The sequence below is a fragment of the Helicobacter labetoulli genome, assembly GCF_003670275.1.
Classification (GTDB): domain Bacteria; phylum Campylobacterota; class Campylobacteria; order Campylobacterales; family Helicobacteraceae; genus Helicobacter_C; species Helicobacter_C labetoulli.
In genome coordinates this window covers 1-48,059 of record NZ_QXJF01000017.1, presented here as the reverse complement: position 1 = coordinate 48,059, position 48,059 = coordinate 1, and the positions used below count along the sequence as shown (strand labels likewise).

Annotated in this window: 70 protein-coding genes; 51 read left to right on the top strand and 19 right to left on the bottom strand. The window is 35.5% G+C overall.

Going from position 1 to position 48,059, the window contains the following annotated elements; translation table 11 throughout:
* Nucleotides 1–148: 148 nt before the first annotated feature.
* Together EBF12_RS09295 and EBF12_RS12015 are read left to right on the top strand one after the other, a co-directional pair.
* Nucleotides 149–451 (top strand): hypothetical protein, encoded by a 303-nt coding sequence (locus EBF12_RS09295; RefSeq protein ID WP_121727400.1) that lies wholly within the window; start codon nucleotides 149–151, stop codon nucleotides 449–451.
* Between the two features lie 107 nt (nucleotides 452–558).
* Nucleotides 559–1,311: a hypothetical protein gene (locus tag EBF12_RS12015; RefSeq protein ID WP_244196495.1), complete on the top strand. Its 753-nt coding sequence runs from the start codon at nucleotides 559–561 to the stop codon at nucleotides 1,309–1,311.
* 3 nt (nucleotides 1,312–1,314) lie between these two features.
* Here the strand turns inward: EBF12_RS12015 and EBF12_RS09285 are convergent, their stop codons facing one another.
* Nucleotides 1,315–2,472, bottom strand: a complete 1,158-nt coding sequence (locus EBF12_RS09285; protein WP_121727399.1) for a ParB/RepB/Spo0J family partition protein — start codon at nucleotides 2,470–2,472, stop codon at nucleotides 1,315–1,317.
* Nucleotides 2,473–3,188: 716 nt separating this feature from the next.
* Here EBF12_RS09285 and EBF12_RS09280 point away from each other — a divergent pair.
* From EBF12_RS09280 to EBF12_RS09155, 25 genes are all read left to right on the top strand, one after another.
* Nucleotides 3,189–3,434 carry a hypothetical protein gene (locus EBF12_RS09280; protein ID WP_121727398.1) on the top strand — a complete coding sequence of 82 codons (246 nt, stop codon included), beginning with the start codon at nucleotides 3,189–3,191 and terminating at the stop codon, nucleotides 3,432–3,434.
* A gap of 213 nt (nucleotides 3,435–3,647) precedes the next feature.
* Nucleotides 3,648–3,977, top strand: a complete 330-nt coding sequence (locus EBF12_RS09275; protein ID WP_121727397.1) for a hypothetical protein — start codon at nucleotides 3,648–3,650, stop codon at nucleotides 3,975–3,977.
* A gap of 20 nt (nucleotides 3,978–3,997) precedes the next feature.
* A complete protein-coding gene (locus tag EBF12_RS09270) occupies nucleotides 3,998–4,528 on the top strand; it encodes a YopX family protein (protein WP_157979097.1) in 531 nt (176 codons plus the stop codon).
* 168 nt (nucleotides 4,529–4,696) lie between these two features.
* The gene (locus EBF12_RS09265) at nucleotides 4,697–5,065 is read left to right on the top strand and encodes a hypothetical protein (protein WP_121727395.1); all 369 of its coding nucleotides are present in this window, start codon (nucleotides 4,697–4,699) and stop codon (nucleotides 5,063–5,065) included.
* A gap of 111 nt (nucleotides 5,066–5,176) precedes the next feature.
* Nucleotides 5,177–5,461, top strand: coding sequence for a hypothetical protein (locus EBF12_RS09260; RefSeq protein WP_121727394.1), 285 nt, complete (start codon nucleotides 5,177–5,179; stop codon nucleotides 5,459–5,461).
* A 172-nt stretch (nucleotides 5,462–5,633) separates the two neighbouring features.
* Entirely contained in the window at nucleotides 5,634–6,200 is a 567-nt protein-coding gene (locus EBF12_RS09255; RefSeq protein WP_157979096.1) for a hypothetical protein, read from the top strand.
* A gap of 297 nt (nucleotides 6,201–6,497) precedes the next feature.
* Nucleotides 6,498–6,791: a hypothetical protein gene (locus EBF12_RS09245; protein ID WP_157979095.1), complete on the top strand. Its 294-nt coding sequence runs from the start codon at nucleotides 6,498–6,500 to the stop codon at nucleotides 6,789–6,791.
* Nucleotides 6,792–6,909: 118 nt separating this feature from the next.
* Nucleotides 6,910–7,278 (top strand): hypothetical protein, encoded by a 369-nt coding sequence (locus EBF12_RS09240; RefSeq protein ID WP_034587984.1) that lies wholly within the window; start codon nucleotides 6,910–6,912, stop codon nucleotides 7,276–7,278.
* Between the two features lie 10 nt (nucleotides 7,279–7,288).
* Nucleotides 7,289–7,513: a hypothetical protein gene (locus EBF12_RS09235; protein WP_034587985.1), complete on the top strand. Its 225-nt coding sequence runs from the start codon at nucleotides 7,289–7,291 to the stop codon at nucleotides 7,511–7,513.
* A 79-nt stretch (nucleotides 7,514–7,592) separates the two neighbouring features.
* Nucleotides 7,593–7,916, top strand: a complete 324-nt coding sequence (locus tag EBF12_RS09230) for a hypothetical protein (RefSeq protein ID WP_121727390.1) — start codon at nucleotides 7,593–7,595, stop codon at nucleotides 7,914–7,916.
* 30 nt (nucleotides 7,917–7,946) lie between these two features.
* Nucleotides 7,947–8,363 (top strand): hypothetical protein, encoded by a 417-nt coding sequence (locus EBF12_RS09225; RefSeq protein WP_121727389.1) that lies wholly within the window; start codon nucleotides 7,947–7,949, stop codon nucleotides 8,361–8,363.
* A 120-nt stretch (nucleotides 8,364–8,483) separates the two neighbouring features.
* On the top strand, nucleotides 8,484–8,825 hold the full coding sequence (locus EBF12_RS09220; protein ID WP_034587991.1) for an STAS-like domain-containing protein: 342 nt from the start codon (nucleotides 8,484–8,486) through the stop codon (nucleotides 8,823–8,825).
* 105 nt (nucleotides 8,826–8,930) lie between these two features.
* Nucleotides 8,931–9,185 carry a hypothetical protein gene (locus EBF12_RS09215; RefSeq protein ID WP_034587993.1) on the top strand — a complete coding sequence of 85 codons (255 nt, stop codon included), beginning with the start codon at nucleotides 8,931–8,933 and terminating at the stop codon, nucleotides 9,183–9,185.
* A gap of 14 nt (nucleotides 9,186–9,199) precedes the next feature.
* Nucleotides 9,200–9,799, top strand: coding sequence for a sugar-phosphate nucleotidyltransferase (locus EBF12_RS09210; protein WP_121727387.1), 600 nt, complete (start codon nucleotides 9,200–9,202; stop codon nucleotides 9,797–9,799).
* A gap of 110 nt (nucleotides 9,800–9,909) precedes the next feature.
* Nucleotides 9,910–10,611 carry a hypothetical protein gene (locus tag EBF12_RS09205; protein WP_121727386.1) on the top strand — a complete coding sequence of 234 codons (702 nt, stop codon included), beginning with the start codon at nucleotides 9,910–9,912 and terminating at the stop codon, nucleotides 10,609–10,611.
* Between the two features lie 109 nt (nucleotides 10,612–10,720).
* Nucleotides 10,721–10,927, top strand: a complete 207-nt coding sequence (locus tag EBF12_RS09200) for a hypothetical protein (protein WP_121727385.1) — start codon at nucleotides 10,721–10,723, stop codon at nucleotides 10,925–10,927.
* The gene (locus tag EBF12_RS09195) at nucleotides 10,924–11,352 is read left to right on the top strand and encodes a hypothetical protein (protein ID WP_121727384.1); all 429 of its coding nucleotides are present in this window, start codon (nucleotides 10,924–10,926) and stop codon (nucleotides 11,350–11,352) included. Before EBF12_RS09200 ends, EBF12_RS09195 begins: the two co-directional genes overlap by 4 nt.
* A gap of 347 nt (nucleotides 11,353–11,699) precedes the next feature.
* Entirely contained in the window at nucleotides 11,700–12,029 is a 330-nt protein-coding gene (locus EBF12_RS09190; protein WP_121727383.1) for a hypothetical protein, read from the top strand.
* Nucleotides 12,030–12,180: 151 nt separating this feature from the next.
* Nucleotides 12,181–12,966 carry a hypothetical protein gene (locus tag EBF12_RS09185; protein WP_121727382.1) on the top strand — a complete coding sequence of 262 codons (786 nt, stop codon included), beginning with the start codon at nucleotides 12,181–12,183 and terminating at the stop codon, nucleotides 12,964–12,966.
* Nucleotides 12,963–13,385, top strand: a complete 423-nt coding sequence (locus tag EBF12_RS09180) for a Panacea domain-containing protein (protein ID WP_121727381.1) — start codon at nucleotides 12,963–12,965, stop codon at nucleotides 13,383–13,385. The genes EBF12_RS09185 and EBF12_RS09180 overlap by 4 nt, the downstream gene beginning before the upstream one ends.
* A gap of 82 nt (nucleotides 13,386–13,467) precedes the next feature.
* Nucleotides 13,468–13,794 (top strand): hypothetical protein, encoded by a 327-nt coding sequence (locus EBF12_RS09175; protein WP_121727380.1) that lies wholly within the window; start codon nucleotides 13,468–13,470, stop codon nucleotides 13,792–13,794.
* A 58-nt stretch (nucleotides 13,795–13,852) separates the two neighbouring features.
* Nucleotides 13,853–14,101 (top strand): hypothetical protein, encoded by a 249-nt coding sequence (locus EBF12_RS09170; protein WP_157979094.1) that lies wholly within the window; start codon nucleotides 13,853–13,855, stop codon nucleotides 14,099–14,101.
* An 11-nt stretch (nucleotides 14,102–14,112) separates the two neighbouring features.
* Nucleotides 14,113–14,520: a hypothetical protein gene (locus tag EBF12_RS09165; protein WP_121727378.1), complete on the top strand. Its 408-nt coding sequence runs from the start codon at nucleotides 14,113–14,115 to the stop codon at nucleotides 14,518–14,520.
* Between the two features lie 2 nt (nucleotides 14,521–14,522).
* Nucleotides 14,523–15,149, top strand: a complete 627-nt coding sequence (locus tag EBF12_RS09160; RefSeq protein WP_121727377.1) for a hypothetical protein — start codon at nucleotides 14,523–14,525, stop codon at nucleotides 15,147–15,149.
* Nucleotides 15,150–15,267: 118 nt separating this feature from the next.
* Nucleotides 15,268–15,603, top strand: a complete 336-nt coding sequence (locus EBF12_RS09155) for a hypothetical protein (protein ID WP_121727376.1) — start codon at nucleotides 15,268–15,270, stop codon at nucleotides 15,601–15,603.
* Nucleotides 15,604–15,637: 34 nt separating this feature from the next.
* On the opposite strand, the gene EBF12_RS09150 is transcribed toward EBF12_RS09155, so the two are convergent.
* From EBF12_RS09150 to EBF12_RS09125, 6 genes are all read right to left on the bottom strand, one after another.
* The gene (locus EBF12_RS09150; RefSeq protein WP_121727375.1) at nucleotides 15,638–16,372 is read right to left on the bottom strand and encodes a hypothetical protein; all 735 of its coding nucleotides are present in this window, start codon (nucleotides 16,370–16,372) and stop codon (nucleotides 15,638–15,640) included.
* A 2-nt stretch (nucleotides 16,373–16,374) separates the two neighbouring features.
* Entirely contained in the window at nucleotides 16,375–17,151 is a 777-nt protein-coding gene (locus EBF12_RS09145; protein WP_121727374.1) for a hypothetical protein, read from the bottom strand.
* Nucleotides 17,152–17,190: 39 nt separating this feature from the next.
* Nucleotides 17,191–17,718 carry a hypothetical protein gene (locus EBF12_RS09140; RefSeq protein WP_121727373.1) on the bottom strand — a complete coding sequence of 176 codons (528 nt, stop codon included), beginning with the start codon at nucleotides 17,716–17,718 and terminating at the stop codon, nucleotides 17,191–17,193.
* A gap of 154 nt (nucleotides 17,719–17,872) precedes the next feature.
* Complete coding sequence (locus EBF12_RS09135; RefSeq protein WP_034586447.1) at nucleotides 17,873–18,082, bottom strand: hypothetical protein; 210 nt, start codon at nucleotides 18,080–18,082, stop codon at nucleotides 17,873–17,875.
* 11 nt (nucleotides 18,083–18,093) lie between these two features.
* Complete coding sequence (locus EBF12_RS09130) at nucleotides 18,094–19,044, bottom strand: ParM/StbA family protein (protein WP_121727372.1); 951 nt, start codon at nucleotides 19,042–19,044, stop codon at nucleotides 18,094–18,096.
* 91 nt (nucleotides 19,045–19,135) lie between these two features.
* Nucleotides 19,136–19,537 (bottom strand): hypothetical protein, encoded by a 402-nt coding sequence (locus tag EBF12_RS09125; protein WP_121727371.1) that lies wholly within the window; start codon nucleotides 19,535–19,537, stop codon nucleotides 19,136–19,138.
* A 1,130-nt stretch (nucleotides 19,538–20,667) separates the two neighbouring features.
* Here EBF12_RS09125 and EBF12_RS11155 point away from each other — a divergent pair.
* The 14 genes from EBF12_RS11155 (at nucleotide 20,668) to EBF12_RS09050 (ending at nucleotide 31,212) form a co-directional block, all read left to right on the top strand.
* The gene (locus tag EBF12_RS11155) at nucleotides 20,668–21,177 is read left to right on the top strand and encodes a hypothetical protein (protein ID WP_157979093.1); all 510 of its coding nucleotides are present in this window, start codon (nucleotides 20,668–20,670) and stop codon (nucleotides 21,175–21,177) included.
* Nucleotides 21,178–21,180: 3 nt separating this feature from the next.
* Complete coding sequence (locus EBF12_RS09115) at nucleotides 21,181–21,549, top strand: hypothetical protein (protein WP_121727369.1); 369 nt, start codon at nucleotides 21,181–21,183, stop codon at nucleotides 21,547–21,549.
* Nucleotides 21,539–22,201, top strand: a complete 663-nt coding sequence (locus tag EBF12_RS12010) for a hypothetical protein (protein WP_244196494.1) — start codon at nucleotides 21,539–21,541, stop codon at nucleotides 22,199–22,201. The genes EBF12_RS09115 and EBF12_RS12010 overlap by 11 nt, the downstream gene beginning before the upstream one ends.
* Nucleotides 22,202–22,615: 414 nt before the next feature.
* Complete coding sequence (locus tag EBF12_RS09105) at nucleotides 22,616–24,085, top strand: hypothetical protein (protein ID WP_157979092.1); 1,470 nt, start codon at nucleotides 22,616–22,618, stop codon at nucleotides 24,083–24,085.
* Between the two features lie 308 nt (nucleotides 24,086–24,393).
* Complete coding sequence (locus EBF12_RS09100) at nucleotides 24,394–24,642, top strand: helix-turn-helix transcriptional regulator (RefSeq protein ID WP_157979091.1); 249 nt, start codon at nucleotides 24,394–24,396, stop codon at nucleotides 24,640–24,642.
* Entirely contained in the window at nucleotides 24,639–25,454 is an 816-nt protein-coding gene (locus EBF12_RS09095) for an HD domain-containing protein (RefSeq protein WP_034586427.1), read from the top strand. Before EBF12_RS09100 ends, EBF12_RS09095 begins: the two co-directional genes overlap by 4 nt.
* Complete coding sequence (locus tag EBF12_RS09090) at nucleotides 25,455–26,018, top strand: metal-dependent hydrolase (protein ID WP_121727366.1); 564 nt, start codon at nucleotides 25,455–25,457, stop codon at nucleotides 26,016–26,018.
* Complete coding sequence (locus tag EBF12_RS09085; protein WP_034586424.1) at nucleotides 26,011–26,226, top strand: hypothetical protein; 216 nt, start codon at nucleotides 26,011–26,013, stop codon at nucleotides 26,224–26,226. The genes EBF12_RS09090 and EBF12_RS09085 overlap by 8 nt, the downstream gene beginning before the upstream one ends.
* Entirely contained in the window at nucleotides 26,210–27,103 is an 894-nt protein-coding gene (locus tag EBF12_RS09080) for a hypothetical protein (protein ID WP_121727365.1), read from the top strand. The genes EBF12_RS09085 and EBF12_RS09080 overlap by 17 nt, the downstream gene beginning before the upstream one ends.
* Nucleotides 27,104–27,253: 150 nt before the next feature.
* Entirely contained in the window at nucleotides 27,254–27,589 is a 336-nt protein-coding gene (locus tag EBF12_RS09075) for a hypothetical protein (protein ID WP_121727364.1), read from the top strand.
* 1 nt (nucleotide 27,590) lies between these two features.
* Nucleotides 27,591–27,926: a hypothetical protein gene (locus tag EBF12_RS09070; RefSeq protein WP_034586416.1), complete on the top strand. Its 336-nt coding sequence runs from the start codon at nucleotides 27,591–27,593 to the stop codon at nucleotides 27,924–27,926.
* Nucleotides 27,910–28,926 carry a TraE/TraK family type IV conjugative transfer system protein gene (locus EBF12_RS09065; RefSeq protein ID WP_157979090.1) on the top strand — a complete coding sequence of 339 codons (1,017 nt, stop codon included), beginning with the start codon at nucleotides 27,910–27,912 and terminating at the stop codon, nucleotides 28,924–28,926. The genes EBF12_RS09070 and EBF12_RS09065 overlap by 17 nt, the downstream gene beginning before the upstream one ends.
* Nucleotides 28,927–28,958: 32 nt before the next feature.
* On the top strand, nucleotides 28,959–30,005 hold the full coding sequence (locus tag EBF12_RS09060) for a TraK domain-containing protein (RefSeq protein WP_034586410.1): 1,047 nt from the start codon (nucleotides 28,959–28,961) through the stop codon (nucleotides 30,003–30,005).
* 427 nt (nucleotides 30,006–30,432) lie between these two features.
* The gene (locus tag EBF12_RS09050) at nucleotides 30,433–31,212 is read left to right on the top strand and encodes a hypothetical protein (protein ID WP_121727361.1); all 780 of its coding nucleotides are present in this window, start codon (nucleotides 30,433–30,435) and stop codon (nucleotides 31,210–31,212) included.
* A 142-nt stretch (nucleotides 31,213–31,354) separates the two neighbouring features.
* Here EBF12_RS09050 and EBF12_RS09045 read toward each other — a convergent pair whose 3' ends face one another.
* From EBF12_RS09045 to EBF12_RS09015, 6 genes are all read right to left on the bottom strand, one after another.
* Nucleotides 31,355–31,918 carry a hypothetical protein gene (locus EBF12_RS09045; protein WP_121727360.1) on the bottom strand — a complete coding sequence of 188 codons (564 nt, stop codon included), beginning with the start codon at nucleotides 31,916–31,918 and terminating at the stop codon, nucleotides 31,355–31,357.
* Nucleotides 31,919–32,138: 220 nt separating this feature from the next.
* Nucleotides 32,139–32,384 carry a hypothetical protein gene (locus EBF12_RS09040; protein ID WP_121727359.1) on the bottom strand — a complete coding sequence of 82 codons (246 nt, stop codon included), beginning with the start codon at nucleotides 32,382–32,384 and terminating at the stop codon, nucleotides 32,139–32,141.
* Between the two features lie 206 nt (nucleotides 32,385–32,590).
* On the bottom strand, nucleotides 32,591–32,929 hold the full coding sequence (locus tag EBF12_RS09035) for a hypothetical protein (RefSeq protein WP_157979089.1): 339 nt from the start codon (nucleotides 32,927–32,929) through the stop codon (nucleotides 32,591–32,593).
* Nucleotides 32,930–33,540: 611 nt separating this feature from the next.
* A complete protein-coding gene (locus tag EBF12_RS09025; RefSeq protein WP_121727356.1) occupies nucleotides 33,541–34,077 on the bottom strand; it encodes a hypothetical protein in 537 nt (178 codons plus the stop codon).
* Nucleotides 34,046–34,282 carry a hypothetical protein gene (locus EBF12_RS09020; protein ID WP_121727355.1) on the bottom strand — a complete coding sequence of 79 codons (237 nt, stop codon included), beginning with the start codon at nucleotides 34,280–34,282 and terminating at the stop codon, nucleotides 34,046–34,048. Before EBF12_RS09020 ends, EBF12_RS09025 begins: the two co-directional genes overlap by 32 nt.
* A gap of 9 nt (nucleotides 34,283–34,291) precedes the next feature.
* Nucleotides 34,292–34,777, bottom strand: coding sequence for a hypothetical protein (locus EBF12_RS09015; RefSeq protein WP_121727354.1), 486 nt, complete (start codon nucleotides 34,775–34,777; stop codon nucleotides 34,292–34,294).
* Nucleotides 34,778–35,165: 388 nt separating this feature from the next.
* Here EBF12_RS09015 and EBF12_RS09005 point away from each other — a divergent pair, with 388 nt between their 5' ends.
* From EBF12_RS09005 to EBF12_RS08975, 8 genes are all read left to right on the top strand, one after another.
* Nucleotides 35,166–35,498 (top strand): hypothetical protein, encoded by a 333-nt coding sequence (locus tag EBF12_RS09005; protein ID WP_121727352.1) that lies wholly within the window; start codon nucleotides 35,166–35,168, stop codon nucleotides 35,496–35,498.
* 83 nt (nucleotides 35,499–35,581) lie between these two features.
* Nucleotides 35,582–35,815, top strand: a complete 234-nt coding sequence (locus tag EBF12_RS09000; protein ID WP_121727351.1) for a hypothetical protein — start codon at nucleotides 35,582–35,584, stop codon at nucleotides 35,813–35,815.
* Complete coding sequence (locus EBF12_RS08995; protein WP_121727350.1) at nucleotides 35,799–36,299, top strand: hypothetical protein; 501 nt, start codon at nucleotides 35,799–35,801, stop codon at nucleotides 36,297–36,299. The genes EBF12_RS09000 and EBF12_RS08995 overlap by 17 nt, the downstream gene beginning before the upstream one ends.
* A gap of 127 nt (nucleotides 36,300–36,426) precedes the next feature.
* The gene (locus EBF12_RS12005; protein ID WP_244196493.1) at nucleotides 36,427–37,083 is read left to right on the top strand and encodes an SPFH domain-containing protein; all 657 of its coding nucleotides are present in this window, start codon (nucleotides 36,427–36,429) and stop codon (nucleotides 37,081–37,083) included.
* Complete coding sequence (locus EBF12_RS12000) at nucleotides 37,076–37,825, top strand: flotillin family protein (protein ID WP_244196492.1); 750 nt, start codon at nucleotides 37,076–37,078, stop codon at nucleotides 37,823–37,825. The genes EBF12_RS12005 and EBF12_RS12000 overlap by 8 nt, the downstream gene beginning before the upstream one ends.
* A gap of 330 nt (nucleotides 37,826–38,155) precedes the next feature.
* Complete coding sequence (locus EBF12_RS08985) at nucleotides 38,156–38,623, top strand: Panacea domain-containing protein (protein ID WP_121727349.1); 468 nt, start codon at nucleotides 38,156–38,158, stop codon at nucleotides 38,621–38,623.
* On the top strand, nucleotides 38,610–39,056 hold the full coding sequence (locus tag EBF12_RS08980; RefSeq protein ID WP_121727348.1) for a hypothetical protein: 447 nt from the start codon (nucleotides 38,610–38,612) through the stop codon (nucleotides 39,054–39,056). The genes EBF12_RS08985 and EBF12_RS08980 overlap by 14 nt, the downstream gene beginning before the upstream one ends.
* A 44-nt stretch (nucleotides 39,057–39,100) precedes the next feature.
* Entirely contained in the window at nucleotides 39,101–39,364 is a 264-nt protein-coding gene (locus EBF12_RS08975; protein WP_034589019.1) for a hypothetical protein, read from the top strand.
* Between the two features lie 75 nt (nucleotides 39,365–39,439).
* Here the strand turns inward: EBF12_RS08975 and EBF12_RS08970 are convergent, their stop codons facing one another.
* Genes EBF12_RS08970 through EBF12_RS08960 form a run of 3 tightly spaced genes read right to left on the bottom strand, consistent with a single transcriptional unit; the run spans nucleotide 39,440 to nucleotide 40,744 of the window.
* Entirely contained in the window at nucleotides 39,440–39,844 is a 405-nt protein-coding gene (locus tag EBF12_RS08970) for a protein-export chaperone SecB (protein WP_034589020.1), read from the bottom strand.
* The gene (locus tag EBF12_RS08965; protein ID WP_121727347.1) at nucleotides 39,828–40,289 is read right to left on the bottom strand and encodes a hypothetical protein; all 462 of its coding nucleotides are present in this window, start codon (nucleotides 40,287–40,289) and stop codon (nucleotides 39,828–39,830) included. The genes EBF12_RS08970 and EBF12_RS08965 overlap by 17 nt, the downstream gene beginning before the upstream one ends.
* On the bottom strand, nucleotides 40,286–40,744 hold the full coding sequence (locus EBF12_RS08960) for a hypothetical protein (protein WP_121727346.1): 459 nt from the start codon (nucleotides 40,742–40,744) through the stop codon (nucleotides 40,286–40,288). Before EBF12_RS08960 ends, EBF12_RS08965 begins: the two co-directional genes overlap by 4 nt.
* A gap of 163 nt (nucleotides 40,745–40,907) precedes the next feature.
* On the opposite strand from EBF12_RS08960, the gene EBF12_RS08955 reads away from it, so the two are divergent.
* Both EBF12_RS08955 and EBF12_RS11995 read left to right on the top strand, forming a co-directional pair.
* A complete protein-coding gene (locus EBF12_RS08955) occupies nucleotides 40,908–44,054 on the top strand; it encodes an Eco57I restriction-modification methylase domain-containing protein (protein WP_121727345.1) in 3,147 nt (1,048 codons plus the stop codon).
* Between the two features lie 107 nt (nucleotides 44,055–44,161).
* The gene (locus EBF12_RS11995; protein WP_244196491.1) at nucleotides 44,162–44,611 is read left to right on the top strand and encodes a hypothetical protein; all 450 of its coding nucleotides are present in this window, start codon (nucleotides 44,162–44,164) and stop codon (nucleotides 44,609–44,611) included.
* A gap of 222 nt (nucleotides 44,612–44,833) precedes the next feature.
* Here the strand turns inward: EBF12_RS11995 and EBF12_RS08945 are convergent, their stop codons facing one another.
* The 3 genes from EBF12_RS08945 to EBF12_RS08935 all read right to left on the bottom strand — a co-directional run bounded on the left by EBF12_RS08945 (nucleotide 44,834) and on the right by EBF12_RS08935 (nucleotide 47,908).
* Entirely contained in the window at nucleotides 44,834–46,906 is a 2,073-nt protein-coding gene (locus tag EBF12_RS08945) for a DUF3825 domain-containing protein (protein ID WP_121727344.1), read from the bottom strand.
* Nucleotides 46,863–47,369, bottom strand: a complete 507-nt coding sequence (locus tag EBF12_RS08940) for a hypothetical protein (protein WP_121727343.1) — start codon at nucleotides 47,367–47,369, stop codon at nucleotides 46,863–46,865. Before EBF12_RS08940 ends, EBF12_RS08945 begins: the two co-directional genes overlap by 44 nt.
* Before the next feature lie 134 nt (nucleotides 47,370–47,503).
* Nucleotides 47,504–47,908 (bottom strand): hypothetical protein, encoded by a 405-nt coding sequence (locus EBF12_RS08935; RefSeq protein WP_244196490.1) that lies wholly within the window; start codon nucleotides 47,906–47,908, stop codon nucleotides 47,504–47,506.
* Nucleotides 47,909–48,059: the final 151 nt, after the last annotated feature.

The following is a 48,059-nucleotide window of genomic DNA, read 5'->3' as shown; positions in this document are numbered from 1 at the left end:
GGCGCTTCGTGCAAGTTATGGATTAAGTGGCGGTATGAAACTTGATGCCCCAGCTATTTCAGGCAACACAATCACTATCCAAAAAGTGATGATTGATGCAAATAGCTTTTTTAGTCTCGGTGTTGTATTTGTATATTAAGGAGCGAATATGAAAAAGAAAACATTATCCCTTCTTTTGATAGCCACCTTTGGAGTGGCATTTGGAGCACCACAGCCACAAGCCTGTGAAGATGGTGTAGTAGCAAAAAGTGTAGAGAGAAATACAGAGTATTCTCCAAAAGCTGAGGAGCTAGAAGAAGCTATCAACAATAAAAGCACTCAGGACATTATTGATAAAGTTAAAAATATGTCCGAAGAGCAGTATCAAAAGTTCCTAAATGGACTTGATTCTGTGCTTGATAAGGTTAACAACACCACAAAAGAACAAAAAACACAAGAAGAAGAGGATTAATCCTCTATTCCTCCATTCACGCCAAGTCCTAAAAAGGCTTGTGCGCTCCACTTGAAAACACAATCACATTTTAGGTATATTGTCAAAAACAAAAAGCAGGAGAATCTATGCTAAAAAAAAGCCTATTATTCATAGGATTATTATTTGTAAGCCCCATATTCGCAGATGATTTGGAATATGATTATGTTTCAGAAAAAGTAAAGCCTGACTATATTCAGCCATTCAAGAAATTTGAGTTTAGATTTGGCGTGGGCTATGATATAGGCTTTAGCACCTACAACAACAAAAAAATCAATTATCACAATTCGGAGGTTTCAGGGCTTGACTTAACCTTTGGTTTCCTAATTCGCCCAACACGACATTTTAGCCTTGAGCTTGGAGCTGGTGTAGGAACTCAAAGTGTAAAATTCTCGCATAATGGCAAAAAGACAGAGCCAGATCCAGCAGACTTAGCTTATGTAGAAAGCCTATTAACGCCAGAGTTTTTTGAAAAAGTTAAAGATGCGATGATGACAGGGGATTTAAGTAATGTGTGGCATTTATTTGATTGGAGCAAATTAAACTATGATTATCAAGGCAAACCTCAGTTTCCAGAAGGATTTACAGCCATCAAATTCCCTTTTATAGCTAAATTCAACTATCATATTAACAATAATTGGGTTACTTATATCGGTGGAGCGTATAATAAGGGCGGATTGATTGATGATGCTAGAGTGTTTGTGGGCTTTAATTACAAATATTTTGATATGAGAGTGGGATATATTGCTTATACAAGCGAAAGGTTTAAAGATGATAGATATGCTAGAATCACACAGCAAGGTGGAGCTCCTGTAAGTTTGACTATAGGAGCAGTATTTTAGGAGTTATTCCTGTTTGTTTTCATCAGAAAATAGCGTAGCTTCTTGCGTATTCTCCTGCTGTGTTTCTTGTTTTGGCTCGTCAATTTTTTTAGCTATTTCAGGTTTAATATAAAATCCTTTTTCGGCTAGAAATTCTTTTAAAAAAATATCAAATCTATTAGCAAATTCTTCTTTATTTTTTTCTATAGTTTCAGCCACAGCTTTGTTTCCAAATTGGATATTTTTACAAAAGTAAGAAACTTTTTTCTTTTTAGCTCTTGTGCTTGTGATCTGGGCGTGTTCTATAACCTCTTTTTCGCTCATTTCCCCATTTACAAAGGCATTAAACAATTTGAGCTGAAGGGGTTTTGTCTTTTTTGATAGGGCAACAAGTAGCCTTACGCTGGGTTTTGGTTTTTTTTGTGTGTCTATATGCTCCTGTATGTCTGGGTGTAGTTTTACAAGCCCAGAAGTCTGAGATATATGCGCAATAGAAACGCCAATCTTTTCTTGTATGTCTTTAAGACAATAATGCTCTAATAGGGCATTAAACACGCGAGCCATTTCCATAGGCGACAAACTCTCCCTTATAAGGTTTTCACTTACATTTTTAATTAAAAAATCCTTATCTATGTTTGCAACCCCATTTAAAGAGATGGGTATTGCCTTAATTTTAGTTTCTCCTAAAAGAATATGAGCCAACACTCTCCTGTGCCCATAAAGCACTTGCGCTTCGTGTCCTATACTATATATAGCGATAGGCTGTAACAAGCCATTTGCCTTAATGCTCGTTGCAAGCTCTTTGATTGAAAGATCTCGCTCAATAATTTCCCTTGCCTCTTTAGAGAAAAACCCATTTTCATATCCAGCTCTCATTTGTTGCTGGTTAGGAATTAAATTTTTTATCTCCACCTCTATAATTTCGCCATTGTGCTTTAAGTGTGAGAGATCTGGCGTGTCTTTATCATATACTCTTTCCCCCTCATTTCTTTTAGGAATAGGAATTTGTAATGTTGAGCTTCTTAAATCAACGCCTTTTCTCTCATCTTTCCCTAAAAGATTTTCTAATCCACTCACATCTTTACTCTTTTGTTGTTTCTTGTTGTTGTGACTGCTTGATTTTGCTCCGCCTAAAAGCTTCTCTAACTCGCTTGTGCCCTTGTTTTTGTTGTCGCCATTCATCTAATACGCCCTTTCTTTTTTATAAAAAACAAAATAAAGCGTATTCTAAAGAAAAAAACTTAATCACAAACTTAAACAATGCTTTCAAATATGAAATATAGCGACAGGAAAACAACCTTTCCACATATTGCTGGGAAAGTAATCCCCAGACCCCACAACTTGCGGGGAGACCCCGCACCCCCCCTAAAAATATGCTTTTATTTTTTTGAACCCACTAAAATAACCACCCTCCCTAGCCGCCGCTCACCTCTATTCCATTTCCACCTCACTTGGTCGCACTTGTGGTGCTTTTCCATAGCGTGAGTCTTCTTTTTTTCTTTGGTGTTTTTGGCAAGCTAAAGCTTGTGTGTGGCGTGTGCCAAGGATACACCAAAAACCAAAAAAAAGGGTGAAAGCGGAATTTAGCTAAGAATTACAGCTGTTTGCTTATTCTTTGACAGCTAAAAACCATTAGAGAAAAAATCTTTGATTTTGTATAATCATAGTAGAGATTGCACTAGAGAGTTGCACCTCTCTAATTTGCGACCTACTTTAAGCAAAGGAGGTCGGTATGGTTAAGATTTGCCAAAAAAATCTTAGTTGCCATTATATTGCTATGTTTTATAGTAGTCAAGTGTTGCTAAGATTTATTCAAGCCTAGCTCATTTTGCTAAGGTGAGCTAGGTAATCTTAACCACTCTCTACTTAGCATTTAAAAAAAATACAAGGAGTTAAAAATGTCTGACAAAAAGATTTCTAAGAAAAAGGCTATTAGTGCGAGCAAAAAAGAATATCTAGAAGCTGAAGGCACACTTGAGTTTTTCTTGGGCTGGGTAGCAATGCCTGCTCTTGCACTTATTGGCATGTTCTTCGCTGTGCCTTTAATTTACGCCTTTTTTCAAATTTTCATCATCCAAAGAATGGAACATTCTGACTTGAGCTACTTTGAATACCTGCTTGCTGTTATACAAGGCTTGTTTTGAAAATATCACTCAAATAAGGCTAAGATTCTGCTATCAAAGAAAGACAAAAAAACCTTGCTATTCTTTCTTTGATAGCCTTTCTTGTTGGAAACAAGAAATGATTCGTGATTTAGAGCGAATTGCTGGATATAGGCATAATGCTGATGATTTGAAAATGCCTATGAAAATCTATACAATACGCCTAAATTAATCTAACAACACAAAGGAGTGAGAATGGCAATGACAGCAAAAGTTTTAAATAAAACTATGTGTTTAGTTGAAGTTACGGATGGGGAAAATAGAAAGTATATATACATATTCAAAGATTCTAAAATGATAGCTAGTTCTTATTATAGTTGGATTGGCTTAACTAATATAAAGCTTTGGCTTGATTATCAAAATGATATAGAAGCATATGAAATCATAAAAGATGAGTTATCTAAATATACTACATTTAAACAAGAAAATGGCAAGTTGTATTTTGATAGAAAAGATTGTGCTGGGTTTAGAGAAGTAGAAATTACCAAGTATTTATACCAAGAGGACGACTATCCTTGTCGATAAAAGAAATGGAGAAAGATAAAATGAAGCTAGAAAACATCAAATTTAGAATATGGAACAATAAAAATAAAGCTTACACGCCAAATATTCTATTGCACCGCATAGAAAATGGTGTGCAATATGGCAACGATTATCAAGGCGTTTTAACTGATTATATTCAAAATGGCACAGGAAAAGAGCTTTTGCAATTAGCCAAGATTCATAATCTAGATATAGCCCTTGAGCCATACACAGGTATTAAAGATAAGAATAATAAGAAAATATATCACGGCGATATTGTAGAGATTTTTGATGATAACTTTAAAACAAGTTTTACAGCAGTCGTATTATTCTTAGAGAAATATAATGATTTTAGATTCGTAAGGCTTTTAGCTCCTTGTGGTTTTTCTTATAAAGAGCATCTAGCGGACAAGAGAATATATATCATAGATAATATTCACTCGGAATCCGATGAAAAAATGGCAGCCTTTAGGCTCTGTCGTGAAAATTTCACATATAACCTAAAAAACAATGAAAAACTAAAAAAAGCTATTGAAGCAAACAAGAATATTTGATAAAAGCAAAGGAAATACTTCTTGTGGCATTTTGTGAGCATACTAACCTTCACTTGTAGGATTGACTGAAAGCTTTACACTATCAATTATCCTAAAATCTCATTTGAAACTGCCTATAAAAACCTATACAATATGCCTAAACTAATCCAACAGCACAAAGGAATGAAAATGGCAGGAATAGATTTGAATGAGTATAACCCAGCTATACAGGAATACAAGGGTTACAGATACTTTTTGATTGAACATAAGTATTGGACTTGCGGTTATATTATGATAGACTTGGATTTATTTACAAAGTTAGAGCTAAGATATTGTAAAAATGTCACTTCAAATGAATATGGCTATATATCTTGGGTATCTGACCCTAAATTAGACAAGCCTGTAGAGACTCAAAAGGAAAATGAAATATTCTTTGGGATAGGCGATAAGCGTTTTGAGGAATTTGGATATGGAGTGATTCCTGATAGACAAGAAACAGAATCAATTATTAAAGAATGGATTGATTGGATTGTGAAAGAATGCAAAGAGGCAGAATAATTGACATAAGGCTATCAAAAAAATAGCTCACCTCAACAACAAAAATCCCACTTGAAGTAAGTCTTTGATTTCCCTATAATACGCTCATACAAAAAACAAAAGGAGAAAACAATGGAAACGCTAAAACAAATAGTCTTAGGTGTTGTTGTCGCACTTATTGGAGTTGCGGTGATATGGAATCTTACAGGATTATACTTGATCCATACAAAGAATATGACAGACATTAGTGGTGGTGGCTTCACTTTTATCGTGCCACAGGGCAAAACAAGAATCTATTGCAATGGAAGCCCCATTGCAACATTAGACACAGATAGCATAAATGGTATGAGTATTGGCGAGACAGAATATAAAGTATTCTTTGCAGATAAAAGCGCACAGACTTATGTTTGTGAATAGTGATTAATTAGCAAACATAGCGTGTTAATTGCGTAGCTAGAAAGAAATATGAAAAAAGGAGTATAGAATGGAATCTGGAAAGGTTTGTAAAATTGGTGCTTTTGTCAATACATTGTTTTATGTAGCAAGTTTGGCTTATGTTGGAATGCTTGCATATTCTTATGAATGTGATGTGAATGTAGATTTTGTGGTTTTTACAATAGAACATTATCTTGTTTGTTTTGTTTTTGCTATGGTATTGCCCACAATATTTGGGTTACTTACTGCTTTTTTAATAAGAAAGCACTTGACTGGTGATGAAGTATGGAATTTTTTTACATTTAATATGCTTGCAGGTCTATTAAGTGGTCTGATTGTGTTTTGTTTTTGGATTGACCCAAAAAAAAATATAGATATAACAAACGAGCAAAGGGGCATCATTGCAGATTTGGTTAAGCAAGAAAAAGTCAGTAAGCAGAGCGTTAGAGTTAAAGCAGGAGGATTCTATAATGATTGGGTTAGGAAACAAGGAGGTGGCAGAGAAATAGAAGAAGTTATGGGTATAAATCGTGTGCCTTTGGAATTTTATTTTTGTTTTGAGAAAGGCTTTAACAACCCCATTTGTGCCAAATTGTTTGAGAATTTTCTTATCAAGGAAAAAGAGGAAGTTAGGCGCGAAAAAGAAAGAGAAGCTCTTGCAAGAAAAAACAAACAAGAATCTATTGAGAATTACAATAGGATTCTTGAAAAAGTGAAGTGAGACAGGACAAGTGTATGTATATGTCTGATATAGGCATCTCCTCTTCAGAACAGAATGCTATTTTGGCATCTTTGCGGATAAGGAGATTGGACTTCAATTATTGCAAGGGCAAAGGCAGAAGAGGAAACAAAGTAGTGCTTGATGGAACATTAAAACAATCACTTCTTAAGATTCTAAAAACACGAACTAGTGTATTAGCGTTTAGCAAGTTAAAAACAGGCTGTGATAAGCTGTGTGATTACTTTGAAATAGATCAAAACAAGATACCAAAAAGCTACAATTTTAAGGGCAACTTCAGTGCTAGAGTGCATAAAGCTCAAAAAAAACATACCAGCGGATTCTGTATTCTTGTTTAGGCTTGTTGATGATTTGCAGATCAGAAGCAATTTGTATAGAGCTGTGAAAAAGGCACAAATAGAGTTGCCTTTTATACAAAGAGGCTTACGCAAATGGTATTACATAAGTCCTGAGTATTGGCGGCAGAATAAAGCGACTATTTGCTCTAAAATAGAAAATGTAAGCACAAGCACTGAAAACAAAGAACACTTGTTGTATTTTTACGGAAAATGCAAAGAGGCATTTGAAAAGTGAAAAAGCATATTTAGATTTTGTTTTGCCATCAAAAGAGAAGTTCATTCTAAAATCTCATTTGAAAACACCCCTGTAACTCCATATAATGCGGGCATACAAAAGCATAAGGAGTAACGAAATGGGAACACGATGCGTGATAGGAACAAAGGTAGAAAACAATCAAGTCAATTACATATACTGCCACTTTGATGGTTATCCAGAAGGTGTAGGAGCTAAACTTAATACAGAGCATTGGAAAACACAAAGACACATTAACTGGATGATGGATGCAGGGGACTTGATTGCATTGTATCCTACCTTTCAAGAATCTAAATTCTATTTAAAAGATAAGGACTCAAGAAAGAACATAAACGACCCTGAAAACTACAAAGCAAGGTTAATCACGCAGGAGCAATGGGATAATGATGCCTTTGCGTTTTGTAATATTGAGTGGGCTTATTTGTTTGACCCTAAAACAAAAGAATGGACTTGCAAGCAAGTGCAGTAAGGAGTGTCAAATGAAAAAAGAAAAAGTCTATGCGATTAGAAACATTACTGAAGAAGGCAATGTATTTTTTCTATCACAAAGCAGAAACCACAAAGGCTTAAAGCATATTAAGGAAGCCTTTAGGCGACTTAACAATGGTGTAGAACAAGTAGAGCTAGGCACAATGGAAGTGAGAAATGGCTCTAGGATTGAGGATTCTTTCACAAGCATCAAAAAGCTTGAAAAAGAAGTGTGAGTGAAGCGTGAGTTTCTCATTTGAAACTCGCCCTGAAAGCCCCTATAATACACGCATACAACAACACGAAGGAGTGTAAATGAGTTACTTTACAGATGTGAAAGTTAAGGTTAAGAACATTGCTAAAAGAGCAATAACACAAATAGACAATGATGGTGGATTTGCTTGGGAATATATCCATAATGTTGGCGGATTAGATATTTACATTGAGGTGCAAGAAAGAGATAATGATAAATATTATGATGTCGTGCTGCGTGAAGTGAAATATTCTACTTTAGAAATAACTGAAAAAGATGAGATAAGGGCAGGTATAGGAAAGCAGTTCAAGCGATTTGAGTATAGGGATTTAGATTCTATGGCAGAGAAAGTAGCTAGCCTTATTTGTGCTAACGAGTTTCTATAATCAGCCAACAAACAAAAAAAGGAGTGCAAAATGAAAATCAATTTGGGAGAAAACCTACAAGCATTTGCAACAGCCAATGAGGCATTCAGCAAAAAAATTAACCAAGAGGTTAATACTGAGATTCATGTAATATATCAAGTATATGCTGATAATGCTCACTTTAACAGAACCATCAGTTTTGGCGGCGTATTTGAAGTGCAAACTTTGTTTGAGACAAGCTCAAATAACTGTATTGTTGGCAACTTTTGGTTATGCCAACTATGCTATGGCATTTCAAATGATGGTGGCTTATTCCTAGATCGCGATATGCTTCTTGCTAAATATGATTTTGTCATAGAGCACGAAGAAGGCAAAGAAAAAGAGGCTTTTGCAAATGCTTGGCAAGTGGTAAAAGAATTTGTTGATGCTTTGAGGGTTGAACATAGGGACTTGGATCCGCTTCTATAATTAATCAAAAAAAAGGAGTGCAAAATGAAGGTTGAATTAGGCGAAAAACTCAAAAAAATAGCCGAGGCAAATATGCTTGGCAAGTGGTAGAAGCCTTTGTGGAGGCTTTGAGTGAGTAAAATGCAACAAACTTGCACCTATGCCCTAAAAGTGCAAGATGTGTGCGGTTGCTTTGAATTTTTAGGTAGCAGAGATAGTGGAGAGAAGCTACATAGCAGAATTGTAGAGTTATTAGGCTCACAAGAAAATAAGGATATGAAACTTGAATTAGATTTTAATGGTGTATGTGGGGTAGCCCACGCCTTTGCAGATGAAGTTTTTGGGCTGTTGTTTGCAAGATTTGGCGTAGAATACATTAAGACACGCATTGTTTTAAGTAATGCCAATGATACCATTAAAAGTATGATTAATTTTGCTATCAAAGAAAGAATAAAAAAAGCAAGAGACACAAACGGAATATAACAATATAACCGCTTTGTGTGTTTCTCTTTTTGACAGCACACACTATTTGAAACACAAGCCGCATTCCCTTATAATACGGGCATAAATTAACGCAAAGGGGCTAAAATGAGCGATGAAATAAGCTTGGGAGATATTGATACCTATGATTTGGTTTTTGAGCTAAAAAACAGGATATACAGCAATCCTTCTATTATTGAGGACTTGCAAGATTCTTTAGGTGTTGAAAATCCAAGTAAAACATTAGACACGCTCAAAAGGCTTCATACTTGGAACAACCAAGAGACAGCTAAATCCACCTTTGAAGCAATGGAGTTTTCAAAGAGTCTGAAAGAGTGGATTCTGCGAACATACGCACAATAAAAAAAGGAGAATATATGCCAAACAAACACGAACCCTTTTTTACCTTTAAAGGTAAAAAGAATGATGAGTGTTTTACTCCACGCTACGCTATAGAACCTTTATTAAAATATATTAAACCAAACAGCACTATATGGTGTCCCTTTGATAAGTCCTATTCTAATTGTGTCAAAGTTTTTACAGAAGCAGGACATAAGGTATTAGCAAGCCATATAGATGATGGGCAAAACTTCTTTTCATATGAGCCAAGTGTAGATTATGATTATATAATCAGTAATCCCCCTTTTTCTCGTAAAAGAGAAGTCTTACAAAGGCTAAAAGCTCTTAATAAGCCTTATGCTATTTTATTGCCTATCAGCCTTTTGAATGATAATTACAACGAAGTATTAGACAACCAAACAGAATTTATGATTTTTGATAAGCGTATAGAGTTTTTATATCATCAGCAAGAAAACGCAAAAAAAGGACTTATAAACTTCAAGAGCGTGTATTTTTGTAAGGGTTTTTTAGGCGGAGCCAATGTATTTGAAAAGATACATAAAAGAGAGGAAAGCTTTAGCCTAGAAGCAGAATGCGATTTGCAGAAGCTATTAGAAAGAGAAGGGAGATTGTTTTAGCTCATAGGCTATTAAAGAAGAAAAAGTTTTTCTGTGTGGTTTTTCCATTTGAAAATACCCCTTAAAACCCCTATAATACGCTCATACAAAGATTAAAAGGAGTGAAACAGATGCCAAATCTTAAACAGGTAATCAAAGATAAAATTTATATCAACGAAAAAGGCTTAAAAACTCTTGCCAAAGAGTTTCCTGCACTTCTCTTTTTGCAAGAAGATTTTGCCTATGGCAACAAAGAGCTTTATCTTGAGTTTTTGCACGAAGATCTTCAAAGCCTTCTGGATGGTGAGGAGATAGAAGGCATGTTTAGCTTGTATGATAGAATTATTGATGTGTTTGAAACCTTTAGTGACAAAATTTCTGAATTTGTGAATGAATACTGCGACAACACAGAATATAGCGAACTTAGTATTGTAGGTATGAGTTTAGTTAAGGTGTTAGAGAATCCTATAAAAGCAAAGAAAAAACTTCTTGTAGCATTTTGCGAGCATACTATAGAGAAAGCTTTAGACTTCACATTTGAAACCGAGCACCTTGTTGTTGAAGAAAGCCAAAACACGCTTATTAAGTATGGACTACAAGAAATAGAGACAAAAGTTTCTTGGAAGCATTTTTTATTTCAAGGAGCAGCTAATGCTATCTCACGACACATTCTTATCCGATTGAGTGGAGATGATGAGTATGAGTATCTAAAAAAGAATACAAGGAGTGATTTTCTACGCCTCGGAAATGCTATTGTGACTTTTAGTTATATAGACAACAAACCTTCACTTGTAGGATTGACTGAAAGCTTTGTGAAAAAGTATTTGACATAAGGCTATCAAAGAAGAAAAATTTCAGCCTATTTCAACAACAATATCTCATTTGAAATAGGGTTTCAAATTCTCTATGATACGAGCATACAAAAATTAAAGGAGCGTAGAAATGGATAAACATGATAAAATTCATGAGGCTATACATTATGTTTTCTTGATTGTAGTGTTGATAATTGGATGGATAAAAATCCCCATTTATGTTTATAATGAGTTCAAAGAAATAAAGACATGGACAGATAATTGGGAAAAGAAAAAGCTAGATGAAAGTTGTGATAATTTGATAAATGAAATTTGTAACAAGGAGCGTGAAAAATGAGTGATGAACCAATGGGAATAAAGCGTAGAATATTATTGGGAGTGTTGTTTATCCCATTTTTCTTTATTTTTTTGTATGGAAGCTTAATTCTTAAATTTATAGCTAGTTTCTGTTATAAGAATCAGGTTAATATGGATATATTGATTTTTGTAATAAGGAATGAAAGCTTGCTAAGTTTTTTGGGTGGTATTGGCATTCTATTTTTGGTTGGATTCTTATTTGCTTCTTATTATTGCAAATTATATCGTCAATTTTTAGTCTGGTTAATTCTTTTGCTGATATTTTTTGTTGGTTGTTTTTCTATGTGCGAAATCCCTAAAGAAGATGGACTGAAAGGTGAAGAACTGATTTCATCGATAATGGAAAAATCAGAGAAAGAAGGGTGTTCTTTGCGAATCAAGAGTTTATTCACTCCAAAGGAATGAGCCTATTAGACTATAAACAAGAAGCCTTTCAAGTTAGCCGAGATTGCTCGGCTTTAGTTAAAGTGGGCGTAATTCACTTGATAGCCATATCTCATTTGAAATAAGGGCGCTAATCCCCTATAATACGAGCATACAAAAACAAAAGGAGAAAAAATAGACTCACTAATTATCAAGAAAGAAGACATTGGACATGTCAAGTTTTACCCTAAAGATGATGGGTATGAAACAATTAAGGAGTTACCAAATGCTGAGGTGTTTTACGAATACACTGAAAATGAGTATGTGGTGTTCTACACCTTCAACAAACACAAGGCTAAACATTATAAGCCAAGAAAAGGAGATTGATAATGGGTGTATATGCTCAAGCATTTTATTTTAACGACAAAAAGTCCCTAAAACAATTTGTTAGGGACTGCAAGAGCGGTTTTATTAAGTTTGAGGAAAGAAGAGAAGCATTAGGTGTAGTTGGATTTCTTCACCAGACATTTGGCTATCAAATGAAAAAAATGCTAATAAATGCAGACTACAATATCCCGGATCCAGACGGACTTCAAGTAATTCTTAGAGAAAGAGATCTAGATGATTTGGTTCCATTTGATAGGTATTGTGAGGACGATTTAAAGTTTCTTAGAGAAGGATTTAAAGAGTTCAATGCTAAGTTTGTTTATCTAGCATAAGGAGAGCACAGGACTTAGCTCAATACATTGTAAAAAAACCAAAAAAAGCCATTAAAGCAAACAAGAATATTGAGCTGCTCTAAATAACCATTTGAAAACATCTTTTAGTTTCCATACAATACGCCTATACAAACATTAAAGGGAGCACAAAATGGACAAATACATTGAAAGCCTAAAAATAGATGAGGCTAAAAAGGAAAGAGAAGACAAACTTAGTGTGAAATTGCATGGAGGCGAATCTCTCTGGTTTAACGCTTTGTATGGTAGCTCTGTTTCAAAACAAGAAGCGAGGCTTGAACGATACAAGAAATTTCGTGAAATCATAAAAAAATATTCTATCCAAAAGGACACTGTTTATATTGATATTTTATTAAACACAATATTTGATACCACAAAAGCAATGATTTCCAAAAGGCGAGGTTATAATGATGATGATTTTTTACATATCTATTATGAGATTCTTTACCAATACATTGAAGAAAACAAAGATATTGTATTGGGGATGCTTAAGGCTAATGAAGAATTTTTTGATATTCTCCAAAAAGAACATAGTCTATTAAACTTTGAAAGAAGGTTAAAAGATTTAAAGGATTGTCCATTATTCTTTGATATTTGGCAGTTAGCTTATGGTGGATTGTTGTCTTTTGGTGTAAAAAGAGAAAATGGCGAGATTTCATCTTATTGGGTCGAGGTATCTCTGGAAAAAGCACATTTCCATAAAGATGAAAATAGGATATGTTTTAACAGAAGCGGGGCAAAAGGTGAAACTTTGTTTTATAAGACATATAAAACACGGGAAGGTGCAATCAAAAAGATTAGCGAGATACTAAAAGCTAATAGGATGCTCAATGTTGAAAAAGATTGGAAACAAAAAATGAGTTCTAAATTGAAGGAAATTGCTGGATACAAAGATAACGCTGATGGTGTAGATGTATGAAAACACAGGATTTAGCTCAATACATAATCAATCGTTCAAGTAAAGGCATTTCAAACCTTGAACTTCAAAAGATTCTATACTTTGTGGTGCTAAAACACTACAAAGACACAGGAGAATATCTTTTAGACAAAGACTTTGAAGCGTGGCAGTTTGGAGCGATTGTTTATGATGTGTATTTGTTTTACAGAGACTATGGAGCAAACAGCATAGATAGGGCAAATGAAAACATAGAGATAGAGGATTCTATTAAGCAAAGAGTGGATTTTGTGTTATCTAAACTATCAAACTACAATTATTGGGATTGGGTGGGTATGCTTCACGCAAAAGGCGGAGCTTGGGATATAACATATTCTAAAAAGAAAAAAGGCGTAATACCACGAGAGCTGATAAAGAAAGAAAGCTTCACATTATCGCTATAGCTTTTCTTAGTTCAAAAATCTCATTGGAAAATCATAGCCGAAAAGCCTATAATACGCCCATATAAAGATTAAAGGAGTGCAAATGTTAAACACATACAAAAAACAAGTTGAGTCCAAAATTAAAGAGGTTGTTAATGATACAATCCAAGCTCAAAACAAAGAGCACATTTTTATCCACAATGTAGGCGGTATAGATCTCTACATATTCATTGATACGCACTCAAAAATATACGATTTGGTGTTGTTTAGTGTAGAATATGATGATTTAGCAGATTCTACAAAAGAACATAATCAGTTTATGCTCTCCAGCAGAGAAGAAATAGGCAGAGAAAGCTATGCTAATGAAAAAGAGCTTATCCAAAGAATCACTGATCTTATCTGCAAAGAACTCGCTAATCTCTTTATGTAGGCGTATTTGAAAATTATAACCAAAAAGCCTATAGCTTTTTGATGAGGCTTTGGGCTATATGGAGAGACGAATGGGCTGGGAGTTTGATGATGAAATTGCCAAAGCGTTAGAGAACTTCTTTGCTGAATGCGGTTTGCCTTTGGATAATGGTTTGGCTTATATTACAGACAATATCTATGTAGGCGGAAGCTATGGTTTTCTAGAAGAGTTAGAAGAAAGCGAAGCTAAACGCATTAAAGGGCTTGATAAGGAAGAGTTTGTTTATTGGAATGAAGAAACAGGCTGCTTTATTGAGAGGCTTTACTAAAAAGGAGTAAAATGGGAAACCGATGTGTCATTACAAACAAAGAAAAAACAAGAGCGATTTACCAACATTGGAATGGTGGAAGAGATTCTATTGAGCCCTTACTCAATGTCGCAAGGGATTTAGGCAAAGGCTTTGATGGGCTTGTGGAAGTATCAGCTAAGGTTTTTGATGGCGAAGAAATAGAGTATGGAGAAGCAGATAAAGATAATGGCGATAATGGGACATACATCATAGATGATGAGTTTAACATTGTGGAAAGGGAATTTTTAAGAGGGAGCGAGCAAAAACATTATAACCCTTTGCGTATGGAGATTTTCATAAGACTTACTTATGAGCTAGGAGCTATGAAAAAGAAAGAGATTGAAAGGATAATGTCGCTAGTAGATAGCCTTGCGTTAAACACTCTAAAAGGAGAGTAAAGATGACAGAAAAAGCACAGAACAAAGAAAGAGTGTTAAAAATCTTTTTAACACTTATGGCTGTAATTGCAATGCTCCTTGCCTGTGGAGTATTAGTTCTTAAGATTATTGCTAAATTCTCTTATGAGGACAACACAAACATAGAATTTGTGTTGTTTATGATAGAGTATGACAGATTACTAAATCGTATTGCTTATGGCGGACTATCTCTTGTGTTGTTACTTATCTTTTTTAGGTTGAGAGAGAATATTATCCAAGGTGTCGATACATTATCTACATTAGCTCTAATGCTTGTGATAACAGTTAGTGCTGGAAATGTTGTCATAGATGCCAATAAAGCGTATGGATGGGGCGCAAGAATGGAATTGTTGAAAGCTAGTGAAAGAAAGGTGCTCCAAGATATAGTGTTTCAAAACAATCTCATTATAAAATATCTTGATGATGCTCCCGATGAGCTAAGAATTTGTTTTGACAAAGAATTTAAGGGGGAAATCTGTAAGATATTGTTTGACAGGTTTCTTGCAAAGGAAAAAAACAAAGACAAAGAGAAAGAAGCCTTGCGATCTCTTGAAGAAAGAAAAGCAGAAGCGCTTACGGAGAATTATAATAGGCTAAAACAAACAAACTAGTATTCTATCAAAGGAGAAATGCTCTTTTGCAACTCTTTCTTTGATAGCAAAATCTCATTTGAAACAAACCCCGAATCTCCCTATAATACGCACATACAAACCAACGCAAAGGATCAAAATGAAAGTATTGAGCCAAGAAACAATCAGCCTTGTAAAACAAATCCAACAAGGACTTCAACGAGTAGTGAATGCTAAGTTGGAAGTATTGATGAGCGAAGTAAGAAGCATTGATAGAAAATTCCAACGCAGAGAAGCTAAGTGGAGACAAACTCAATCTAAGGAGTTTTTAGAAAACTTCAATACTCTTAAAATGCCTGATTTTATGTGGGCGGCAAGATGTGCTGGAGTAAATGTGCCACAAGAATATTTGAATGAAGTTAGAGAAAGCATTGAAAGCGGAGTATTTAAGGTAAAATTTAGTGGTGGGCAAGGATACCAAGCCGCATTGTTCTAAGAGAGAATGGGGTTAAACCCCATCAAAAAGGCTACTATTCTGTAACTTCAAACTTGTAAGGAACAGAAGTAATGCCACTATCTCTTACAGCTTCAGCAATACCTAAAGCATCTCTACTAGGTTGTGAGCCACTAGCTTGATAGTTGCCAGAGTAGATTTTACGCAAGATATTGATTTTTGCTTGATTTGTTTGTGCGGTTTTGATTTGAGTGTATAAATCAGAGGCTTTATATAAAGAATCCTCGCTCAATAGTCCCACAACAATCATTTTAACATTCTTATCTCTTAAATGTCCTTCAACTCGTCCTAACTCGTCTTGGCAATAAGGACAATTTGGGTCTGAGACAATATAGAGCGTTTTGTTTGTTTTTGCTGGGCTTTTCAGTGTAACTACAGGGTAGTTTTTCTGCTTGATTGTGGCAAGAAGCTTATCGCTCTTACTGCGATTATTGTAAGCATCTGTTTCTTGCACCGTTTTCTGCAAAGTAAGAAGCAGATTGTCATTTGAAGTTAAAAAGCTAGAATCAGCACCGATAAGCGTAGTGCCATTTTTATCCGCAAGGAAAGGCACACGCTGATTGCCTGATTCTAAAATCACAACCTGCATATCTTTAAGCTGATTAAGCGGGACTTGCTTTACAATCTTTACATCAGCTCCTGTTTTCTCCTTTACAAGCTTCTCTATAGGATTGCTTGCACCCATAAGACTAAAACCGACAGCACCTACTGCAACACAGGTTAGAACGCTACTTAATGTTTTCTTTTTCATTTTTACTCCTTTTGTTTTTGTTTTTCATCTAGGATTTCTTGAATGTTATCAAGGCTCTCTTGGAGCTTTTTATCCATTCTCTCCGCAGATGTGAGATTAGCATCATCTTCTTTTTGTCTTTGTTCTTTTTCTAGGGTATCTTCTTGTTTTTGATTTTTCTCCCTTAGAAAACGAATTTTAGAGCTAACGCTAATCTCGTCCTCAGCCTTTTTTTCAGCAGTAGGCTGTTCTGCTGACTCTTGTGTGGTTTGTTGTGGTGCAACCTCTTGATTATTTGGCTCTTGCACTGCCTGAGATTCTTCTTGTTTTGGTTGCTCTTGCTGTGTTTGAGTCTCTTCTTGTTTTGGTTGCTCCTGCACCGCCTGAGATTCTTCTTTTACCTCAGGCTCAGGTTTATTTTCTTCGTTAGTTTGAGCTTGTTGTGGCTCATTTGTTTTCGTCTCATTAGCTTGATTTGTTTGAGGCTCTTGAGCTTGTGGCTCATCTGCCTCTAAATCTTTTTCTTGCAAAGGAAGATTTGGCTCATTTATCTTTTCATTAGCCTCGTTTTCCTTTACATCATTGCTAGAGTTTGCCGGAGCTTGATTATTTTGAAGTTGTTGCTCCACCAACTCATCGGGTGCGTTATCACTAAGCCCAACTTCTGGCTGAGTCCGAGTTGCATTACTTGCATCCGCGTTGGTTTGAATAGCTTCAAAGGCTTGTTTAACTTCAGAAGCACTTAGCAATGTTGATGAGATAGATAAGATTAGGATAACCGATAATGATAACTTCTTCACTTTATTGTCCTTTCTCCCCTTTTACAAGGGGAAGAGAGTTTAGGCAAATTTGCTGGCAATTTGACTGATTTGACTATTAAGCTGATTGAGAGTTTTAATCGCTTCGGCTTTTAAATCCTCAATCTTTTTACTTGCTTCAATAGCTTCAGTGCCTTTTTCCCCACCAGCGAGTATTGCAAAGTTTGCTTCTTTGCTTGATGAATAGATATTTCTTAATACCTGAGAGCTTCGGCGCGTAAAATCATCACCCACAACAATGCTTACATAATCAATGTTATTGATGTTTTGTAAGATGAGGTGGCTTAACAAGGCAAATCTTTGTTGGCGATTTGCGTCTATAAAGTTACGCGGTGTTGTTCCCAAATATGAGAGCAAATCTCTAGTTGTAGCTTTGTGTTCTCTTGCTCTGCGCTCAAAAAATGCTTTTCTTTGAGTTGCTGCAGCTTGTCTTCTGCCTGCTTTTGCATTTGTTTTAGCTGTTTGAGCTTCTGCTGTTGTTGCTTCTGTTGCTTCTGTGTTTTCTGTTGTTGCTACTTCTTCAGTAGCTGTAGTTTTAGCTTTTGCCATTGTTTATCCTTTAATGTGTATCTGTAATTTAACCTATCTGTCTTCCCACTCTTGTGGGGATTGAAACTTTTAACCTTTCCCAAAGGCATAGTATCATTTGCCTATTATGCTCTTTTTAAACCATAACACACCTCCTTTTATTCAGGTTCTTCTCTTAGAAAATCTCATCAGAGAGTGATTTTTCCATCAGCACTTCATTGAGAAGTCTGCGGATTTTTCTAATCCCTGAGAGAGCATTTGCAAGAGCAAGCTCATTATGCTGGTCGTATGCAGAGATTACATCCTCTTCAAGCAACTTGAGAATAGAGAATATATCTCCTGCATTTCTGTCTAGGATTTTAGAAAAGAGATCTTCTTCAAACATATATATACCTCCTATTTTTTGGTTTCAGTCTTTGGCGTTATGGTTAATAAGTTACCAATCGCGTTATAATATTCAGAGTTGTTAAAAGTCATTGTATGTGGAGTATATTTCTTATCCACAAAATAACCACCACCACCAACAAAGACAAAAGCATCAAGCTTGTCAATTTCATTAGAGTATTTAGATTCCAAAAACTCCATTATATCTTTGGTGTATTCCTTTTTCAAATCGCTGACAAAAGAAGAAAGGTCAAATACTTCCCCTCTTAGCTTATAGCTTTCATCAATGATGATTTTTAAGGCTTCTTTATTTGTAATGTTGCGATTATAGGTTGCTTTGATATGTTTTTGCATAGCCTCAGCAATTAAAATCACCCCCTTTTTCTCAAACGAGTTAGCTTGGTTAAGGCGTGATTTTTGAATTTCCTTGTCAAATACCAAAACAATATCAAGCGTATTAAACCCTAAATCCGCAACAATATAGTTATCAGGCTCTTTATCTTTGTTGCTCAAAAAGTCTTGCAAAGCTTTGACAGCTCCTACGCCTTGTGGAATTACGGTTACTTTTTGCTTGTAATCTATTCCATTCACATTAAAGCTCTCAAGTGCTTTTTGGAAGCTTTGAGCGTGTTGCTTATGTGTTGGGGCTAAACCGACACATACTTCTTCAATGTCTTCAGGCTTTAAACCTTCTTTTGTAAAAATCTCGTGTAAAAACAATGGAGCATACAGCTCTAAATCTTGGTAACTTGTAACTTCTTTTATAAACCTTGGGTCAGAGTTGAGCGCCAAAGAGCTTACGAAATACCCCTTGCCATTCATCACAGCAACATTGTCATCAGCCTGTATGTCATCAGGACAGATAGCAACAACGCTAGGGAATTTCTTAAGCACCATTTTACCATTTTTATCTTTGAAACAATATTTTGTGTGTCCAAAACCTGTGTCTATTCCTAATTTCATTTTTTTCATCCTTTATTGTAAAATTGTCCTTATATATAATGTATAAGGTGTATGCAAAGAGTTGCTTATGCAACACTAACCTCTTTTTCTGCTACTTTGTCATATCAAATTCATTGCGTATCTCCTCTAGTGAAGCAATGCCTTCTTCACTATAAGTAGATTCAGCCTTGATATGTGTAGTTTCCACTTGTGGCTTTTCTTGTGATTGTGCTACTTTTGGCTTTTGGACAGCCTTTGGCGTTTGCCTTTTAACCTCATCTATAGGCTTATGTGGTAAATAGTTTGGTGTATCGCTAGGTTCTGGCAAAAGAGAAATAATCTTTTCAACCTTATCTTGCGATTCAAATTTTCTCAACACATTAAAGAGCCTATCTCTATTCGTGTCACTTAACGCCCAATAGAGCACTTCCCTTATAACAAGAGAGCGTGTTTTAGGGTTAAGATTGCGTGCAAAATCTTCAAGAATGCCATGTAATGTTATGCTACATTTCAAGATTCCTCCTTTATATATAAAGGTATGCACTCTTATTTTCTATACATATATATAGGCATAGAAGGGAGTGCTACCAAAAAAAGAGCAAAATTTCATTTTTGCAAATAAACAACAGACATTTCAAAAAAATAAATGCGACTTATGTGTGACATAAGTGATACATAAATGCGACTTAAGTGCGACTTGTCATTTTCCTTATAAAAGGAGAAAAAATGGCATATTTTTAGGTGCGACATAAGTGATACTTATATGATACATAAGTGTAAGATAAGTGATACTTATGTGCTACTTGCATTATACCAAGAAATCTAAGTGCGACTTAAGTGCTACTTATGTGTTAGACAAGTGATACTTATATGATACATAAGTCTCCCAAGTGGTTTAGTTTATCGCAAAGAACGCTTTAAGTGATACTTATATGATATATAAGTGCGAGATATGTGATACATAAATACGCCCTAAGTATAATATAAGTGCTACCTGCATTATGGCTACAAGGTTAAAACCTTTGGCTATAACGCCTTATTTTAGGTATTATAAATGGTTGTTTCTCCATTTATTCTGTAACAAGAAAAGCATTTTTTTGATTGTCTAAACGACTTTTGAATAGTATGATTTTATGGTAACAATGTCAAGCCATAGGTCAAAATAAAGCTTTAAATAAAAGAACAATCTCGTTATCTTTTGTTAATGATAAGTGATTAATATGTGGGTTTTTATTCTGCAAATTAACCCAAAAATAAGCGGTTAAATAAACGATTAGATTCTGATTATAATTTGTGTTTTAAGTGGTTATTTATGCCATTTTTGCACTTTTGTTGTTGTTAATAAAATGCAAGGAGATAGCTATGCTTGATTTAAAGGATATGAGCGATTTGTGCGAAGAGTATAATATTAAAGAGCGCGTTTTTTACAAACTTCTTTTACGCTCTTTAAAGGAATATTATACGCAAAGAAAGATTATATTTTTTGATATTTACAAGCAACATATTGCTTATGTTGATAGGAAAAAAATTGACAAAGTAAGGGATTATGGGACTGCTTTACGCTTTTTTAAACCGAGCCAAAAAGACTTAAAACAGATAAAAATAATACTTGCTAGGTATTTAAAAAAGCATAAACAAAGGGTAATGAGAAAGAACAAAGATATGCGAAAAAAGATATTTATAAATGCTTTAGGAAGTAGTTATATACGAGCTACAATAGTTGAAATTGAAGAAGAAAGTGTGCTTCTTTCGCTTACAAAAAATGGAGAAAGAGTGGGAAATTTGAAGATTTATGTGCCTATTTTGTCGTTTTTTGATGATGATGTTATTGAAAAAGGACACAATTTTTTGGTTAAAATAAGGGATGTAAGGGCAGAAAATGGAATGTTTTTAGTAGAAGGAACAAGGCGAGATAGTGGCATAATTAAGCTTGAATTTAAGGAGATTTTTGATGTTTTTGTTGAGAGATTATTGCTAAAAACTGCAGAAGAAGAGCTTTTTAAAAGGGAAGATTTTGCTTATAGAATCCTAGATATTGACCTAAACAAAAAGGAGGTGCATATTCAGTTAAAGAACAAAAGAATGGGAAGATTCGTGGCGGTTGTGGCAAAAGTCACTCAGAGCAGATTAGGTTTTAGAGTTATTTGGAGGTAGTAAATGGCTAGAGCTAATAAAAGGCGAATAGAAAGCCTTATAGGACAGGTTAGCAAAGAGAAAAGCCATAGGCGATTTTCGGTGTTTAAGGACACATTGTTGTTGCCTATGGAGGTGTATGGAGCGTTAAAGTATTTGGTTGGAGAAATCGGCTGGAGTGCTTTACTTGACACAAAGGAAGCAAAGAGCTTTATGCGACTTATTGTGGAGTTTGCAGATGAGCTTAAGGCTAGGAAGAAGATTGAGAGTTTTTGTGGCGTGACAAGGCGTGCTGAAGCTAAAGAAGCTGAGGTTAAAGAACCTGCCCCTAAAGAGAAAGTGAGCCAAGGTGCAGGAGAGCATAAAGAGCAAGGAGTGAAGAATGGAGAATAAGGCAAAAATGCTAAAGCATAAAGAGGTGGAGTTGCTTGAGTATAGGGGCGTGCTAGATGTAACTAGGCTTTTTTTGAAGGAGAGAATTGAGGACACAATGTTTAACGCGTTGGTGTATATCAACAATGTGTGCTTGAAAAAGGATGAAGAGTTCCCTGATATTGTGCCTATGATTATACACGCAGGGGTGTATGATGCGTATAATGTGGAGTATAACTTGTTTATTGAGGCATTGTCGCTGAATTTCACAGCATTGACTAGACAAGAGTTCGTTATGGAGTTTGCTTTAAAGGGAGGAATAGCACGAGGGAGAAGGGTGTTATCGCCTATCTGCCTGAATGTCATACTTGAGACGCTTGATTTAGCCTCAGTGAATACTGCAAGGCATATAGGGCAATCTTTCTATAAGCCCATTGTGTATGAGAATAGAGATACAAAAGAAGCATTTCAAATGGCGGCATTAACGCTAAGAGAAGAGGCTTTAGGGTTTATGTTTTGGAAAAGAGAGGATTACAAGGAGCTTATGGCTAGTTTGGAGTATTTTTTAAATAGAGAATTTGACTTTGAACAAAAGGCTTATGGGGCATCAAGTTGCAGAGAATTTTGGAAGAAAGCTAAGAGGATTCCAGCACCTTTGTATAAGATTATTTAAGAGTGCCCTTCTATATAAGTCTATATATAGACTATTCTCTAAGTCTCTAAGTTGTTAAGTCTCTAAGTTTGTAAGTTGTTATGTCTTTAAGTTGCTATGTTGTTAAGTTGTTAAGTTGCTATGTCTTTAAGTCGTGTGGTTTATGAAATAAACCCAGAACTTGCCATTTTTTTTCAGTGAGCAAAAAAATTTCTCACGAGTTAAAATCAAAATTTTCAAAAGGAATCCGAAATGGAAAATCAAATTGCCAAAATTGCAAATTTCACAAAAGAGCATTTAGAATCTCTGGGATTAGAATCACTTGAAAAGCCGATTTTTGATTTTTTGCATTTTTTTGCCACTTTAAACAGCTTTGAGAAGATTTTCCTATGTGGGGTATTACTTTTTGTGAGTTTTTTGATTTTATGGCTATTTTTGAAGTTTTTACGGGGTATTTTATTTTCACTCGCTGTCCTACTTGGTATCAAGAAAAAGAAGCGGAAGCTTGAGATAGTAAGCGGGAAAATAGCCACACCAAGCAGTTTAGACTTCAAGCAGAAGGGCTTTTTTGCACTTTGGAATAAAGCAAGATTGTTAGCGGCAGCATACAAACTTGCCAGAATTGAAGAGGAGATTCAAAAAGACAAGCCTGTGAGGCTAAGTCTTTCACAGGCAATTTTTGTAATTCAAAACTACGACAAGTATAATTACTTTGCAGCAGAGGATGGAAAAATTAAATTTGAAAAAGTAAAAAAACAAATTGATGAAAGAGAAGCCGTAATTGTTGATACAGAAATTGAAGAAGAAAAAGAGCAGAAACAACTAGAAACTCCGGAACAGATTGTTGAGCGTATGACAGGGGGCAGGGCTAAAATAATATTTGATGATGATGGAAATATTGCCTCGTTTAAAGATATACACAAAGAACAGGAAGAAGCCCTTAAAAAAATGCAGAGAAATGATATGTCTAATTTTGCACCAAAAAACATACCTGCAAAAACACCTTCACAAAATGGTGTCAAAAGTGATGGTAATAGGTATGAAAGCTGGAGCAAACAAATGAATGCCGAGGGACACAAAAATTCAGGGGCTAAACCCAATACTGAAGAGAGAACAAATTTAACGCAAAAAGAAAGACTAGAAAATGCCAAAGAAGCTGAAGCTAAAATCAGAGAAGAAAAGAAGGCGCATTCGGCTAAAGATTTGAAGATGAGTTTGCGCTTCAAAAATAGCGGAGAAAAACAAGCTAAAAAAGATCCGACAAATATAAGTCAAAAAGGAGACGGAATTGAAGTTATAGAAATGCCAGAAGCAATAGCAAATTTAAATAACCTAGATGTCAGTGATTTTGATGTAGATTTTATAGGCAAAGAACCAGAGCAAAAAAAGGAAAAACAAAAGAATGCAAAAATGATGAAAGCAGCACTAAAAGAATCTCAAAAACCCAAAACTCAAAACAAGAGCGTTGAGAATAAAAAAAATACAGAGAAAAAAGAGTCTCAAGCATTTGAACTCAAGGCTGATGATTTTGAGATAGAAAAACCTGTGGTAAAAACAGAACAACCAAAATCAAAGGTTGAGGCACCTAAAATTGAAAAAGAAGAAGTCAGAGAGGCACAAGAAGATTATGCAGCTACATTTGTAATGAAACATTGCACAAAAGAGGATATTGAGAATAAGGAGGTGTTTATAGATAAAAAGAACTCAATGGTTCTATTTAAAAAGAGTTTCTTCTCCAAACTTGGCAAACCTCAAGATTCTGCGCGAGAGAAACAATACTGGGGAAAATTAGAAGGTAGATATAATATTAGACTTGAGCTTAATGTGCTGAATGAGTATTTTGATCCTGAAAGGCTTATAGGCTTAAAAATCAGATCTATCTCAGACTTGAATATTTCACAATGATTTTTTGCCTATTTATAACAACCATTAACGCAACTTTAGTAATATAACCGAAGATTACATCTAATTTTCTTTGTTTTTTTATTGTTTGATTCGCTTGATAACCACTCATTTGTGTGTATGGAGCAAGACATTTGTCCTATATTTTATGGCAAGCGTTTTTTTGCGATTTTGAAATACGACAAACAATGATTTTAACCGTTGAAACTGGTTCAAATACCCTTGTGTGTGGATTGTTTTTACTTTTTTTTTGAAAAATGCAAGACACAAACACAGACAAAAAACAAAGTTTATCTAAAAAGGAGCGACTTATGAATAGTGCCACAAACACAATAGACCAGAGACAAGAAAGTCAGCAGAACGAAGCTCAAGAAGAATCAAAAGAGGGCATGTTTATACGAATGGCAGAAGTTGCCAAGATTCTAGGTGTGTCTTATCCCACTGCAAGAGAAATCCTAAAAAGGAACAATATTACCAAATATGTTCTTACTCCAAGAATTATTTATTATAAAAGAAGTGAAGTAGAACAGATTTTCACCAACAATGGGATTTCTATATGAACATTGTTAAAATATTCAAAAAGAGAAGCGAGAGCTATTTTGAGATTCTCTATAAGAATATTAAAGTGCTTCAAGAGATAACAAGAGTAAGGCGAAAAAAATTGCTCCTAAAAAATATTAACGAACAGCAAGACAAAATAACCTTTGCTGACAAGAGAATTGAAACCTTATTTTACGAAGTATATAGAAAACGCTTCAAAAATAGAGAGTTAGATGCGGTTGTTGCCTTATTAATGAAAGACTTGGAGAGATTTAAGTTTGAAGAGACCTCCTCTGTGCCTCAATCTTATGAGCCGCAATATACAAGTTTTAAAAATAGATATGATAAACTTAGAACCATCAACCTCTTGTCCCACACGGCTCGTGTTTTTATGGTAGCGTGTAAAGAAGGACAAGATTATCCTGATCGTTTTATGGAGCATGTAGCCATATTAGCTCTGGCTCACGATTTTGGAAAAAATCCAGAGGTAATAGATCTTGCATCTGAAGGCAAGAAAGAGAAGCATAATCAAATTAGCGCAAGATACCTTGGGCTTGTTATGAGAAGTATGAACCGATACGGAGATGATCTTATCAGTGCTTTGGAATATGCCTTATTCTTTCATCACGCACCCAATGTTGAGGCTAATGTATCAGCAGAGCCTGTTCGAAACGAATACATTGATATGCTCAACAAGTGCGACAACATTGCACGAGACGAAGAGCTTAAAATAGTAAATGAGAATATTAGGATAGCCAAAGAAGAGGCAAACAGGGAGCAAGAAATAAAAAGCATACTCCAAGACAAAGAAAACGCAGAGCAAGGAGCGTAAATGACATTTCGTTCTCATATTACATTAGGGCTTATTGGTGGCTTTGCATTGACATATATGCCTAATTTTGTGCCATACAAAGAAAGTGACATTATTGCTGTATTGCCACTTATTGCATTAGGTTCTATATTCCCAGACATAGATGAGCCAAATAGCTATATAGGCAAAAGGATGCCGGGCTTCTCTCATATTGTTTCTATGCTCTTTGGGCACAGAGGCTTTACCCACTTTTTAGCTTTTCCAGCTATACTTTGCTTTTTGGGTGTATATTTCTTTCCAAATCTCGTATTTTTTATATACGCTTTTTGTTTTGGGATACTTATGCACCAAATAGGCGATATGGTGACTAAAAGTGGTATCCCCAAATACTTCTTTCCATTAGCCTATGGTCCATTTAAAAATCTCAAGGCTGTTTTGTTGCCTCAACCTTTTAGATTTAGAACTGGAGGCAAGGTAGAAATGCTTTTTGTGCTGCCTACTTTGCTAGCACTTCTGGGCTTAATTATATGGGACAAATACGGAGAGTGGATATTTGCTCAGTTTTGGAGGTTTATAAATGGCTAATAAATACAAAGAAAGTTTTTTAACAACACAAGAGGCACTACAATTTTATGCCCTAGCCATAAACATAGAGAAGAAAATCGTAAGAAAAAGATTAAGTCCAGAGAAGAAGGAGCTTTTGAGGCAAGCCTTGAGAGAAGTTTGTCTTGAAGCAACTCAAAGGGCTGAAACCATTTTCAAAGAAGGAGTTAAAAATGTTCGGGAACAATAATAATACCGGCAATGGCAATACAGGCACCCATTGGAGCTCAAAGCAAGCTCACAATAGGACAATGTGGCAAGGCGAATATCAAAACGCCAGCAATGAACGAGAGTCTATGTGGCATCTCAAAAATCATCAAGGAGGAAGGCAGCCAGTGCAAAGAGAGCCTGAAAAGAAGGATAAATATCCTATCTTTTCGGATGTCCAAGAGTTGCAAGATGAATTGCAATCAATCTATGCGAGTGGGACAGCTTTCACAGAACAAAAAACAATAGATGTAACGGAATCTGAGTATCGTATGCTTCCATTCAAGATTTTTAAGATTGTAGGAAAAGGTATTGCATACGCAAGCCTAGTGTATTGTATAGCTTTTGGTTTGTTCTTGCTTGCAAGTATAAGGCAAGTGCAAGTAGGAGGTTTCTACCCAGTAAGCTTATTCTTGGCGTATGCTTCTCTATTTTTCTATGCGTATGTCGTATATGGAATGAAACAATTTGTCATTCCAGATGAGAAACAACCAAAAACAAAGCAATTTTATGGGCAAGTTATAGCTGGTTGGCGTGTGGTAGAGTTTTACCTTGTATTTAGTGTCATTATTTTAGTGTTGCTTGAAAGCACATTCGCCTCTTGGCAAGGTTTCTTGTATGAGCCATTGCTTGCAATCAAGAAAATGACAAAAGGTTTCTTGGCAATTAGCCCAGCTAACTTTGAAGCAGCCTTGTTCCATACAACGGGTGTGGCAATCATTATGCTTGTAACTTATGCACTTTTTGCAAGATGGGCGTTTAAGAAATTCACCAAAGAGCAACACAGAAATGTTATCGCAATCAAAGCTCAATACGATAGAGCTGATGCTGCGATTAAAGCTCTTGATGGTGAAATATAAATAGAAAACATAAGATAGGAGGTGCGGTGTGTAGCAATAAAAGAGACTTTAGGCTTTTGCCTAAGATAAGGGCAATATGTGGGTAGGTTCTGTCTCATTGACGGAGAAAGTGCCAATAAGGCTAAAAAATACTTTATACAAGGAGTTATTATGACTTTAGAAGCAAAAGAAAACAGCATGTTGGGACGATTAATTCTCTTAATGTGCGTATTAACAGCGGCAGTTGCATTTGCAGCAGGAGAAAACCCATTTGAATTTATCAAGGCAGCATTCTTTGATATTTTGCAAAAATATGTTGCTTGGGTTATTCTTGGGGTTATGTGGATGACTTTCATTTTGGGTATCATCTTTGGAGGACTTCCTTGGATGCCGACAGTCATCACTGGAATTTGTGCGACAGCTGGTGTATTCTTCTTCCCAAGTTTCTTGAAACCTATCAGCGACTGGGCAAGCTCATATCGTCCAACCACAAGCGTAGGGCAATAGTATGTCAGAGAGAATCATAGAGTTCCCTGATAGAATACACAGACAGCGGCTTATTGCTGCTGTTGAGGCAGACAACCTATTCATTGCCGTAGGCTCTTTTGGAGTCACCGTAATTACCTTCGCCCTTCTTGGTATGGGCGGAGAGGCATTTATGGTAGGATTAGGAGTAGGAGGTCTAGTTACCTATGTGTATGTCTATTACAAAGAGCGTTTTAAGCGTGGTTTCTTTACGCACTGGTGCTATGTAAAGAACTATCGCTACCCAAAATATGAAGGGGAAGAAGGACTGCCAAAAGATTTTTTACCAGAAGGATATGAAAATGAGTTTAGGGATTGACAACGAATATGGAACTATCGGCAAAGATGCCATAGATCAAGTAGATAGACTTTTGTTGAATAATAGGCTATTGCAAATTTTTGTAGGTGTAGTCTTGATATTGTTATTGATTCTGACTTTTGGGTATTTCAGCCTATCTAGCGAGCGCACATCTCATATTATGATGCCTCCTTATGGCGAATTTGAAGTAGCCAAAATGAGAGCAGATCCACTTTATTATAGAGTATGGGGAGACTTTGTGTTGGCTAGATTTGCTAGCTTTACGCCAAGCACAATTAAAGAGAACCTTGCAAAATCATCTGAAATATTTGAGAAGAATACATATCTGCAAAGGAAGGCTGATTTTGATAACTACTTGACAGCTGTTATCACAAACAACATCACCCAAACCTTTAGATATGATGATAATGAAGTAATTGTGGAGCTAAAGAACGGAGGTTCTGTAGCCACGGTAACTTACAATGGCTATGCCACACAAAGTATTAGCAATATTACCAAAATCACTAAGAAGTGCTTTTACAAGTTTGGCTTCTATATTAGTGATTACAAAATTTATCAAGATTCTATAAGCACAGACTGCTTAAACAATGATAGTATTCATCATCTTACAGAGGAAGAAAAAGTCATTGAGGATAAAGATCCTGATGCTACAGCAAGAAAAGCTCAACAAGAACTCAACGATCAAGATATTGACAATAGGGTCATTCAAAGGGAGAATCTTGAGGAAGGTGTAAAAGAGAAGGCTGAATTTGAAAAAGAGAGAATCCAAAAGAAAAAGGAAAAACTCCTTGATGCAGATTATATTCTTTCGGGTGTAGGAGATAATACTAAGCCACAAGAAGGGGCAGAGCAAAACCCTAGCGGACAAACTCCAAATCAGCCTCAAACTCAAGAGACACAACAAAATACACAGGAAAATTCTCACTTGCAACAGCAAGGAGATAATGCTAAAGTAACACCTCAAGAAAATCAAAACACACAACAACAGCCTGCAAACTAGGCTGGAATCTTGTTATAAAAGGAGGAAACTGAATGAATAGAAAGATAAGTCTAGTCTTGGCTAGTCTTTTGCTTGCAACTATACCTTTGACAGCAATAGAAGACGATAATGTAAAAAGAGACAAAATAGAACAAGCCCTGCAAGATGCGGCTTCGCAAGTTAGAGACCCTAACACAGGTATGCCACCAGAAAGTTGGAATGAAGAGAATGCGGATATTGCTGATATGAATCAGCCAACTTATGGTAACCCTCAGCATGAAATGGCTTTGGGGCAGAATAACAGCTATCAAACACAGACACCGGTTGTGAATGAAGTTCGCTCTAACTCATCTAATCGCCCTAAAAAGGACTATTCTAATTTGCCTGTGCCAGCTGGAGCAAAATTGCTTACATTACGAACAGAATTAAGCATTCCTATCACAAAAGAGAAACATACTATCATTGAGTTTCCTTTTGAGATTAAGGCAGAGTTTGGAGAGTTTGAAGCTAAGGCTACACAGGAAGAAGCAGAAACCTTAGAAGTAGATAAGCAAAGACAGCCAGTATCCATTATTCAAAAAGAAAATAGGCTTGTGATTAATTCAAGCCTTAATGGAAAGGCAGAGGCTATTATTTGGGGTGGTCCTTATCCTGTGGTGCTTAATATTACTATAGGCAATAGCAAAAACAATCCGGGCTATTATGTGATTAAAGAACAAGATTCTTATGCAAGGCAAGGAAGCAATGTTAAAAAACTAGAAAACAATAACCACGAGAAGGTTATCAGTATTCTTACCGCTGCAATGTATAAGGATAAAAAGCCGAAAGGATATGAAAAGAAAGACAAGAAAAAGATTTACAAATACAAAGAGCTTGGCTTAACACTCGTGCATGTGTATAGCCTTGAGGGCGATCATTATGTGGGAGAGCGTTGGGAGGTTAAGAATGAAGACAAGAAAAAGACATTAAACCTTTATGAGGAAATGTTTTATGTGCCAGATGTATATTCGGTGTCTTTCTTGGCAAACCCTATAGGTCCCAAGAAATCAACCTCTATGTATATTGTTAGAAAAAAACCAGATGGAAAGAAAGGGAGATAAAATGATGGAACTTTTTGTGTTTTACTCGATTATAAGCATTTGTGCTTTGGCGCCTATCGCGCTAGTCTTGCATATTGTAAATGGGATTTTAGATTTGACAGGGAAAATAAGGAACAAAAGACTAGCTCCTAACTCACATTGTGCCAAAGAAAAAGCTCAAGAAGAGAATAAAGAAGCTTGCAAGAAAGAAAACCATTAGTAGAAGGCATTTGGAGTCTGTTTCAAAGAAAAGATTCCAGAGGTTTAGAAAGATGGACTCTCATACGCTCAAATATGAGCTTTGAAGAGGCTATGGAGGCATTAGGAGAGTATGGGTATAGGTTCCCTAAGGAATGCTTCAAAATCGCCTTAAAATCCGCATAAACACCCAAAAAAACACATATTAGAGAAATCACAAGAAAATTCAAATATAATAAGGAGAAAGAAAATGGAAGGAATCACACTCAAAAGAATGGAAGGCTTGCAAGAGAGGGCAACATTTTTAGTTGATGATTTGGAAAATCAACTTCACATTATGGAGCAAAAGCAAGGGCTTGTGGCTCATATCGCCAAAGAAATGCCAAATATACAAATGTCTAGCGTTGCATATTCCTCAAAACAAATTCCGCTTGTAGTGGCAAGGCGTATCACACAATGTTCTGCCACTATTGATGCTAGAAATATTGTTGGCACGGCACATCCGGATTATAAAGGTATGAGCTGGGTTGATCTCATACGATATGGCAAAAGAATGCACATTAACATTCCACTTCTCAAGGAAAATCCAAAATACTATGTTGAAGAAAAACTCAAAGAACCAACTATGCTTTTGACACAAATAGATGATGAAATATACATTGATGGAGATGGAAACCATAGGAGTGCTTTGGCTAAGTTCATTTTTGAAGAGAGTGGATATTTTGAATTGCATGGCGTGACTTTGACTACATATCAAACCGATAGAGAGATAATGCGTGTTTTAGGAGATATATTAGGCTTCTTTGAAAAGCGTTCAACACCTGTTATTGTCAATATTCAAAGCACTATCACAAAGAGAGAGGACGATATAGGCATTGCTTGTGATATTTATAGCCACAATATAGCCATTACAAATCTTGTGAATCAGAATAATATTTGTTTCTCAAATGCTAATGGAGCGGTTTTAGAGGTGTTTTTAGATGGAATTAAAGGTGGAAATGCTGAATATAGGGATTTTTTTGGAAAATAGAAGGCGGAGGATATAAGCATTACTAATAGATAGAGAGTAGGATATAAGTTATCTATTAATAATAATTATCTTTACTATTTATTGAGTAAAAAAGAACCCCGTCCGGGGAAAGCTTCTAGGCTATTGTAGCCCAAAAGCTTTTTTAATATGCGACGACGATTTCATCGCCACATATTTTAATTCCATTTGGAAGCGCTGGACAATCCAGCGTTTCCTCTTCTTCATAGCCGTTTGCCTCGGCTATGTAATCGTAAAACATTTCCCATACTCGCTTTCCGAGTATGTTTAGATTTTTTAGGTTTTCAGGAGTTCTCTTCAGCCGAAAGTTTGTGTAACTCTCTCTTTCTATCCCGTCTTTGAAGCAGGATGCATGCATCCTGATCTTCATTTGATAGTGGATTTTTTCCCCTACCAAAAGTTTAGCATCGTCTTCCGCAAGACGAGGAATTTCCTCCCCTTCGCCTCTATATTCATACGAGCCATCCTCGTAAATATAGATTTTTTTTGCGGCTTCAATGCCGAACCCCTCATTCTTCCTAAAAGAAGCAATCGCTTCCTTTAAGACCTTTTCGCCCTCTGGCGATAGCCCATAGGGGATATTTTCTTCCCCTATGTAACTCCAATAGAAGCATTGAGTGCTTCCTTTCTTTACACTGCTATTGCAGTGTAAAGTTTCTCCTCTATAATAAAAATACAATTTTTTCATGATGTGCTCCTTTCGCCATACGGCATTTATGCACTAAACAAAAGAGCACTTCTCGGTGCCCACATATAACTTTTCACTGACTGCCGCCATACGGAATTTCATTCCCGGAAAAGCTTATGCACGCACCTACCCAAAAGGGCAAGTGAAATACTTAAGCCCTTTCGGGAATGAATCTAAGTAGGACTAAGCCTACTTAGAAATGCGACAAGTAGGCATGAGCCTACTTGTGGAATATACAAAAGAGATATTCATCTCTTTCCTTTCTATAAGAAGAGATCGCCCCCTCTATGCTCATATTGTGCATCATGCAGTATGGGTTGAACTCCATGCTTTCTTGGTTCAGCTCCCAATATCTAATTGCCTTAGCCAAGAATGCAGCCGCCTTTGCAGCTTCTTCTTTGCTAAATAGTTGGGTATCCCAACTATTTCCTTTTGTGTCTTTCCATGTGTCTCTGATTCTTATCATCTCAAATCCTTTTTGCTTGCCACCCCAGAACAAGACTTAAAATTTTACAGGGCTTGGAGAAATACTCCCAAAGAGATTTGAAAATGACAATAATCCACATAGGGATTATTGAAAAAATCAAATCCCTATGGGAATATTCTTAAAATTGATAAAAATAAGGGGAAATATTTAGAAAGGTTCCAAACCCGGAGAGGGTTTGGGAATATTTAGAGAAGCTTGATGAGTGCGACTACAAACCCACCTACTGCGATTTGTGTTCCCACAAACCACTTTAGCAAATCTGCTTTCACCTCTACAATTTCTTGCTTGACTCCAGCAATATCTTGCTTGAGTCCAAGTTTCGCTTCAGCAATTTCCGCACGAACAAAGTCCTTTGTTGCAGCAGAATCTTCAGCCACTTTTTTAGCGACCTTTTCTCCTTCTGCCAAAACTTCATCAATAATAATCATAGCTTCATCTTTATTGATTTCGCCCTTACTATTGATTTTCTTAACAAGATTTTCGACTAGAAAGTCTAGCTTGTTAATCCCTGTTGCATTATTCATCGCAACTCCCTTCATTTTTTTTCTCCTCCTATTCTATCATTTTTTAGCAACATATTTCTATGTCGCAAGGATATTTTCTACCCTAGAGTGAAAACACTCCAAGGAAAGATACGCACAAATCCCACGAGGGATAAATAATTGTATCCCTCTTTGGAATATTCATCATCGCACAAGAAATCCTCTCCAGTAAAGGAGATTTGCACCAAAAAACATAAAGATTTGTGGGGATTTCAAATGTGCGGAATAAGGATAAAAAAGCCTTAAAAAAAGGCATAGTTACCCTGATGTGATCTCTCTAATGAGATCCTTCCTAAGTTGTCTCTTAGGACTGTAGATATTTAAAAAATAATCTACTTCTGACGGCTCGTAGGTTTTCCTACACCCCTATCTAGTTTCATTCTGTTGATTAAGCAGAACTATCATCCTTTTGAAATGCTCTAGATGCCATCGGGCATGTTTTTGCAGTTCATGACTGCAACGCGCTCTGTGAAAAAGTAAAGCTTAGACCTTGAGAGGCGATAGATTTTTCCTGAAAACAGAAAAAATAAAAAAAATTTATGGTTGGATCTTAGCCGAAAAAGATTAACAGAGTCAATAGCTCGAAACTATTTTTAATCAAACATTCTCACCATTTTCACAGACACGGCTTCATCGCTTTCATTCAACGCGACAAAACCATTTTTCCTATAGAAATCTAGCACCTTCTTTTCATTCACAGAATCTAGCATCACAAATTTTGTGCCTAGCAACTTTCTTGCTTGTTCTAAAATGAACAAAGAAGTGTTGAGAATATTTGCACCATTCATTTTAGAGTCGTCAGCTCTAGCAAACTGTCCTATAAGAAAGCAAGGTATATCCTCGTCATCTTTGCTATGTTTTGGATTGAGTTTTTTGGCTCTTGTGTTGCTCAAGCCTTTTGTCCTGAGAATATTGAGCGAGAGTGTGAAAAAGCCTTCTATCATTGTTTCGGACACAAGAATGAATGTTCTTGAGCGATGAGACTTTTCAAACTGAATAGCTTTCTGTTTCAAGAAAATTTCTAGCTCTGGATTTTTAGAACAAGCAAAAAAGCTTAAAGCACTTTCTATGCTTTCTATAGAAACTCCAGATTCTAGCTCATCGCTGAGACTTATGATTCGAAAGCGCATTCCACAGCCGATCTGATTCTTCTTTTGTTAATGGTTTAAACTCAAGTCCCATTTCCTTCACCATTTTACGCATTCTTTCATTTGAGGCTCTAACCTTCGCCATTGTCTCTTCAGATTCTGCTAGGCGAAATGCTTCCTCCAGCTTCTTTTTGCTTCCTCTTTTTCCGTCATACAATACAATCGGCTCTAGCATAGCTTGTGTCATTTTAACTCCTTATTTTAGTTTTTCGGCTCTCACAGAGAAGCCTATGTCATCTATCAGGTTGTTTGGGAACGAAACAATTCCATTAAACAACCTTTTGAGATTAGCTGTCAAAAGAAGACAGGTTGAGGCTACAAACAAATACACAAGAAGCGCCAAGATTCCTATAACATAAAAGTGCGGTGTGCTCAAGGTGTTAATCTCCAAAAATCTCCACGCAACTAATCTCCTTATGCGATCTTGCCTGTATGTTTTTGCCTTTTTGCCATTGATTTTGTGTAGTAGTGGATAAAAAATCATACCAAACATCATAGTAAAACCAAATATGGGTGAAATACTCTGTTTTTGCAAGAACATAGCATATCTCTTTGTATCTTCGGAGAAAAACCTTGAGCCTTCAATCCTTTCAAAAAAATCTTTTTGTTCCAAGAATTTCTTCACGCCCTTGATATAGAAAAATGAGGCAAAAACAAAGAATAAGATGGCTCCAACTATCATTTTTTGTCCTTAGATCTAGCAAGGCTTCCTGTATATGAGACTAAGATATAGCCTAATACCCAGCCAAATATCGAAGCAATCAACAACTCTATCATTTTTTTCGCCTTTTTTCTTTTTTTGTGGATTCGCAATATGCTAACATCATTTTGACAATAAAGTAGTATGAAATAAGTGCAATAATAATAACCAGCAAAACCATTGCATTGCAACCACTGACCTTGTCTATCAGTGCTAAAACTGGCTCCTTCAACTCCTTGTGTGTCCTTTCCTGTTATTTTTTTTGTATTCACAATTCTGCCACAGGCTTCCTTAAGCTGTAGTGAATATTTGTTGCTTTTCTTGTGTAAAATGGCTACAATGCAGACAAAGGTGAGCAAAGGAGTGAAAAATGTTAAAACAATCAACTATACAAAACATTCAAAACCAAAGTGCCATATCCAACACCTTAACAAAATTCATTATAACTGTAGTTGGAATATGCGTTTTCTGGTTAGTTATCTGGAATCTATCGGCATTGTATCTCATCAAAACCAAAAAGCTATTTGTCTTAGATGGCGGTGTGCCTACATTGCTTGTTCCAGCAAATAGAACAAGGATATTTTGCAATGGAGAAACTATCGCCACATACGATAGAAGCAACATAGTAGGAACAACCTACTCGGATACAACGGCTGAAATATTCCTTGACAATGGAAATAGCGAAAGATTTGTTTGTGAGTAGGCTTGAATTAAGCCACATATAATTAACAAAATGCTAGTCTTTGTTTATTGTAAAGGAGTATCACATAAAGGAAGGTGGCAAATATGAGCAGTCAGGATCTTGAAAGAAACTTTGAAGAACTAAATGTGGAGGAAATAGTCAAAGAGGCTATTGTTGAGGCTTTTGACTACGATGAATCTCTAAATATTGGAAAAATTGAAAACCATTGTAACCAAAGCATCAAAGAACATTACCTGAAGCTTGCCGATGGAGACACTGTGGCTCAAAAAAGACAAGATGAAATGCTTCGAAGGTTTTTAGATGACAAACAATTCTGAAGGTGCAGAAACAAGAAAAAGTAGGTTTCTTGATTCTGAAAATGTAAGGCTTATTAGTGTTCAGGCACAAGAGATATGTAAGTTCTATAGGCAAAAATATAAGATTGATTTGGTTAAGGGCAAATATGTTAAGAACGCACTTATCAAAACTATCAGGCACTATATAGCCTATCTAAAAGAGTTTGACTGTAGGGTGACAAGTGTAGATTTTTATAAGGTTTATGCTTGGTTCTCTTATTTTTTGGCAGAAGAATTACACTCGAAAGATATGCAGAATGGTGTTCTTAAGGTAGCTGCGTGGATTATGTGCTATACACTCAAACTGAATGGTCGTGTTATAACGGACATTGAGATGATTGAGAAGATTTTGCGACTCGTCCAAAATGAATTAGGAGATAGAAGTAAATTTGGAATCGGAAAAAATGGTTTGTATATGATTATGAAAATAGTCTCTATTGTAGAAATATCCAATACCGATAACTAGAATAGCGTAGAATTTGTATTGAGAAATTGAATTATCCATTTGAAAAAAATACTCTTTTTCTGTTAAGATTCATTCAGTATGCAAAAACCAGTCGCATACACATATTTCAAACACAAAAGGAGCATTAATGTTATTTATATCCATAGGCATTGCCATCGCAGTAGTGGCAGCAATACTTTTGATAGCTATTCCATTGTTTTTTAGAGTAGTTGTCTCAACAAATGAAGTGCATATAGTTCAATCAGCAAGGAAAACTCTTTCCTATGGCAAAGATACGGGCAATGGTAACACATACTATGAATTTCCATCGTGGTTTCCGCTCATAGGTGTTACAAAGATTGTCCTGCCTGTATCTGTATTCTCTATCCAAATTGAAGGATATGAAGCATACGATTTAGGAAGATTGCCATTTGTGGTAGATATTACAGCTTTTTTTAGGGTTAATGATTCTAATCTAGCAGCACAAAGAGTAAGGGATTTCACTGACTTACATACACAACTTGAAGATATTGTCCAAGGTTCCATTCGTTCAATTCTTTCAAGCCGAAATTTGGAGGATATATTACAAGTGCGCTCAGAGCTTGGAGATGACTTTACAAAATCTGTGAAAGAACAGCTTAAAAACTGGGGTATTGAGCCTGTAAAAAATATAGAGCTAATGGATATTAGAGACTCTAAGGTAAGTCAGGTTATTGCCAATATTATGAACAAAAAGATTTCTGAAATTGAAAAAGAAAGTCGTATCAAAGTGGCAAATAACAAGAAAGAAGCTCAAAATGGCTGAAATTGAAGCTCAACAAGCCACAGAAGTTAAACAACAAGAAGCAAACAAAACAATAGGGCTAAAAACTGTGGAGAATGAGCGAGAAGTTGCTATTAGTAGAGAACAGGCAAATCAAGCCATTAAAGAACAAGAGAAAACTACTCAGGAAAAGACAATGGAAGTTCTTCGTGTTGAAAAAGTAAAACAAGCTGAAATTAATAAAGATGCTGAAATTGTTAAAGCCGAAGAGGAGAAAAAGAAAATTGAGCTGGATGCTGAAGCTAGAAAAGCAGCAACCATTAGAAGTGCGGAAGCTGACAAAGAAAGGCAGTTTTTGGAGGCATCGGCATTGCTAGAGATGAAAGACAAAGAATCGCAAGGTATTCTTAAGATAGGGACGGCTGAAGCTGAATCCTTAAAACTAAAAGAGCTTGCTCCAGTAACCGCACAAATCACACTTGCAAAAGAGATTGGCGAGAATGAGGGATACCAACAATATCTTGTTACCATTAGGCAGGTAGAAGCAAATGAAAAAATAGGCATAGAACAAGCTAAAGCCCTAGCGAGTGCTGATATGAAAATCATCGCTAATGGCGGTGATGTGCAAAATGGCATAAGCAAAGTAGGAGAGATTTTATCCTCAAAGGGTGGTATGAGTATGGGAGCTATGCTTGAAGGATTAGCTCAAACAGATATGGGCAAAGATTTGTTAAAGAAATTCACCACCATCAAGGGGCAAGGGGATAATAGTAAGGGAGCCTAGCCCTTCTTGGCGAAGTGCCACCGCTTTTCTAGGTAGGTGGCATTTTTGAATTTGCTTGGAGTTTCTAAGCCTCATACTCAGACTCTAGCTTTCTGCTTGATACGCTTTTCCACATACATCATTTCATTTGCTTAGGCTACTCGATTATATATATGTGTGTATAGAACAAAACACTATAAAATCAGTAGATATTAAGAAAATAATCATACAATAACGGCATTTAGATTAAAGAAACACTTAAAAACATAATTTCCACTTAGTGTCGCAATCCTTCAGTGTGGCGTAGTTTTGGAGTTAAGGCGACTTTTTATATTCTAAAAGGAGAAGATAATGAAAGCCCTAGAAGTAGCAAGATATTTTATTACTCTCAATAAAGAGCAGTGTCTAGATGAGCTAATAGATCTATCCAAACTTAAGCTTCAAAAATTGCTCTATTATGCTCAAGGATACTATACCGCAATGTTTAACAAGCCACTTTTTGAGGAGAATATAGAAGCATGGGAGCACGGACCTGTTGTAAGAGAAATATATGATGCCCTTAAGCATATCGAGGGTATCTATATCCCAACAAATACATACGCGATGTCTGATAGCGAGATAAGCCTACTGTATAAAGATGCAAAAGAGCTTATAGAGGATGTTTTTTCTGTTATGGGGCAATATTCAGCTTGGAAGCTTAGAGAAAGAACACACAATGAGAGCCCTTGGGAAAACAATTATGAGAAAGGACAAAACAAACTTATTCCCTTAGAAGACATAAAATCATATTTTAAGCCTTATGTGAATGTCCAAAATTAAAAAGCCTAACTCTGGTAGTATCATCACAAATAGACTAAGAGATACGCATTCTGGGCGATGTGTTGTATCGCTAGAAAAAGTCATTGAATGCGACAAGCACGGGTTATGTCTTGGTAAAAACCACTCCTTCTACAGAGAGCAGAATGCCAAGAAATACAATACCAAACTAATGAAACTCTTTTTGTTTTTGACACAGCGAAGTTGGAGCGAGATTATAGGGCAAAGAAAGAATGCGGAATACGGACACGAGCATTTGGATATTTCATGCTTCACAAATATTGCTGTGAAAAATTCTTTTGAGAATCTAGGTAAAAAGCACGCAAATGTATTTCGTTTTGGTGGTCAAGACTTTCGAGCTTGTGGTTACATGGAGGGTGATACATTCTACTTGGTATGTATCGACTACAATTTCTCTCTTTACAAGCACAGCTAAGGCATTTCTATGCGAAAAAATAATAAAACAATGGAGCAACCCAGATGAACCAAACAATACCTATTCTATGGCTGTTAGTATGTGGCATACTCACTTTTTATTGTGGCTTTAGGTTGCGCAGAATCGGTATATGGCTTAAGTCCAATGCTTCCGAATTTGCCTCTCTTAAAAACAAATCTAAAACAAATCTAACGCAAGAAGAATTGTCGTTCCTAAGACAATATAAAGTTGCCTACATAATGCAATTTATCTATGCTATAGGTGGGGTCATCGTGTTTCCAGCTATTGCTGTGTTTATTATGGTGTGACACACTCCCCTAAGATACAAACAACTAGAGCTGTCCGTTTAGTCAGGAGTACTTACTTCTGCAAGTAAGTATATCTCACTCTTTTAGCTCGACTTCAAAGTCCTCAAAATTAGCAGGTGGCAAATCAATCGGAGGCAATTTGGACATAGTTGTCATTTGCGCAACTAATGGGCGTAAATAAGAGTAAATAATGGCTGTCATATTTTTTAATGCCTCTTGCTGGAAACCATCTTGAACGGCAATTTTTCCCATAATGGTGGATTTGATATAAAAAACATCATTCTCTTTCTGTTTGGCAGTCAAATTTGTCCAAACCACCAAAATATAATTGTTGTCAATTTTTTCGGCACAAGCTTTTATGGAGTAACCAAGCTTGATCTTCGCATATTTTAAAGATAACAATTCTCCCACCTGTTTAAAATCAAATTGTTTGACTTGAATGCCCAATATTCTAAAAGCACCACTAGGCTGCATACCCATAAGAATCCTTGATTAAAATTGAGATTGTTTCGTTGTGATGAGAGTTGTTTTCAATATGTTTATAATCTTGACTGGTTGTTTCTATAACCGCAGAAATATTATCAAAATCATATTGAATATTATCTCCCCAAAAAAGATTTTCTGGAATACTTATATTCCAAGTTACCCATTGATCAATCTCTATTTTCTGCTCATAGGAAGCCTTAAAGCTTTCTGGAGTACAAAGTATAGGCTTACTTAAATCACAACTGCTTTCGTTGATAGCTTGAGAAAGAGACTCTATATTCTCTTCCATTTGAAAGTAAATTTCTTCCTCTACATAGACAATATAGAGTAAAGGACTTTCATATAATTCATAGTTTCTTATACCTTGTCTTTTTAACGCTTCCAAAAAGGCATCTATTCTTGACCGATCCTTTTTGTTTATTTTATCAATGTGCTTCATTGTAATTCCTTTAATCTTTTACTTAAAAGTTGGGCTTGTTGCTTGCAACCTGCCAAATCCTTGAGAGCCGTTTCCTGCTCAGAGTCACAGTTATAATCGTAAATATTCCTTAGCTCATGTAGTTTTACTGCCAAAAGACATAGTTGCAACCCTTTCCTGTCAGAATAAAAACCTTTGAGCCTAACCCACAAAAACGAAGATTTTTTTGCTTCCTCGTTATTGTTTATGTTTTTAATAGAATACTCTGTCCCATGCGATAAATTTTTTTTAGCATCGATGCTCCTATCTTTTTCTAAAAGCTTCTGCTTTCCAATAAGGTATATTCCATAATAAAGTCGGTTAATGATTGTGGAACATAAATGCTGCTTGGGAAAGCCAGATAATTCTCTAAAATCATCAGAATCAATAAATCTAGCAATTTCTAGGTTTCTATCACCTTTGTGTCCTAAAGTCATCTTATTCTCCATCTGGCTTAAAACTCTTAACTTGAGAACTCGCATTGTAACGCTTTTACTATAACAACAAACTTAATTCTTTTGACACTAGTATTTCCCATTTGAATCCAAACTCCAGATTCTGCTATAATCCGCCCACTTAATTATGGAATAACAAACAAAAATGATACACGATTTTGAAAATCTTACGAATGAGCAATTAGACATTTACAATCAGTTCAAGCAAAAGATTTGCTCTCGAAATACACCCCTAAAACACGCTAAATCAGAAGAGGATCTGCGCTATATCTTTGAAAATGAATTGAATCTGCTTTTAAGGAATCTAGGATTCATCGAGACATACGAACCATTTCAGCACGAAAGGCACCATAGCAATGGGCATATAGGTGGCAAAAGTGATTTTTTGTATGGGAACACCATAATAGAATACAAAGCGTTCAATTTGCTGTCAAAGAAAGATATTGAGACAGAAAAAATACAGGCACAAAATTATCTTAAAGATGAAAAATATCTTGGAATCAAAATGTTTGGATTTTTATTTGATGGTGTGAGGCTATTCATATACACAAAAGATGAGAAAGACACTATCACAGAGAATGAGAAATACGGCGGCATATTAACGGCAGAAAGCTTTGATGTTTTTCTAAAAACACTTTTTGGTAATGGTGTTTGTCAAATGAGTGCCCAAAATCTGACAAGCGACTTTGGCATAATTGACAAAAACAACAATATCTATGGCAGAGCTTCCTTAAAACTCACAAAATGCCTTTTTCGCATTTTATCAGACGATACAAATATTTCAAGCAGAACGAAACTCATTTTCACTGAATGGGAAAAACTATTTAGACTTGCAGAAAACGATAATGGACAGCATATTGACATTATAGATAGGCGAAATATTTTTGCTAAAATGTTTGGTGTGTTAATTGATGATTCTAACGAATACAAGGCTTTATTTGCCTTGCATACAGCCTTAAGCATTATCATCAAAATATTGCTGATAAGATTTATGGATGATATGCCTAAAAATAGAATAAACAACTATACAAGAATTAATATTGAAAAATATTATAAGAGCGACAGCTTGGAAGAGGTAAAGAGTTTTTTTAATTATGTAGAAACAGGTGTATTTTTTGAGCGTATAGGAGTCTTAAATTTAACGGACAACGATTTTTTTGCTTGGTATATAAAAGAAAGATTTAACGATGAAATCAAGGCTGTTTTGCAGGAGATAATATTCAAGGTATCTATTTATGAAAGCATTTATTTGTCAAACAATTTAAAAATGCTTGATATTTTTAGAGATCTTTATCAAAATTTTATCCCAAAATGCGTAAGGCACAGCTTTGGAGAATATTACACACCTTATTGGCTTGCTGAAAGAACCTTTATGTGTGCTACCGATGGCGAAACAGACTATGCTTCGAAAACATATATAGACCCAAATTGTGGCAGTGGCACCTTTCTTTCAGTCTTTTACAATTATAAGCATAAAGATAAAAATCACAAAAAAATAGACTTTCAAGAATATGCCAAGGGAATTGTGGGGGTTGATATTAATCCTATTGCCATTCTTATGGCAAAAGCCAACATTTTGCTTCAAGCCTTCAAGGTGTGTTCATTTGAGATCACAAAAAAGTATGAAATACCTGTCTATTTGGCAGACAGCCTCTACACCCCAAACACGATATTTCTTGATGGGATTGAATGTTTGGAATATAAACTATTCACGGCGGGACTTCAACATAAGTTGGGTGTAGAAAAAATAGAAATGGTGCTGCCTGTGAATTTTGTTAAGAGCGAACATTTCACATTGGAACTCAACAAGATAGAAAATCTAATTGTTAAAAAAGACGATAAAAAAGCCTTGTCTATACTAAAAAAATACATACCAAGAAATGCGCCAAAGTTACTTCAACAGCTTGAAAAAGCCATTTTTGAACTTATAGAGTTTGAAAAGAAGGATTTAAACTCAATATGGCTGAAAATATTTGGAGGCTATTTTAGAGTTGCCACATACGACAAATTTAATTATATTGTTGGTAATCCTGCTTGGGTGCAATGGTCTGTGTTGCCTGAAAATTACAGAAAAAATGTCAAAAACAATATAAGACTAGAAGGACTTTTTTCAAGCGACAAAAATGTTGGAGGCAACAATCTTAATATTTGTGCTTTAATAGCCAATAAATGCTGCGAAAGATGGCTTGGTGATAATGGCAAGTTTTGTTTTTTAATGCCAAAATCAATTTTGTTTAATAAGTCGTTTGAAGGTTTTAGAAAACTGCTTATAAATGGCGATGAAAAATTATATTTCAACGAATTTTTAGACTTTAGTAATGGCGGAGAAATTTTTGAGGGGGTTGGAATTGATTTTTGTGCGTTTAAAATAAGCAAACAGCCAAATATTGATGAGAATATAGTGCCTATGCTTGATTTAAAAAAGATAGGGCATATAGCACACAATAGCGACTGGAGCAATGCTAAACAAGGCTTTACCAAGAAGAATCTTTTTGCTGTAAAATTAAAAACAGAGATAAACAATAATTTTTTGCTAGTTAATAGTATTGATAGAGCCAAATATTTGCAATCATTGACAGGTAAATTTGAGTATCAGTTTAGAAAGGGTGTGAGCGTTCCCTATCAAATGAGATTAGAGTTTGTTGCACTGGATGGCAACAATAAGAATGTTGGGATATTCAATCCCTATCAAAAAATAGGCAATAGGCTGTCTGTGAACAAAGATGTTCGCATTCTATTAGAGTTGGTATATATCAAGCCATTCATAATAGCACCTATGCTAACAGACAATGGTTTAAAATGGTGCAATTCCTATGCTATCACGCCTTATGAGCCATATACTAAGCAACCTATACCAAGTGATAAGTTGGCAAAGAGCGCCCCATTAATTTTTCGTTATCTATCAAACATAGACAATGAATTGGGCAATGGTAGCAAATTCAACGCAAGAATCCAGACCTTCACTGAAAACTATGGAATTTTGCGTATGGGAAGCTATGTTTGGGGCAAGTGTTTTGTGGCTATTAGGGATAATACAAGGTTGTCGCCTTGTCTTGTCAAAACGCTTAGAACTCACTGGGGAAGTTTAGCTGTGCCACTATTTGATAATCATATTAGCTATATTTCAGAGGTTGTTTTAGGCAAGAAAGAACATCGTTACATAGATGAAAAAGAGGCTCAATATATACTAAACAAATTAAGCGACAAGGATGTCCAAGAGATAATTTTAAATTCGCAGGATAATAGGAGCATTTCAAGTAGATTGCCTATTGCATTAAAAAGACTGAAGTGAATAGGCTAACAAAAAAAATATCACTATCTTTTTTCTATTTGAATCCAAATACTTCTTTCTGCTATAATCTCACTAAATAAAATAAAAAACATAGAAAGGAGTTTATTATGGGTTTTGGAGATTTTGCAATGGGATACTTAGTAGGACAAAGTTTTAGTGGTCCAAATCATATTCCAGATGGCAATACACCTTATAGTGAATGGAGTGCTCAAGCTAAAAAGGATTGGGACAAGAAGTGTGATGAAGCATATTGGAGAGCTTGGGATAGGGCGTGTAAGGAAAAGGTAATTGAGAGATTGAGGAATCCAAATGATATTCTGAATTTACTCACGCTAAACCATCAACCTATTTATGAAGGGATAAGAAGAGAAAGACAAGCCGTACTTATTGAGAGTGGAGAGTTAAAAATCGTAGCCCAAACACAAGGAGCAAAACCGATTATTAGTTCTATGTGGGCTGATGATAGTAGGGAGGAAGCACAGAATCCAACATACAGAAAACTAAAGACAATCAATCTCAAAGAGATCGAGCAGGGAATCGCAAGAGTTATCATATAGGGCTTATATTAAAACAATAAATGGTTGTTAGGTGTAGATTATTCACCTCCCATTTTTCTAATATCCGAATCGTTTGTAAGCAACCTTGTCTTATTTATTTTAACTATCTCGGCAATGATAGTATCGTTGAAATCTATATCGCTTCTTGTGGAAAAATAATCAAAGCTGATTTTATCAGAACCATATTCAGTCGTTTTCCCACAAGATTTTTTTGTTTGAAAATTATGATTTAAGCCAACTACTATCTGGCTTGGTAATAAGTCTCGCATTATCATAAGCCATCTGTGGTGTAAGCACAGTTCTTATTTTGTAGTAATATTCTTCTCCTCCGTTTCTTTTTTTTCTTTTTTTAATTTTTGTCATCGCACAAAGCACAGCAGGCTTACTTTTGTCTTTTTGTTCATTAAAATAAATGGGCAATAAGAAAGCTGTTTCTCCAAAATAAATTTGGGGAATCGCAAATCTACAATCTCTTTCGCATTTTGCAAGAGATAATTCTATTTCCTGTCGCAATCTGTTTTCAAAATCATAGTTTCTCCCCTTATATAGCTCTTGTATCTCTATTGGAAATCTCTCGAATCTTTTTTCTTCTAAGATGTGCTCATAATCTGTTTTTCCAAGTTCAACTAATTTTGTCGGCAATATGGCATCATTTATAACTGAGAAAAATTTAACATGACAAATATCTCTTGCCATAAATCCATCGGGCAAATGAACATCATCTACAAATTGTTTAAGAGCAAAGAGTTTGTCAGTGCTTGTTCGTTTGAGGATTAAAAATACATCTTGAGATTTTTCGGTAATAAGTCCTGTATTAAAAATAATTGTTTTAGCATCTGCAAACGATTTGCTATCATATTCTAAATATCCCCCATAAATAGCACAGTCAAAATACTCCTTAATGTAACGCGATAATATTCCATTTGTTAATCCATCTTTATCTTCCTTATCCCAGCTTTCCTCTAACAAGTGATCCGCTATTTTATAATGGCTAATAAATTTAGAAAGCCATTGCAATGGTTTTTTTCTCCATATTTCCTTTAGGTCAATAATAAAAAATAGAATATTTGATAGTCGTATATACACTTTAGCATCATCATCTGTTTTTTCGCCATATCTATACCCTTCTTTTTTGGCAGCTTCTATAACTTCCATAATATCTTGCAGTGCTGTTATTCTAGAATCATTCTTAAAGCATTCTTCCTTTAGTGTTTCTAAAGATACATATCCAGTATCTCCTATGATATTTTTGTTTCCTATATTATCTAGAATAAAATCTTTAATTTTCATGTTGAGCTCAAAAATATCATTTTTGGTTAGATTTTTCGGTTCAATTTGATGATCTTGCGTGTTTTGTTTGATAGATTTTTTTGATGATTGCTCTTTTTGCGTTTTTTTTGTCTCTTTATTGATTTTGATGATTTTGAGTAAATGAGCTACTTGTATTCCAAAATATTCTTCAATGCCTAGACCATTTATTGTAATTTTTGATAATGTATCTAAATCAAGATTTTCTATACTTCTATCTTTTGGTATATATTTGGAAATTTCTTCTTTGATTTTTTCTATATCCAAGTAAATCCTAAGCTGTTCTATTTTTAAAAAACTGTAAGGCATATCATCATATTCATTTTTTAAATCGCTTAAAGCTTTGGTCTTTTTTTCTTTCTTTGTTATATATTTTGCAATTTCTGCCAATTCCCTAAAATTGGAATCTTTGTTAAAACCAGCCCAAAAATACTCTAGCAACCTAGCTCTTTTTTCAAAAACTAGTCTTAACATATAGCTATCATTCGTTCTTTGCATAAAAATATCATCAAATATTTGCAAAAAAGTTTTTTGCTGACATTGAAACCCAAAATATGTTTTTAGATTTTGGTCTTTATTTGTGCCATAATGCTTCTCGCCAATAACTGGTGCAGGTATAAGAAGTGGATCTTTCTCTTTAAAAATCCTATAAAACATATTTGAGATAAAGCTATTGTGGGGTTGAACCTCTTCCTTCTTCTTGTCAAAAATCAAAAATTGAATATCCTTAATATGCGCCGTTAATAATTTTCTATCCTGCTCTTCTAGTTTAATTTCTAATAATTTTACAGGCTGTCTTATTTTTGAGTATTTGTCCCAAAATTGTTGCAGAAAAGTTTCTTTAAGAGCATATATTTTTCTCTCTAATTGTCGTGATTGATTAGATTTGTGAGAAATTCTTTTGATTTCCTTCTTATGATTATTTAATTTTTCTAGAGTCGCATCAAGTATGCCTAGATCCGGATATTCTGTTTTTTGTCTTATCAATGGACTGTATCATTTTCTTGTTTGTTGTTTCGGTAAGCAATTCTAAAAAGATGTTCTCTCCCTCATTGATGATTGAGTATTCTCTTCCAAAATAATTAGCAAATCTATTGAGAAATCTGTATTGATTCAAGGTTGTTTCAGGGCTTTTGAAACCAATTTCTTTAAATCTCTCTTTCCCTTTTTCGAATAAATTCGTTAGCAAACTTTTCCCATTGCCACCTTTTGATTCTAGAAATATTTGATGTAATTTTTCTGCCATATCGGCAAGAGCTACAGGATTCTTCTCACTACAAACGGTATTTTGGTTCCTATTTACTTTGTATCCAAACATGTTATAAAGATGTATGACATCACAACTCTCTCCAAAAAAAGAGAGTTCATAACCTAAACGACTCAGTTCATTCTCTAACACTTGAGTGGTTGCTACCCCGCTACTAGCACTTGTTATAAAAGCCTGTTGCAATATCCTTTTGGTCTCATCTATTCCTACCTTCTTTATGTTTCCACCATTCTTTATTCCCTAAAAAATATATATGTAAAAAACGGAGCGGATTGTAATATTTTATATATTATAATTGGCTGAAGAAATTTGTGCGTTTATCGACCTCCCCCAAATGTTCCCGTTACTCCCCCTCCAGCACCTCCACCAAGCTCTTTATCCACATGTTTTCTAGCTTGTGGGCTTAAAGCATTGTATTGCCTACTCAAACTATTCTGCGTTGCTAGTCCTCTATTATAGCTTCTTTGTACTCCAAGCCAAGCTTTCTTAGCTGCAGCTTCACCTGCTGTGCCTATTGAGCTCATATATGCAGAATGTGCTGAAGCCATATCAGCTCTAAGCTGTCCTAAACCACCACTAGCGTTAAATGAACCTAGTTTATCCATATAAGCATTAGCACTAGATATAGCAGAAGCTGCATTTTTAGAGCTAGCCGCTCTAGCAGCACCCATACCCATAGCATATCCAGAGCTAATAGCACCATAGGTAGATAAGTCTATCAAAAGAGAAAACCCTCCTTAATCTCCATTTGAAACAAGTCCCTGCATTTGTTATAATTGCCACATAAATTCTAAATAACAAAGGAGTAACCAAATATGTGGATAGTATTTTTTGCAATAGCAGTCTTTGGATTAGTTATAGGCTCTTATATCT

What these genes read in the sequence shown, in the direction of transcription:
- EBF12_RS09090 (WP_121727366.1), top strand. Translation starts at nt 25,455, where the DNA reads ATGACATTTCGTTCTCATATTACATTAGGGCTTATTGGTGGCTTTGCA.
- EBF12_RS09085 (WP_034586424.1), top strand. Translation starts at nt 26,011, where the DNA reads ATGGCTAATAAATACAAAGAAAGTTTTTTAACAACACAAGAGGCACTA.
- EBF12_RS09160 (WP_121727377.1), top strand. Translation starts at nt 14,523, where the DNA reads ATGACAGAAAAAGCACAGAACAAAGAAAGAGTGTTAAAAATCTTTTTA.
- EBF12_RS09175 (WP_121727380.1), top strand. Translation starts at nt 13,468, where the DNA reads ATGTTAAACACATACAAAAAACAAGTTGAGTCCAAAATTAAAGAGGTT.
- EBF12_RS12015 (WP_244196495.1), top strand. Translation starts at nt 559, where the DNA reads ATGCTAAAAAAAAGCCTATTATTCATAGGATTATTATTTGTAAGCCCC.
- EBF12_RS09130 (WP_121727372.1), bottom strand. Translation starts at nt 19,044, where the DNA reads ATGAAATTAGGAATAGACACAGGTTTTGGACACACAAAATATTGTTTC.
- EBF12_RS09065 (WP_157979090.1), top strand. Translation starts at nt 27,910, where the DNA reads ATGAGTTTAGGGATTGACAACGAATATGGAACTATCGGCAAAGATGCC.
- EBF12_RS09140 (WP_121727373.1), bottom strand. Translation starts at nt 17,718, where the DNA reads ATGGCAAAAGCTAAAACTACAGCTACTGAAGAAGTAGCAACAACAGAA.
- EBF12_RS09095 (WP_034586427.1), top strand. Translation starts at nt 24,639, where the DNA reads ATGAACATTGTTAAAATATTCAAAAAGAGAAGCGAGAGCTATTTTGAG.
- EBF12_RS08970 (WP_034589020.1), bottom strand. Translation starts at nt 39,844, where the DNA reads ATGGGTATGCAGCCTAGTGGTGCTTTTAGAATATTGGGCATTCAAGTC.
- EBF12_RS09230 (WP_121727390.1), top strand. Translation starts at nt 7,593, where the DNA reads ATGAGTTACTTTACAGATGTGAAAGTTAAGGTTAAGAACATTGCTAAA.
- EBF12_RS09000 (WP_121727351.1), top strand. Translation starts at nt 35,582, where the DNA reads ATGAGCAGTCAGGATCTTGAAAGAAACTTTGAAGAACTAAATGTGGAG.
- EBF12_RS09075 (WP_121727364.1), top strand. Translation starts at nt 27,254, where the DNA reads ATGACTTTAGAAGCAAAAGAAAACAGCATGTTGGGACGATTAATTCTC.
- EBF12_RS08995 (WP_121727350.1), top strand. Translation starts at nt 35,799, where the DNA reads ATGACAAACAATTCTGAAGGTGCAGAAACAAGAAAAAGTAGGTTTCTT.
- EBF12_RS09220 (WP_034587991.1), top strand. Translation starts at nt 8,484, where the DNA reads ATGCAACAAACTTGCACCTATGCCCTAAAAGTGCAAGATGTGTGCGGT.
- EBF12_RS08955 (WP_121727345.1), top strand. Translation starts at nt 40,908, where the DNA reads ATGATACACGATTTTGAAAATCTTACGAATGAGCAATTAGACATTTAC.
- EBF12_RS09225 (WP_121727389.1), top strand. Translation starts at nt 7,947, where the DNA reads ATGAAAATCAATTTGGGAGAAAACCTACAAGCATTTGCAACAGCCAAT.
- EBF12_RS12010 (WP_244196494.1), top strand. Translation starts at nt 21,539, where the DNA reads ATGGAGAATAAGGCAAAAATGCTAAAGCATAAAGAGGTGGAGTTGCTT.
- EBF12_RS09285 (WP_121727399.1), bottom strand. Translation starts at nt 2,472, where the DNA reads ATGAATGGCGACAACAAAAACAAGGGCACAAGCGAGTTAGAGAAGCTT.
- EBF12_RS11995 (WP_244196491.1), top strand. Translation starts at nt 44,162, where the DNA reads ATGGGTTTTGGAGATTTTGCAATGGGATACTTAGTAGGACAAAGTTTT.
- EBF12_RS09035 (WP_157979089.1), bottom strand. Translation starts at nt 32,929, where the DNA reads ATGAATAATGCAACAGGGATTAACAAGCTAGACTTTCTAGTCGAAAAT.
- EBF12_RS09050 (WP_121727361.1), top strand. Translation starts at nt 30,433, where the DNA reads ATGGAAGGAATCACACTCAAAAGAATGGAAGGCTTGCAAGAGAGGGCA.
- EBF12_RS08975 (WP_034589019.1), top strand. Translation starts at nt 39,101, where the DNA reads ATGAACCAAACAATACCTATTCTATGGCTGTTAGTATGTGGCATACTC.
- EBF12_RS11155 (WP_157979093.1), top strand. Translation starts at nt 20,668, where the DNA reads ATGAGAAAGAACAAAGATATGCGAAAAAAGATATTTATAAATGCTTTA.
- EBF12_RS09195 (WP_121727384.1), top strand. Translation starts at nt 10,924, where the DNA reads ATGAGTGATGAACCAATGGGAATAAAGCGTAGAATATTATTGGGAGTG.
- EBF12_RS09005 (WP_121727352.1), top strand. Translation starts at nt 35,166, where the DNA reads ATGTTAAAACAATCAACTATACAAAACATTCAAAACCAAAGTGCCATA.
- EBF12_RS09270 (WP_157979097.1), top strand. Translation starts at nt 3,998, where the DNA reads ATGAAGCTAGAAAACATCAAATTTAGAATATGGAACAATAAAAATAAA.
- EBF12_RS12000 (WP_244196492.1), top strand. Translation starts at nt 37,076, where the DNA reads ATGGCTGAAATTGAAGCTCAACAAGCCACAGAAGTTAAACAACAAGAA.
- EBF12_RS09115 (WP_121727369.1), top strand. Translation starts at nt 21,181, where the DNA reads ATGGCTAGAGCTAATAAAAGGCGAATAGAAAGCCTTATAGGACAGGTT.
- EBF12_RS09235 (WP_034587985.1), top strand. Translation starts at nt 7,289, where the DNA reads ATGAAAAAAGAAAAAGTCTATGCGATTAGAAACATTACTGAAGAAGGC.
- EBF12_RS08960 (WP_121727346.1), bottom strand. Translation starts at nt 40,744, where the DNA reads ATGACTTTAGGACACAAAGGTGATAGAAACCTAGAAATTGCTAGATTT.
- EBF12_RS09080 (WP_121727365.1), top strand. Translation starts at nt 26,210, where the DNA reads ATGTTCGGGAACAATAATAATACCGGCAATGGCAATACAGGCACCCAT.
- EBF12_RS09015 (WP_121727354.1), bottom strand. Translation starts at nt 34,777, where the DNA reads ATGATAGTTGGAGCCATCTTATTCTTTGTTTTTGCCTCATTTTTCTAT.
- EBF12_RS09210 (WP_121727387.1), top strand. Translation starts at nt 9,200, where the DNA reads ATGCCAAACAAACACGAACCCTTTTTTACCTTTAAAGGTAAAAAGAAT.
- EBF12_RS09040 (WP_121727359.1), bottom strand. Translation starts at nt 32,384, where the DNA reads ATGATAAGAATCAGAGACACATGGAAAGACACAAAAGGAAATAGTTGG.
- EBF12_RS09155 (WP_121727376.1), top strand. Translation starts at nt 15,268, where the DNA reads ATGAAAGTATTGAGCCAAGAAACAATCAGCCTTGTAAAACAAATCCAA.
- EBF12_RS09200 (WP_121727385.1), top strand. Translation starts at nt 10,721, where the DNA reads ATGGATAAACATGATAAAATTCATGAGGCTATACATTATGTTTTCTTG.
- EBF12_RS09295 (WP_121727400.1), top strand. Translation starts at nt 149, where the DNA reads ATGAAAAAGAAAACATTATCCCTTCTTTTGATAGCCACCTTTGGAGTG.
- EBF12_RS09240 (WP_034587984.1), top strand. Translation starts at nt 6,910, where the DNA reads ATGGGAACACGATGCGTGATAGGAACAAAGGTAGAAAACAATCAAGTC.
- EBF12_RS08985 (WP_121727349.1), top strand. Translation starts at nt 38,156, where the DNA reads ATGAAAGCCCTAGAAGTAGCAAGATATTTTATTACTCTCAATAAAGAG.
- EBF12_RS09020 (WP_121727355.1), bottom strand. Translation starts at nt 34,282, where the DNA reads ATGACACAAGCTATGCTAGAGCCGATTGTATTGTATGACGGAAAAAGA.
- EBF12_RS09190 (WP_121727383.1), top strand. Translation starts at nt 11,700, where the DNA reads ATGGGTGTATATGCTCAAGCATTTTATTTTAACGACAAAAAGTCCCTA.
- EBF12_RS12005 (WP_244196493.1), top strand. Translation starts at nt 36,427, where the DNA reads ATGTTATTTATATCCATAGGCATTGCCATCGCAGTAGTGGCAGCAATA.
- EBF12_RS09205 (WP_121727386.1), top strand. Translation starts at nt 9,910, where the DNA reads ATGCCAAATCTTAAACAGGTAATCAAAGATAAAATTTATATCAACGAA.
- EBF12_RS09045 (WP_121727360.1), bottom strand. Translation starts at nt 31,918, where the DNA reads ATGAAAAAATTGTATTTTTATTATAGAGGAGAAACTTTACACTGCAAT.
- EBF12_RS09275 (WP_121727397.1), top strand. Translation starts at nt 3,648, where the DNA reads ATGGCAATGACAGCAAAAGTTTTAAATAAAACTATGTGTTTAGTTGAA.
- EBF12_RS09260 (WP_121727394.1), top strand. Translation starts at nt 5,177, where the DNA reads ATGGAAACGCTAAAACAAATAGTCTTAGGTGTTGTTGTCGCACTTATT.
- EBF12_RS09185 (WP_121727382.1), top strand. Translation starts at nt 12,181, where the DNA reads ATGGACAAATACATTGAAAGCCTAAAAATAGATGAGGCTAAAAAGGAA.
- EBF12_RS09280 (WP_121727398.1), top strand. Translation starts at nt 3,189, where the DNA reads ATGTCTGACAAAAAGATTTCTAAGAAAAAGGCTATTAGTGCGAGCAAA.
- EBF12_RS09100 (WP_157979091.1), top strand. Translation starts at nt 24,394, where the DNA reads ATGAATAGTGCCACAAACACAATAGACCAGAGACAAGAAAGTCAGCAG.
- EBF12_RS08965 (WP_121727347.1), bottom strand. Translation starts at nt 40,289, where the DNA reads ATGAAGCACATTGATAAAATAAACAAAAAGGATCGGTCAAGAATAGAT.
- EBF12_RS08980 (WP_121727348.1), top strand. Translation starts at nt 38,610, where the DNA reads ATGTCCAAAATTAAAAAGCCTAACTCTGGTAGTATCATCACAAATAGA.
- EBF12_RS09215 (WP_034587993.1), top strand. Translation starts at nt 8,931, where the DNA reads ATGAGCGATGAAATAAGCTTGGGAGATATTGATACCTATGATTTGGTT.
- EBF12_RS09070 (WP_034586416.1), top strand. Translation starts at nt 27,591, where the DNA reads ATGTCAGAGAGAATCATAGAGTTCCCTGATAGAATACACAGACAGCGG.
- EBF12_RS09150 (WP_121727375.1), bottom strand. Translation starts at nt 16,372, where the DNA reads ATGAAAAAGAAAACATTAAGTAGCGTTCTAACCTGTGTTGCAGTAGGT.
- EBF12_RS09165 (WP_121727378.1), top strand. Translation starts at nt 14,113, where the DNA reads ATGGGAAACCGATGTGTCATTACAAACAAAGAAAAAACAAGAGCGATT.
- EBF12_RS09170 (WP_157979094.1), top strand. Translation starts at nt 13,853, where the DNA reads ATGGAGAGACGAATGGGCTGGGAGTTTGATGATGAAATTGCCAAAGCG.
- EBF12_RS09135 (WP_034586447.1), bottom strand. Translation starts at nt 18,082, where the DNA reads ATGTTTGAAGAAGATCTCTTTTCTAAAATCCTAGACAGAAATGCAGGA.
- EBF12_RS09025 (WP_121727356.1), bottom strand. Translation starts at nt 34,077, where the DNA reads ATGCGCTTTCGAATCATAAGTCTCAGCGATGAGCTAGAATCTGGAGTT.
- EBF12_RS09060 (WP_034586410.1), top strand. Translation starts at nt 28,959, where the DNA reads ATGAATAGAAAGATAAGTCTAGTCTTGGCTAGTCTTTTGCTTGCAACT.
- EBF12_RS09265 (WP_121727395.1), top strand. Translation starts at nt 4,697, where the DNA reads ATGGCAGGAATAGATTTGAATGAGTATAACCCAGCTATACAGGAATAC.
- EBF12_RS09180 (WP_121727381.1), top strand. Translation starts at nt 12,963, where the DNA reads ATGAAAACACAGGATTTAGCTCAATACATAATCAATCGTTCAAGTAAA.